Annotated in this window: 55 protein-coding genes (2 of these 55 cut by a window edge); 22 read left to right on the forward strand and 33 right to left on the reverse strand. The window is 66.7% G+C overall.

What is annotated here, in order from left to right; genetic code table 11:
• Positions 1 to 478, reverse strand: the 5' portion of a protein-coding gene (locus NQJ30_RS09945; protein WP_255769760.1) for an SDR family NAD(P)-dependent oxidoreductase. It extends 461 nt beyond the left edge of the window; 478 of the gene's 939 nt are visible here — the first part of the coding sequence; it begins with the start codon at positions 476 to 478; the stop codon falls past the left edge of the window.
• 123 nt (positions 479 to 601) lie between these two features.
• On the opposite strand from NQJ30_RS09945, the gene NQJ30_RS09950 reads away from it, so the two are divergent.
• Both NQJ30_RS09950 and NQJ30_RS09955 read left to right on the forward strand, forming a co-directional pair.
• Positions 602 to 1,081: a MarR family winged helix-turn-helix transcriptional regulator gene (locus NQJ30_RS09950; protein WP_255769761.1), complete on the forward strand. Its 480-nt coding sequence runs from the start codon at positions 602 to 604 to the stop codon at positions 1,079 to 1,081.
• Positions 1,082 to 1,099: 18 nt separating this feature from the next.
• Entirely contained in the window at positions 1,100 to 1,696 is a 597-nt protein-coding gene (locus NQJ30_RS09955; RefSeq protein ID WP_255769762.1) for an HD domain-containing protein, read from the forward strand.
• Between the two features lie 12 nt (positions 1,697 to 1,708).
• On the opposite strand, the gene NQJ30_RS09960 is transcribed toward NQJ30_RS09955, so the two are convergent.
• The 9 genes from NQJ30_RS09960 to NQJ30_RS10000 all read right to left on the reverse strand — a co-directional run bounded on the left by NQJ30_RS09960 (position 1,709) and on the right by NQJ30_RS10000 (position 11,101).
• Complete coding sequence (locus NQJ30_RS09960) at positions 1,709 to 3,034, reverse strand: ATP-binding protein (protein ID WP_255769763.1); 1,326 nt, start codon at positions 3,032 to 3,034, stop codon at positions 1,709 to 1,711.
• Between the two features lie 153 nt (positions 3,035 to 3,187).
• Positions 3,188 to 4,564 carry an FAD-binding oxidoreductase gene (locus NQJ30_RS09965; protein WP_255769764.1) on the reverse strand — a complete coding sequence of 459 codons (1,377 nt, stop codon included), beginning with the start codon at positions 4,562 to 4,564 and terminating at the stop codon, positions 3,188 to 3,190.
• Positions 4,565 to 4,870: 306 nt separating this feature from the next.
• A complete protein-coding gene (locus tag NQJ30_RS09970; RefSeq protein ID WP_255769765.1) occupies positions 4,871 to 6,391 on the reverse strand; it encodes an amino acid permease in 1,521 nt (506 codons plus the stop codon).
• Positions 6,392 to 6,409: 18 nt separating this feature from the next.
• The gene (locus NQJ30_RS09975; protein ID WP_374113241.1) at positions 6,410 to 7,834 is read right to left on the reverse strand and encodes an aspartate ammonia-lyase; all 1,425 of its coding nucleotides are present in this window, start codon (positions 7,832 to 7,834) and stop codon (positions 6,410 to 6,412) included.
• Positions 7,835 to 7,842: 8 nt separating this feature from the next.
• Positions 7,843 to 8,940: an asparaginase gene (locus NQJ30_RS09980; protein ID WP_255769766.1), complete on the reverse strand. Its 1,098-nt coding sequence runs from the start codon at positions 8,938 to 8,940 to the stop codon at positions 7,843 to 7,845.
• Positions 8,941 to 8,997: 57 nt separating this feature from the next.
• Positions 8,998 to 9,783, reverse strand: a complete 786-nt coding sequence (locus tag NQJ30_RS09985; protein ID WP_374113242.1) for a FadR/GntR family transcriptional regulator — start codon at positions 9,781 to 9,783, stop codon at positions 8,998 to 9,000.
• Between the two features lie 124 nt (positions 9,784 to 9,907).
• Entirely contained in the window at positions 9,908 to 10,180 is a 273-nt protein-coding gene (locus tag NQJ30_RS09990; protein ID WP_255769768.1) for a hypothetical protein, read from the reverse strand.
• Positions 10,177 to 10,848: an RNA polymerase sigma factor gene (locus tag NQJ30_RS09995; protein ID WP_255769769.1), complete on the reverse strand. Its 672-nt coding sequence runs from the start codon at positions 10,846 to 10,848 to the stop codon at positions 10,177 to 10,179. The genes NQJ30_RS09990 and NQJ30_RS09995 overlap by 4 nt, the downstream gene beginning before the upstream one ends.
• Positions 10,849 to 10,852: 4 nt before the next feature.
• Positions 10,853 to 11,101 (reverse strand): hypothetical protein, encoded by a 249-nt coding sequence (locus tag NQJ30_RS10000; protein WP_255769770.1) that lies wholly within the window; start codon positions 11,099 to 11,101, stop codon positions 10,853 to 10,855.
• Between the two features lie 148 nt (positions 11,102 to 11,249).
• On the opposite strand from NQJ30_RS10000, the gene NQJ30_RS10005 reads away from it, so the two are divergent.
• Complete coding sequence (locus NQJ30_RS10005; protein ID WP_255769771.1) at positions 11,250 to 11,972, forward strand: hypothetical protein; 723 nt, start codon at positions 11,250 to 11,252, stop codon at positions 11,970 to 11,972.
• A gap of 11 nt (positions 11,973 to 11,983) precedes the next feature.
• On the opposite strand, the gene NQJ30_RS10010 is transcribed toward NQJ30_RS10005, so the two are convergent.
• Entirely contained in the window at positions 11,984 to 13,471 is a 1,488-nt protein-coding gene (locus NQJ30_RS10010) for an MFS transporter (RefSeq protein WP_255769772.1), read from the reverse strand.
• Between the two features lie 81 nt (positions 13,472 to 13,552).
• Between NQJ30_RS10010 and NQJ30_RS10015 the strand changes: the two genes are divergently transcribed.
• Positions 13,553 to 14,275, forward strand: coding sequence for a TetR/AcrR family transcriptional regulator (locus NQJ30_RS10015; protein WP_255769773.1), 723 nt, complete (start codon positions 13,553 to 13,555; stop codon positions 14,273 to 14,275).
• A 122-nt stretch (positions 14,276 to 14,397) separates the two neighbouring features.
• On the opposite strand, the gene NQJ30_RS10020 is transcribed toward NQJ30_RS10015, so the two are convergent.
• Positions 14,398 to 15,006 (reverse strand): DedA family protein, encoded by a 609-nt coding sequence (locus NQJ30_RS10020; RefSeq protein ID WP_255769774.1) that lies wholly within the window; start codon positions 15,004 to 15,006, stop codon positions 14,398 to 14,400.
• A 252-nt stretch (positions 15,007 to 15,258) separates the two neighbouring features.
• Between NQJ30_RS10020 and NQJ30_RS10025 the strand changes: the two genes are divergently transcribed.
• A complete protein-coding gene (locus NQJ30_RS10025; protein WP_255769775.1) occupies positions 15,259 to 15,534 on the forward strand; it encodes a helix-turn-helix transcriptional regulator in 276 nt (91 codons plus the stop codon).
• The gene (locus NQJ30_RS10030) at positions 15,531 to 16,775 is read left to right on the forward strand and encodes a type II toxin-antitoxin system HipA family toxin (RefSeq protein ID WP_255769776.1); all 1,245 of its coding nucleotides are present in this window, start codon (positions 15,531 to 15,533) and stop codon (positions 16,773 to 16,775) included. Before NQJ30_RS10025 ends, NQJ30_RS10030 begins: the two co-directional genes overlap by 4 nt.
• 62 nt (positions 16,776 to 16,837) lie before the next feature.
• On the opposite strand, the gene NQJ30_RS10035 is transcribed toward NQJ30_RS10030, so the two are convergent.
• Positions 16,838 to 17,455, reverse strand: a complete 618-nt coding sequence (locus NQJ30_RS10035; RefSeq protein WP_164204097.1) for a uracil-DNA glycosylase — start codon at positions 17,453 to 17,455, stop codon at positions 16,838 to 16,840.
• Positions 17,456 to 17,568: 113 nt separating this feature from the next.
• The gene (locus tag NQJ30_RS10040) at positions 17,569 to 18,921 is read right to left on the reverse strand and encodes an HNH endonuclease (protein WP_255769777.1); all 1,353 of its coding nucleotides are present in this window, start codon (positions 18,919 to 18,921) and stop codon (positions 17,569 to 17,571) included.
• Positions 18,922 to 19,066: 145 nt separating this feature from the next.
• Between NQJ30_RS10040 and NQJ30_RS10045 the strand changes: the two genes are divergently transcribed.
• Positions 19,067 to 19,567: a hypothetical protein gene (locus tag NQJ30_RS10045; RefSeq protein ID WP_255769815.1), complete on the forward strand. Its 501-nt coding sequence runs from the start codon at positions 19,067 to 19,069 to the stop codon at positions 19,565 to 19,567.
• Position 19,568: 1 nt separating this feature from the next.
• On the opposite strand, the gene NQJ30_RS10050 is transcribed toward NQJ30_RS10045, so the two are convergent.
• Genes NQJ30_RS10050 through NQJ30_RS10070 form a run of 5 tightly spaced genes read right to left on the reverse strand, consistent with a single transcriptional unit; the run spans position 19,569 to position 23,180 of the window.
• The gene (locus tag NQJ30_RS10050) at positions 19,569 to 19,949 is read right to left on the reverse strand and encodes an RNA-binding S4 domain-containing protein (protein ID WP_164204101.1); all 381 of its coding nucleotides are present in this window, start codon (positions 19,947 to 19,949) and stop codon (positions 19,569 to 19,571) included.
• Positions 19,950 to 19,992: 43 nt separating this feature from the next.
• Positions 19,993 to 20,988, reverse strand: coding sequence for a sensor histidine kinase (locus NQJ30_RS10055; RefSeq protein WP_255769778.1), 996 nt, complete (start codon positions 20,986 to 20,988; stop codon positions 19,993 to 19,995).
• Positions 20,981 to 21,649: a response regulator transcription factor gene (locus NQJ30_RS10060; protein ID WP_255769779.1), complete on the reverse strand. Its 669-nt coding sequence runs from the start codon at positions 21,647 to 21,649 to the stop codon at positions 20,981 to 20,983. Before NQJ30_RS10060 ends, NQJ30_RS10055 begins: the two co-directional genes overlap by 8 nt.
• A gap of 4 nt (positions 21,650 to 21,653) precedes the next feature.
• Positions 21,654 to 22,364 (reverse strand): DedA family protein, encoded by a 711-nt coding sequence (locus NQJ30_RS10065; RefSeq protein WP_255769780.1) that lies wholly within the window; start codon positions 22,362 to 22,364, stop codon positions 21,654 to 21,656.
• Between the two features lie 30 nt (positions 22,365 to 22,394).
• The gene (locus tag NQJ30_RS10070; RefSeq protein ID WP_255769781.1) at positions 22,395 to 23,180 is read right to left on the reverse strand and encodes a phosphatase PAP2 family protein; all 786 of its coding nucleotides are present in this window, start codon (positions 23,178 to 23,180) and stop codon (positions 22,395 to 22,397) included.
• 139 nt (positions 23,181 to 23,319) lie between these two features.
• Between NQJ30_RS10070 and NQJ30_RS10075 the strand changes: the two genes are divergently transcribed.
• Positions 23,320 to 24,204 carry a cytochrome c oxidase assembly protein gene (locus NQJ30_RS10075; RefSeq protein ID WP_255769782.1) on the forward strand — a complete coding sequence of 295 codons (885 nt, stop codon included), beginning with the start codon at positions 23,320 to 23,322 and terminating at the stop codon, positions 24,202 to 24,204.
• On the opposite strand, the gene NQJ30_RS10080 is transcribed toward NQJ30_RS10075, so the two are convergent.
• The 4 genes from NQJ30_RS10080 to NQJ30_RS10095 form a co-directional block, all read right to left on the reverse strand.
• Complete coding sequence (locus NQJ30_RS10080; protein ID WP_255769783.1) at positions 24,201 to 24,860, reverse strand: GntR family transcriptional regulator; 660 nt, start codon at positions 24,858 to 24,860, stop codon at positions 24,201 to 24,203. The two genes, NQJ30_RS10075 and NQJ30_RS10080, sit on opposite strands and share 4 nt — an antisense overlap.
• Positions 24,861 to 24,977: 117 nt before the next feature.
• Entirely contained in the window at positions 24,978 to 25,931 is a 954-nt protein-coding gene (locus NQJ30_RS10085) for a transketolase family protein (RefSeq protein ID WP_255769816.1), read from the reverse strand.
• 41 nt (positions 25,932 to 25,972) lie between these two features.
• Positions 25,973 to 26,845: a transketolase gene (locus tag NQJ30_RS10090; protein ID WP_255769784.1), complete on the reverse strand. Its 873-nt coding sequence runs from the start codon at positions 26,843 to 26,845 to the stop codon at positions 25,973 to 25,975.
• A gap of 50 nt (positions 26,846 to 26,895) precedes the next feature.
• Positions 26,896 to 28,233, reverse strand: a complete 1,338-nt coding sequence (locus NQJ30_RS10095; RefSeq protein WP_255769785.1) for an MFS transporter — start codon at positions 28,231 to 28,233, stop codon at positions 26,896 to 26,898.
• A 184-nt stretch (positions 28,234 to 28,417) separates the two neighbouring features.
• Between NQJ30_RS10095 and NQJ30_RS10100 the strand changes: the two genes are divergently transcribed.
• The 4 genes from NQJ30_RS10100 to NQJ30_RS10115 are packed head-to-tail and all read left to right on the forward strand — an operon-like array spanning position 28,418 to position 32,370.
• A complete protein-coding gene (locus NQJ30_RS10100; RefSeq protein WP_255769786.1) occupies positions 28,418 to 29,242 on the forward strand; it encodes a sugar phosphate isomerase/epimerase family protein in 825 nt (274 codons plus the stop codon).
• A 51-nt stretch (positions 29,243 to 29,293) separates the two neighbouring features.
• Positions 29,294 to 30,067: an SDR family NAD(P)-dependent oxidoreductase gene (locus NQJ30_RS10105; RefSeq protein ID WP_255769787.1), complete on the forward strand. Its 774-nt coding sequence runs from the start codon at positions 29,294 to 29,296 to the stop codon at positions 30,065 to 30,067.
• A gap of 42 nt (positions 30,068 to 30,109) precedes the next feature.
• A complete protein-coding gene (locus NQJ30_RS10110; protein WP_255769788.1) occupies positions 30,110 to 31,882 on the forward strand; it encodes a dihydroxyacetone kinase family protein in 1,773 nt (590 codons plus the stop codon).
• Complete coding sequence (locus NQJ30_RS10115; protein WP_255769789.1) at positions 31,879 to 32,370, forward strand: RpiB/LacA/LacB family sugar-phosphate isomerase; 492 nt, start codon at positions 31,879 to 31,881, stop codon at positions 32,368 to 32,370. The genes NQJ30_RS10110 and NQJ30_RS10115 overlap by 4 nt, the downstream gene beginning before the upstream one ends.
• 63 nt (positions 32,371 to 32,433) lie before the next feature.
• Here the strand turns inward: NQJ30_RS10115 and NQJ30_RS10120 are convergent, their stop codons facing one another.
• From NQJ30_RS10120 to NQJ30_RS10135, 4 genes are all read right to left on the reverse strand, one after another.
• Positions 32,434 to 33,276, reverse strand: a complete 843-nt coding sequence (locus NQJ30_RS10120; protein ID WP_255769817.1) for an SDR family oxidoreductase — start codon at positions 33,274 to 33,276, stop codon at positions 32,434 to 32,436.
• Positions 33,277 to 33,300: 24 nt separating this feature from the next.
• A complete protein-coding gene (locus NQJ30_RS10125; RefSeq protein ID WP_255769790.1) occupies positions 33,301 to 34,305 on the reverse strand; it encodes an aldo/keto reductase family protein in 1,005 nt (334 codons plus the stop codon).
• 100 nt (positions 34,306 to 34,405) lie between these two features.
• Positions 34,406 to 35,479 (reverse strand): aldo/keto reductase, encoded by a 1,074-nt coding sequence (locus tag NQJ30_RS10130; protein ID WP_255769791.1) that lies wholly within the window; start codon positions 35,477 to 35,479, stop codon positions 34,406 to 34,408.
• A gap of 173 nt (positions 35,480 to 35,652) precedes the next feature.
• A complete protein-coding gene (locus NQJ30_RS10135) occupies positions 35,653 to 36,381 on the reverse strand; it encodes a hypothetical protein (protein ID WP_255769792.1) in 729 nt (242 codons plus the stop codon).
• 261 nt (positions 36,382 to 36,642) lie between these two features.
• Between NQJ30_RS10135 and NQJ30_RS10140 the strand changes: the two genes are divergently transcribed.
• Positions 36,643 to 37,020, forward strand: a complete 378-nt coding sequence (locus NQJ30_RS10140) for a YchJ family protein (protein ID WP_255769793.1) — start codon at positions 36,643 to 36,645, stop codon at positions 37,018 to 37,020.
• Here the strand turns inward: NQJ30_RS10140 and NQJ30_RS10145 are convergent.
• The 3 genes from NQJ30_RS10145 to NQJ30_RS10155 form a co-directional block, all read right to left on the reverse strand.
• Positions 37,017 to 37,856 (reverse strand): hypothetical protein, encoded by an 840-nt coding sequence (locus NQJ30_RS10145; protein WP_255769794.1) that lies wholly within the window; start codon positions 37,854 to 37,856, stop codon positions 37,017 to 37,019. The genes NQJ30_RS10140 and NQJ30_RS10145 overlap by 4 nt on opposite strands.
• Positions 37,857 to 37,907: 51 nt before the next feature.
• A complete protein-coding gene (locus tag NQJ30_RS10150) occupies positions 37,908 to 39,935 on the reverse strand; it encodes an acyl-CoA dehydrogenase family protein (RefSeq protein ID WP_255769795.1) in 2,028 nt (675 codons plus the stop codon).
• A gap of 61 nt (positions 39,936 to 39,996) precedes the next feature.
• Positions 39,997 to 40,299, reverse strand: coding sequence for a hypothetical protein (locus tag NQJ30_RS10155; protein WP_255769796.1), 303 nt, complete (start codon positions 40,297 to 40,299; stop codon positions 39,997 to 39,999).
• A 239-nt stretch (positions 40,300 to 40,538) separates the two neighbouring features.
• Here NQJ30_RS10155 and NQJ30_RS10160 point away from each other — a divergent pair, with 239 nt between their 5' ends.
• The 3 genes from NQJ30_RS10160 to NQJ30_RS10170 are packed head-to-tail and all read left to right on the forward strand — an operon-like array spanning position 40,539 to position 46,350.
• The gene (locus tag NQJ30_RS10160; protein WP_255769797.1) at positions 40,539 to 41,999 is read left to right on the forward strand and encodes a DUF3375 family protein; all 1,461 of its coding nucleotides are present in this window, start codon (positions 40,539 to 40,541) and stop codon (positions 41,997 to 41,999) included.
• Positions 41,996 to 42,898: a DUF4194 domain-containing protein gene (locus NQJ30_RS10165; protein WP_255769798.1), complete on the forward strand. Its 903-nt coding sequence runs from the start codon at positions 41,996 to 41,998 to the stop codon at positions 42,896 to 42,898. Before NQJ30_RS10160 ends, NQJ30_RS10165 begins: the two co-directional genes overlap by 4 nt.
• Positions 42,895 to 46,350 (forward strand): ATP-binding protein, encoded by a 3,456-nt coding sequence (locus NQJ30_RS10170; RefSeq protein ID WP_255769799.1) that lies wholly within the window; start codon positions 42,895 to 42,897, stop codon positions 46,348 to 46,350. Before NQJ30_RS10165 ends, NQJ30_RS10170 begins: the two co-directional genes overlap by 4 nt.
• 16 nt (positions 46,351 to 46,366) lie before the next feature.
• On the opposite strand, the gene NQJ30_RS10175 is transcribed toward NQJ30_RS10170, so the two are convergent.
• Positions 46,367 to 46,915 carry a TetR/AcrR family transcriptional regulator gene (locus NQJ30_RS10175; protein ID WP_255769800.1) on the reverse strand — a complete coding sequence of 183 codons (549 nt, stop codon included), beginning with the start codon at positions 46,913 to 46,915 and terminating at the stop codon, positions 46,367 to 46,369.
• Positions 46,912 to 48,876 carry an MFS transporter gene (locus NQJ30_RS10180; protein WP_255769801.1) on the reverse strand — a complete coding sequence of 655 codons (1,965 nt, stop codon included), beginning with the start codon at positions 48,874 to 48,876 and terminating at the stop codon, positions 46,912 to 46,914. Before NQJ30_RS10180 ends, NQJ30_RS10175 begins: the two co-directional genes overlap by 4 nt.
• A 240-nt stretch (positions 48,877 to 49,116) precedes the next feature.
• Between NQJ30_RS10180 and NQJ30_RS10185 the strand changes: the two genes are divergently transcribed.
• The 6 genes from NQJ30_RS10185 to NQJ30_RS10210 all read left to right on the forward strand — a co-directional run bounded on the left by NQJ30_RS10185 (position 49,117) and on the right by NQJ30_RS10210 (position 55,263).
• Positions 49,117 to 50,220, forward strand: a complete 1,104-nt coding sequence (locus tag NQJ30_RS10185) for an iron-siderophore ABC transporter substrate-binding protein (RefSeq protein ID WP_255769802.1) — start codon at positions 49,117 to 49,119, stop codon at positions 50,218 to 50,220.
• Positions 50,221 to 50,230: 10 nt separating this feature from the next.
• Complete coding sequence (locus tag NQJ30_RS10190; RefSeq protein ID WP_255769803.1) at positions 50,231 to 51,253, forward strand: FecCD family ABC transporter permease; 1,023 nt, start codon at positions 50,231 to 50,233, stop codon at positions 51,251 to 51,253.
• A gap of 122 nt (positions 51,254 to 51,375) precedes the next feature.
• On the forward strand, positions 51,376 to 52,359 hold the full coding sequence (locus tag NQJ30_RS10195; protein WP_255769818.1) for a FecCD family ABC transporter permease: 984 nt from the start codon (positions 51,376 to 51,378) through the stop codon (positions 52,357 to 52,359).
• Between the two features lies 1 nt (position 52,360).
• Positions 52,361 to 53,176 carry an ABC transporter ATP-binding protein gene (locus tag NQJ30_RS10200; RefSeq protein WP_255769804.1) on the forward strand — a complete coding sequence of 272 codons (816 nt, stop codon included), beginning with the start codon at positions 52,361 to 52,363 and terminating at the stop codon, positions 53,174 to 53,176.
• Positions 53,173 to 54,225, forward strand: a complete 1,053-nt coding sequence (locus tag NQJ30_RS10205) for a siderophore-interacting protein (protein ID WP_255769805.1) — start codon at positions 53,173 to 53,175, stop codon at positions 54,223 to 54,225. Before NQJ30_RS10200 ends, NQJ30_RS10205 begins: the two co-directional genes overlap by 4 nt.
• Positions 54,226 to 54,420: 195 nt before the next feature.
• Positions 54,421 to 55,263: an SGNH/GDSL hydrolase family protein gene (locus tag NQJ30_RS10210; RefSeq protein ID WP_255769806.1), complete on the forward strand. Its 843-nt coding sequence runs from the start codon at positions 54,421 to 54,423 to the stop codon at positions 55,261 to 55,263.
• On the opposite strand, the gene NQJ30_RS10215 is transcribed toward NQJ30_RS10210, so the two are convergent.
• Positions 55,260 to 55,507, reverse strand: partial view of a YciI family protein gene (locus tag NQJ30_RS10215; RefSeq protein ID WP_255769807.1) — the 3' portion only. 40 nt of this gene lie beyond the right edge of the window; only the last 248 of its 288 coding nucleotides appear in the window; the start codon falls outside the window, past its right edge; its stop codon occupies positions 55,260 to 55,262. The genes NQJ30_RS10210 and NQJ30_RS10215 overlap by 4 nt on opposite strands.

Consider the following 55,507-nt stretch of genomic DNA (forward strand, 5'->3'; position numbering starts at 1 on the left):
CCTTGGCTGCGGCGTAGTTGGTCTGGCCGAAGTTGCCGCGCTGGCCCGTGGGCGAGCCGATGGTGATGATCCGGCCCTGCACGTTGTTGTCCTTGAAGTAGGCGAAGGCCTCGCGGACGCAGGAAAACGTGCCCTTCAGGTGGACGTTGATGACCAGGTCGAAGTCCTCGTCGGTCATCTTCAGCAGGCTCTTGTCCCGCAGGATCCCCGCGTTCGTCACCAGAATGTCCAGGCCGCCGAAAGCCTCCACGGCGCCTGCCACCAGCGCCTTGGCGGCCTCGGTGCTGCCGACCGGGGCAACCACCGCGGTGGCCCGCCCGCCGTCGGCCTCAATCTCTGCCACAGCCTGCGCCGCCGTCTCGGCATTGACGTCATTAATTACGACGGCGGCACCCTGGCGGGCGAGTTCCCGGGCGTAAGCGAGGCCGAGGCCCTGACCGCTTCCGGTGACGATTGCGACTTTGCCTGAGAGACTCATTGCTGCTCCTTTGCTAGCTGACCATGTTCCCCTGCCGTCCGGCGTGGGATGCTGTTCTGTATCCATGAGAATATGGATTGTTGAAGAAGTCAACTATTTATTTTGAAAACTATCTGGAGCGATATGACCATCGAAGTGCAGGGAGCAAAGCAGGCGGGCGGCGACGACAAGCTAGTGGCCGCTTCGATCACCAACGACATGGGGTTCCTGCTGGCAAAACTGCATGCAGCGGGGTCCGTGCTGAACAACCGGGCACTCGCCGACTTCGGGCTTAAGGAGCGCTCCTACTCGGTATTGGTCCTGGCGAACAGCGGCCTGGAACCAACCCAGCGGGAGCTGGCGGATTTCCTGAGCCTCGATCCGAGCCAGATCGTTGCCCTCGTGGACGATCTGGAAAAGCGGAAACTGGTGGTCCGCGCTCCCGGCAAGCTGGACCGCAGGGCCAAAACCGTCACTGCTACTGCGGCCGGTGCTACACTCCACGCGCGCGCCGCTGAGGCGGCGGAGCAGGCGGAGGCCGAAGCACTGCAAGGCCTCGACGCCGCCGAGGTGGCCACCATGAAGGCGCTGCTGCGCAAAGCGCTGTGGGGCGCCGCGGTGTAAGGGCCGTAGGCTTGGATCATGTCAGACCAGCACTCCACGGAGCACCACCTTGCGCCCACCTTCACTGTTGAGACCGCGAGGGTCCTGGCCGAGGTTGCCCACAACCGGCAGAAGGACAAGCTCAAGCGGCCTTACCGCGACCACGTCCTGGCCGTAGGCGATGCCCTGGCGGACTTCGACGACGACATCCAAATTGCCGGGTACCTGCACGACATTGCCGAGGACACGCCCATCACCCGCCAGGCACTTTTGGAGATGGGTGTCTCGGAGCGGGCAGCGGACATCATCGAGCGGGTGACCAACCGGCTGCACGACAACCCGGATGACTACCAGGCCGGCATCCGCTACATCGCGGAGGACCACGATGCCGCCCTCGTGAAGATCGCGGACAACGCGCATAACTCCATCCCCGAACGCGTCAAGGCACTCGCCGAGAAGTGGCCGGACAAGCCGCCGGTCACCAAGTACCGGGATGCCCGGCCGGTGCTTTATGCCGCTGTGGAGACTGAGGAAATCCGCAAGATCCTGGCCCGCGTGAACCCGTGGCTGCTCGAAGAACTGGACCACCAGCTGGACGAGGAAGACGACACCGACTACGAGAACCTCTCGTACTAGATCCGGGCCCGGCTAAACCCGCCCCAGCGCCTCGATGTCCTCCAGGAAGTCCTCGTGGACTTCGTCGCTGACAGTGGTCCGGGTGTCACCGATGGCGTCCAGGTAATCCTCCGTGGAGGGTCCCTTCCGGGCCGCCTCACGAAGTGAACCGCTGCCACCGGAAGCCGCTCCGCCGTCCCGGCCCTCGCCGTAAACCACGTTTTCAAGCGCCCGCTGGGAGGCGCTGCGGGCAGCATATTCGATGTCGGCCGGCGAGAAACCCTCGGTACGGTCCACGAGGAGTTCCACGTCCACGTCGTCCACCACGGCGGCCGGGATGAAGCGTTGCCACATGGCTTCGCGGGCCTGGCGGTCGGGGAGGCCGATGGGAATGACGTAGTCGAACCGGCCGTGCCGCAGGAAGGCGGTGTCCAGCGACCGGATGAAGTTGGTGGCGCAGACCAGCAGGCGGCCCGGCTGTTCACGGAAGGCCGGGATGATTTTCAGCAGCTCATTGGTGACGCCCTGAAGCGGCGACGGCGGTTCGCCCGATCGTTGGGACGCGATCTCCTCCACTTCGTCGATGAACACCACGCAGTGTTCCAGTTCGGCGATCTCCAGGAACGTCTCACGCAGCGCGCCGGCGAGGCCCTTCGGATCGGACGCCAGCCGCGACGGGAAAACTTCCACAAACGGCCACTCCAGCCGGGACGCGATCGCTTTTGCGAAGGTGGTTTTACCGGTTCCGGGCGGACCGAACAGCACCACGGCGCGCGGCGGCACCACGCCGTATTCGTCCGCGAGATCGGCCTCCGCGAGCGGCAGGACCAGCCGCCGTTCCAGAAGTTCCTTTTCCTTGCGCATGCCGGCCACGTTTCCCCACAGGTCCCGCGCCAGGACCCGGCCGCCCAGCTGGCCCAGCGCACCAAGCTCCTGCCGCTGGACGGGGATGGTCCGCTCAAAATACCGCAGGTTCTTTTTCAGCGCGAAGCCGCGGCTGAGGAAGGCCTCCACCCGGGTCTCAGATTCGGGCATCAGCGCCGAGAGCTTGTTCAGGCCGTGCGGGGCCATCCGGTTTTCGACGGCGGCGAGCAGCGAGGTGCCGATGCCCCGGCCGCGGTATTCCGGCAGCGTGGCGAGGAAGACGATCCAGCCCTGGTCGTGCGCGGCGCGGCCCACGGCGGCGCCCACCACCATGTCGCCCTGCACCGCCACCACGGCATGGTCCTTCTCGCACGACGCGAGGACCTCGGAGAGGGCATAGACGGGCTCCACGGCGGAGGCCTTGAGGGTTTCCCACAGGTGCAGGATCCCGTCCAGGTCTGCCGAGTGGAAGTCCCTGATCCGCCAGTTGGTCATGCCGTGTCTCCCGGGTGGTTCGTCGTTGAACTGCAGGTCATTAATGCTCTGCAGGTCATGAGTGCAGGGCAGCGCCGCGAGGCACTCTGCTGAGCATAAGCGATCTGCCCGCGACGAAGGGTAGCGGGAGGGTTGCGTTACGGCTGCGGACGGTCAGGCGGCGGGTTTGATGTTCTGGTTGATGTGGAAGAGGTTGTCAGGATCGTACTTTGCCTTGACAGCGCCCAAGCGGTCGTAGTTGTCGGCGTAGTTGTCCCGGATTCTGGACTGGTCATCTGCGTCCATGAAGTTGATGTACGCCCCGCCGGCGCTGTGCTCGTGCAGCTCGGTGGCATACTCGCGCACCCAGCGGATGTTCGCGTCGTTGTCGACGGGGCCTTCCCACATCCCGGCGATCACGGCAGCAATATCGGCATCACGGTAAGGGAAGGCTGTGGCGTCCTTTGCAATCCGTTGGACGGCCCCGTTGATGGGGTAGAAGTGGTTGGCCGTTTGCAGGCTGGGCACCCCTTCACCGAAGTGTTTGGCTACTTTGATGACCTCATCGCTGAATGTGGGGAGGAATTCTGCCTTCCAATAGGCCTGGAGTCCTTTGGGCAGCGACTCGTCAAACAAGGTGTTGAGGACCGGGTAGGGGAGTGGTCCCACGAAGGAGCCGGCAACCGGTGCGACATCAAGGAATGGCTGCCACTGCCTGGGCCCTTCCTCCTGCGGGCCTGTCCAGCCGCCCACCATGACCACCACGGGGCGTCCGCGGTATTCCTCCGCGAGGAAGGGAACCTCGGGACCCTGATGGAATCCCATAAAGACGCCAAGGTCCTCCGGTGCCGTGGCTAAGGTCTCGCGGTACAACTGGCCTACGGCTTCGGCGTGTTCGAGCAGGTAGATGACCACTCCGCCGTAGACCATGTCCACCGGGTGCAGGTTGAACTCGAGCGAGGTCACCACACCAAAGTTTCCGGTTCCGCCGCGGAGGGCCCAGAAGAGGTCGTCGTTTTCGGTGGCGCTGGCCACCCGGAAATTGCCGTCGGCTGTGACTACATCTGCGGATTTCAGGTTGTCGCAGGACAGTCCGTATTTCCGCGACAGATAGCCAATGCCGCCGCCCAGGGTTAGGCCGGTCACTCCCGTGGAGCCGATGATTCCGCCCGGTGTGCCGAGGCCGAAGGCATGGGTCGCGTGGTTGAAGTCCGCCCAGGTGGCGCCGGCCTCGGCGCGGGCAGTGGCCGTAGCCGGGTCAAAGCGTACTCCCCGGCGGTTGACGAAGTCGATGACCAGGCCGCCGTCGCAGGTGCCGAAACCGGGTGCGCTGTGGCCGCCGCCGCGGAGGGCCACGTCCATTCCTGTGTCCCTGGCAAAGTTCACGCCGGCCATGACGTCGGCGACTTGTGAAACTTGCAGGATGGCAGCGGGGCGTTTGTCGATCATGCCGTTATATACGGCGCGTGCGGCGTCGTAATCCGGGTGATCAGGGGTGATCAGGGTACCGCGGACGTTTTCCTGTAATGACTGCAGGGAACTGCTGTTCATGGTGAACTCCGAAGCTGCGAGGATTGCTCAGGTGTTCAGGCACAACGCCCCGCCAGCTGGCCGTACCCGATGTGAAAGTCGTGAGACCGGTGCACCGCTGCAGGTCGGTGCGGCCTGGCCGCACGCTCTGCTGTGGCGTGCTTCGTTGTTGCGCGGCTGCGGAATCCAGCCAGGATCCGGACGCTGCGATGGGCCCGGTTCTCGTAACGTACGCCCGCTGCCGGGAGCGGTCAATGCCTCTTGCGTACGACGGCGGCACCCGGGTTCCGTAGTCACAGAACCCGGGTGCCGCCGCCGTACGGGGGCCTAATTTTTGAACGTGTCCGCGGGCGGATTGGCGATCACGGGAGACGTCCCCGTGAAGCCCTCGCGCGCCTGGGCGATCTCCCGGATCCGGTGCCGGCAGGCGTACCAGCCGAACACCATCAGCACCGAGGCGATGGCCGTGACCAGCATGGTGAGCGGGGATTCGATGAAGACCATCACCAGCACGCCCACCAGGAACAGCAGCGAGAGGTATCCCGTGAAAGGGGCCCCGAACATCCGGAAGGACGGCCGTTCCACCCAGCCCTTGTCCGCCCAGCGTTTGAGCTGGATCTGGCAGAGGACAATGGTGGCCCAGGTCATGACGATGCCCACGGATGCCACGTTGAGCACAATCTCGAAGGCCTGCGCTGGCACCAGGTAGTTCAGCGGCACGCCCAGCAGGGACACCACGGCCGTGATGGCGATGCCGCCGTAGGGGACGCCTGCCTTATTCATCCGGGAGGCGAACTTGGGCGCGGAGCCGTTGACGGACATGGAACGAAGTATGCGCCCAGTGGAATATAGCCCGGCGTTCAGTGAGGACAGCGCGGCCGTGAGGACCACCAGGTTCATGATGACGTCCACGCCCTGGATGCCGATGGACCCGAAGAACGTGACGAACGGACTGACACCCTTTTCATAGGACGTGTACGGCAGCAGCAGGGCGAGGAGGATGACGGAGCCCACGTAGAAGACTGCGATGCGGAACACCACGGAGTTGATGGCTTTGGGCATGATCTTTTCCGGGTTCTCGGTCTCACCGGCTGCGGTGCCCACGAGCTCGATCGAGGCGTAGGCGAACAGGACGCCCTGCATCAGGATGATCATGGGGAGCAGGCCGTTCGGGAAGATTCCGCCGTTGTCCGTCAGCAGGCTGAGGCCCACTTGCTGGCCGTCCACGGGCGTGCCGAAGATGACGAAGTAGGTGCCCACCACGAGGAAGATGACCAACGCGGCAACTTTGATGAGCGCGAACCAGAATTCGAGTTCACCGAAGACCTTCACGGAGACGAGGTTCAGGGCGAGAACCACCACCAGGGCGGTCAGGGCCCAGGCCCACTGGGGAACGGCCGCCATCCAGGGGATGTAGTTGCCGAAGAAGTGCATGTACAGCGCGGCGGCGGTGATGTCCACGATGGTGGTGGTGGCCCAGTTGATCCAGTAGAACCAGCCGGAAACGAACGCGGCCTTCTCGCCAAAGAATTCGCGGGCGTAGGAGACGAACGAACCGGAGGAGGGCCGGTGCAGCACCAGTTCGCCTAGTGCCCGCAGGATGAGGAAGGCGAAGAAACCGCAGACGGCGTAGGCGATGACCAGCGACGGTCCGGCGGCGTTGAGGCGGCCCCCGGCTCCGAGGAACAGGCCTGTGCCGATGGCGCCGCCGATGGCGATCATCTGGATCTGCCGCGGTTTGAGGTTCTTGTGGTAGCCCTTGTCCTCCGCGTGGAGGGCTGTTTCGGAGGCGTGGGCGTGGCCGCCGTCGATGATGTGGTCAGGAATCGGGGTGGGGGGATTCGACATGGGGGAGTGTCCCTGGGGCTACTTGCTGAGGTTGGCGAGGCGTTCCGGGCTCAGGAGTTCCTGGAGCTGCGCGGAGGTGAGGAGTCCGTGTTCGAGGACCAGTTCGGCAACGCCTTTACCGGTGGCCAGGGCTTCCTGGGCGATGGCGGTGGCGGTGGCGTAACCGAGGTGCGGGTTCAGTGCCGTAACAAGGCCGATGGATTGTTCAACTGTATGCCTGAGGTGCTCGGTGTTGGCAGTGATGCCGCGAACGCAGCGGGCCGTGAGGGTGCGGCAGGCTGCCTCGAGGTGCGAGATGCTCTTGTGGAGGCTGTGGACGATGATGGGTTCGAAGGCGTTGAGCTGGAGCTGCCCGGCTTCGGCGGCCATGGTGATGGTGACGTCGTTGCCAACGACTTCGTAAGCCACCTGGCTGACCACTTCCGGGATGACCGGGTTGATCTTGCCGGGCATGATGGAGGAGCCGGACTGCACGGCGGGCAGGTTGATCTCGCCGAAACCCGCGCGCGGCCCGGAGGAAAGCAGCCGCAGGTCGTTGCAGATCTTGGAGAGTTTCACGGCCACGCGCTTCAGCACGCCGGACAGGTGAACGAACGCGCCCACGTCCTGGGTGGCCTCGATGAGGTCGACGGCGGTGACCAGGGGCAGGCCGGTGATCTCGGCCAGGTGCCGGCAGGCTGCTTCCGCGTAGCCGGCGTGGGCGTTCAGGCCGGTGCCGATGGCGGTGGCGCCGAGGTTGATTTCGTGGATAAGCAGTTCCGCTTCGGCCAGCCGCAGCCGGTCCTCGCCGATGGTCACGGCGTAGCTCCCGAATTCCTGGCCGAGGGTCATGGGGACGGCATCCTGCAGCTGGGTGCGGCCCATCTTCACCACGGTGCGGAATTCCAGCGACTTCCCGGCGAAGGCTTCCTCGAGTTCTGCCAGGGCGGCCAGGAGCTCGCGGGCGGCGAGGATGGTGCCCAGTTTCACGGCGGTGGGGTAGACGTCGTTGGTGGACTGGCTGAGGTTCACATGGTCGTTGGGGTGCAGGCGGGCGTAGTCGCCTTTGGGGTGGCCGAGGATTTCGAGGGCGCGGTTGGCGATGACCTCGTTGGCGTTCATGTTCGACGACGTTCCGGCGCCGCCCTGAATCACGTCCACCACGAACTGGTCGCTGAGTTTGCCGTCCATCACATCCGTGCAGGCCTGTTCGATGGCGGTGGCCCGTTCGGTGTCCAGGAGGCCGAGTTCGTGGTTGGTCCGGGCGGCGGCAAGCTTCACGGCGGCCAGGCCGCGGACCAGATGCAGGTTGGAGGACAGCGGCTGCCCGGTAATGGGGAAATTCTCCACGGCCCGCAGCGTGTGGACGCCCCAGTAGGCCCCGGCGGGAATGTCGCGGTCGCCGAGGAGATCGTGCTCGGAGCGTGTGTCCGGGGCGGTTTCGGTGGTGGTCAGGGTTGTCATGGGGGTCCTCACGGGGCTTCGTTGACGGGTTTGGACAGGGTTGATGGAGCCAAGAAATCTGCGGGCTGGAGCAGGCCGACCGGGTGTCCGCCGCCCAGGACCGGGGTGGTCCCGATGCCGGCCAGCGGTGCGGTGTCGACGCCGAGGGACTCGAGTACATGGACGGTCGCGGGCATCCGGGCGCGGTCGCCGCCGTCGGAAATCTTCACAGCCACAGCGCGGGCGTCCGGCAGGCCCACCAGCTGCACACCCTCGAAGCCGTCCTTCGCCACGGCGCCCGGGAGCAGCCGCATCAGTTCGGTGACGTCCCGGCGCTCGCCGGCCACCATCGCAGGGTGTTGCCGCATGGCGAGTCCAACGGCGGCTTCCGCCAGCAGCGGGGATGTTCCGCCCTCGTCGGAGGTGCTTGCTGTGACATCAGCTGTGGCTGCGGCAGCCGCCGCGATGGTGCCGAAGGCGCGGGCCATGCCGCGCAGGGTGAGGGCGAACAGCGGGGTGCCGCAGCCATCGGTGCTGCGGGCGGACGGTTCCTCGCCGGCAAGTTCAGCGACTGTGGACGCAACCAGTTGCTGCAGCGGGTGTGACGGGTCCGCGTAGCCTTTGACCGGCCAGCCGTTGATGACGCACGTTGCGGCCATGGCGGCGTGCTTGCCGGAGCAATTCTGGGTCACCTGCGTGGGGTGGAGGCCGGCGCGCAGCCAGTTCTCGCGCTCGGCGGTGCCGTAGGGGAGGTCGGTGCTGTTCTCCAGATCGCTGGCCGCGAGGCCGTGCATGGCGAGGATGCGCTGGGTGCCGCCGCGGTGCCTGGAGCCGCCGGAGTGGCTCGCGGCGGCCAGGGCCAGGAGATCCGCCGGCAGTTTCAATCCGCCCCGGACCATGGCCACAGCCTGCAGCGGCTTCAGTGCCGAGCGCGGGTAGAACGGAGCCAACGGGTCCCCTGCTGCGGCGAGGATGGTGCCGTCGGGGGCCGTGGCGATGGCCGAGCCGTAGTGGATGCTTTCCACGAGGCCGTCGCGGGTAGCGACAACCAGGGGTGCGTGCCGCGGAAGGCTCCCGGGAGTGCAGGGAGAAGCAGTCTGGGCAGCATGAAGTGCAGGGGCGGGCATGGAGTCCTCGGGTTACTGGTGACGGGATACTTGCTGAGGCGTTAGTGAGCTGGGGCGTTAGTGATTGAGGATGGAATCGAGGGCGACGCCCACGGCACGCAGGTGTTCGGCCATCGCGTGGCTGGCTTCGTCCGCCTTGCCGGCCTCGATGGCGGCGAGGATCCGCTGGTGTTCGCTGTCCGAGGCGTGCTGGCGGGCGGCCACCATGTTCAGGGTTTCGGACTGGAAGGCCAGGGCTCCCCGGATGTCAGCCACCACGCTGGCAAACACCTTGTTTCCGCTGGCCCGCGCGATGGCGGCATGGAAGCTGGAGTCCAGGGCCACCCAGGACTCGGGGTCAGTTTCGGTGATCATGGCCGCGACAATGTGCCGCATCGTCCCGAGTTCGTCCTCGGTCCGCCGCACGGCAGCCAGCCCGGCGGCGGGAACCTCGATATGGGGCCGGGCCTCGGTGAGGTCCCCGGCGGAGTAGTGCCCCAGCGTGAGGTCGTTTGCCACCTTGTTGGCCACCACGAAGGTGCCCTTGCCGGTCTTGGTCACCGTCAGGCCCAGTGCTGTGCAGGAACGGAGCGCTTCGCGGATGACCGAGCGGCTGACCCCGTACTGCTGCGACAGGGAAGCCTCGGAACTGAGCTTCCCGCCCACGGCCACCGTGCCGGACTCGATGTCCGCGCGGATGGCGTTGAATACTGCTTCGGCCGCGCTGAGCCGGGCCAGGGGCTGGGTCGGCACCTGAACCGGCACCTCAACCGGCGTCTGGGTCGGGCTGGATGGCTGGCTGGGGGACCGCTCACTCAAGTGCTCTGCAGGCTGTCCTGCTGTCCGGCTGTCTGACAGGTTCACGCTTACAAATATGGCCGCGGTCACACTGCATGTCAAACTACCGCCGGCCGTCGGCTCCCGAAGTATCCGCGAACCGGTGCGTCGGCACGGAACCAGAGGCCGCCGTCGTTCTTGCCGCAGTTTCCTAGAATTTTTCCAGGCGCCGCAGCGCCGGGCCGGGGTCCACCCCAGCGTCGGCGGCTGCGAGCAGCAGCAGCGAGCGTGCCTCTTCGAAGCAGGCACTGCAGCCCGACAGGTGCGCCCGGAGCGCCGGCATGCTGTCCGGCGAGCCGCTCAGCATGATTTCCACGTAGGTGTCAACGGTGTCAAAGCAGTCGTTGCAGGAAAGCCACGGCTCGGCGGCCAGGGTCAACCGGCGCACTGCTTCCGGGGTCAGGTTTCGGCGGGGCGTAGTCATGGGATCACTCTCGGTGTGGTTGGTGCAGCGGGGAGGTAGCCGGCGAGCGTGAGGTGCGCCCGGAGCCGGCCACGGGCGTCGTGAAGAGCTTTGTAGAGGGCGTTGCGCGTGGTGCCTAAACGGTCGGCCAGCACGTCGATGGGCACCTCATCCACCACCAGCGCGAGCACCACCCGGCGCTGGTGGGGCGTGAGGGCCTCGTCGATTGCTTGTCCGACGGCGGCCGAAAGTTCCGTGCCTTCGAGCAGTTGCTCGGGGGAGCTTTGGGTGGCCTGCCGCTCCAGGATGGAGTCGAGGCCGACGTCGCGGTGGCGCCACATGTTCCGCCGCACCTCGACGGCGGCGTGCAGGATGCCGAACTTGTACGCCCAGGTGGTGAACCGGCTGCGGCCTTCGAAGCTGGACAGTTTGCCGAGCACGTCCACCATGGCTTCGTCGGCCGCCTGGTTCACCAGCTCGTCGAGGCGGACGGCGCCGATGGCCGGCAGTCCGTAGTACATCTGCGACACCTGGTGCCGGGCCGCCTTAACCAGCAGCTGGTGGAGCTGCAGGAGTGCCGCATCGTGCCCGGGGCCGGGTGTGCTGAGGAGCGTCACCCAGCCAGGGTCGGGGGGTCTGGGCCGCACCTGCTGCGTATCCGTCAGCTCCGGGCCGTCCAACGTGGTCATGCGACTACTCCCGTCCGCTGAATTCACCCGCGGGCCCGGCGATGCGGACCGCCAATTCCGGCGTGCAACCCTTGTCCACCAGCTTGAGCAGCTCGTGGATGTCCACTCCCCGGGTGGCCGCCATGCGTGACGCCAGAGTAGCAGGGAACCCTGCCTCGATCAGCAGCCGCCCGCGCCAGGCAACGATTGCGTCCCACTCGTTTCGGGGCGATCCGGCCCCCGTCTGTGCTTCTACTTCCCGTTGAGTCTTCATACCCAGTTAGTGTCACGCGGGCCTCCGCACTTACCTGCTTGGTGGAAAGCCGCGCGGAAAAGATTCCGTCGGAGCGGGGGTAAGACCCCGGCGCGAAAAGACACTAATGTGCCATGGGCGCCCCGCCCATGTGAAAGGAGATTCAACCGTGGAAACGATGACATCCCACAGGCGGCCCAAGCTCGCCGTCGTGTTTGCCCTGCTGGCTGTTTCCGGCGGCCTGACCGCCGCCTATTCCGTGGGGGCGGCGCCCGACCAGTCCACGTTCCAGGAAGCCGCAACGGTATCGATGGCCCACAACCATGGTTCCGGCAGCTCCAGCTCCGTTCCAGCCGCACAGCTTGAGTTGCGCCTGTCAATGCGGACACTGTGGGCACAGCACATGGAATGGACCCGCCTTGCGATCGTTGATTTTGCCTCCGGATCGGCCGGCTTCGACACCACTGCAGGGCGGCTGCTGCAGGATCAGGCGGACATCGGCGATGCCATCAAGCCCTTCTATGGTGATGCTGCCGGCGCCCGGTTGACCACCCTGCTGCAAACACACATCACCGAATTCGTCGGCCTGTTCCAGGCGGCCAAGGCCCAGGACGCCGCAGGCCTGGAAACGGCCAAAACTGCCGTTTACGCCAATGCCCGGGAAATCGCCGACTTCCTGGCCGCCGCCAACCCGCAAAGCTGGAAGCAGGACGAGATGCGCTCCATGATGAAGGAACACATCGACCAGACCATCTCCTACGGGAGCGCTGAGCTGAACGGACGGTATGCCGAAGGCATCGCCACCTATGACCTCGCGGAACAGCACATGCTGATGATGGCGGACGACCTCAGCGACGTCATCATCAATGCCTTCCCCGGCAGGTTCCGCTGAATCGTCGGCCTTCAACGGAGTTCGCGCATGACCTTGTGATGGGTGATTTCGTCGTGGCCACGCTCGCCGGGGAACGCATCCCCCACGGTCCCCGGCATGTCTTCGCCCTGCTGTGGCCTGCGGCCGCCGGCTTGCCCGAACGCGAAGAGCGCGGCAACGGTGGTGAGGGCAAAGCAAACCACAGGCACCCAAAGTGCTGCGAGCACGGCGATCAGTGCCCCGGAAGACTCCTCAATCGCGAAGTAGAGTCCGCCTGCCGCTGCTATTCCGAGTGCGGAGCCCGTTTGTTGAACTGTATTCAGTACCCCCGACGCCGTGCCGGCAAGGTCAGGTGCCACCTCCCGCAACGCGATGTCCACAAGGGGCATCGCCACAAAGATGAGGCCGACTCCGGCTGCGGCCATCGGCAGCACGAGTACCCATGCGTTGAACGGCATACCGGCTTCGAGCACAAGGCGCACCCACAGGAATGCGGCTGACTGCACAAGACCGCCGACGAGGACCAGGCTGACTCCATGGCGCTTGCTCAACGGCACGGCGACGGCTGATCCGGCCATGGCGCCCAGGCTGATCGGCAGCAGGATCAGGCCGAACTCCAGGGGGCTGAGTTTGATGATCTGCTGGAGGTAGAAGCCGAGCACCATCGCGTAGCTGCCCGAGCCGAAGGCGAAGAGCAGCTGCACGAGGGCCGAGCCTGAGAACGGCCTCACCTTGAACAGTTCGGCGGATATCAGCGGCGCCTTGCCCGCTGCCGTCAGCCGCCGTTCGACCCGGGTGAAGGCGGCAAGCATCACCACCGCTACTGCGATGAGTGCCCAAATCCACCATTGCCACCGGTTCAGGTGGCCCGTGGTCAGTGCGAAGACGACCAGGAAGATGGCACCGCCGGAGAGCACGGCGCCGCTGACATCCAGACGGTTCGCCTCGGTCGCGACAGCTTTCGGGAGGCAGGCTAACGCGACAACCAGCGCGATAAGCCCGACGGGGACGTTGATCACGAAAATACTCCGCCAGCCCATGCCGAACGCGTCGGAGGTGACAAGCCAGCCGCCCAGGAGCTGGCCGGCAACAGTGCCGAGCACGCTCATCGAGCCGATTGCCGCGTACAGGGGCGCGCGTTTCTCCGGCGGATAGAGCACCTGAACGTAAGCGAGGACCTGGGGGATCATCAGGCCGGCCAGGGCGCCTTGGGCTATCCGGAATCCCACCAGGGACGCCCCGTTCCAGGCGAGGGTTGCCCCGAGCGATGCGGCCAGGAAGCCGAACAGACTGAGGGCGAAGACCGTCCGCCGCTCGAACCTGTCCCCGAGACGGCCGCCCAGGAGGAGGGTCGATGCGAAGGCGATCATGTAGCCGGCAATCGTCCACTCAAGTTCGACCGGGCTGGCACCGAGATCGCCCTGAATTGAGGGCAAGGCAACGTTTGTGATCATCGTGTCCATGAGGTCCATGAATGATGCGGTGAGCAGCGCCGCCATGGCTAGGGATTGCTTCTTCATCGGGGGTCTCCGGTTCGAGAATAATTGCGATCTATTTACTGTGTATGGCATACGCAATACTTAGACGCTACTGTGAATGTTGTGCGCAGTCAACAGGAGCAGATGTCCGAGTCCGAATTGCTCAAAATCGCGGGGTTGCCCCAAGTGGTCCGGCTCGCCTGGGGGCTGGGCGGGACGACGAACCGCGGGCCCAAACCGAAGCAGAGCACCGAACGCATTCTCGCCACGGCAATTCAGCTCGCCGACGATGAGGGTCTGGAGCGGCTCTCGATGGCGGCCCTGGCCAAACCCCTGGGTCTCGCGACGACGGCACTTTACCGTTACGTGGATTCAAAGGAGGCTCTCATTGAGCTGATGGTCGACGCCGCAGTCGGGCGCCCGCCCGCCAGCGCGCCGGCCAGTGGGTGGAGTGAGAATGCCAGGGCCTGGGCACTCGCCCTGATGGATGTCTATGCGCTCCATCCATGGCTGAGCGACGTTGTCATCACCAGCATGCCCCGCACGCCCAACAGCTTTGCGTGGATCGAATCGCTGCTGGAGAGCCTTGCCGACTCTCCCTTGACGGAAAGCGAGCGGCTGAGTGCAGCGCTGATGTTGCAGGGAACTGTGCGGACTTACGCGGCCATGATCCGCAGCCTGCCGGAGGGCCCGGAGGTCAATGCCCCCTTTTTTTCCCTGCTCCCGGCCCTCGGCGCTGGCGCGTACCCCCGGCTGATTGCCGAACTGCAGCGGGAGCGAGACTCCGTATCCGGCGAATTCCTGTTCGCTCTTGAAGCATCACTGAGGGGCCTCGCTGCCTCATGAGCACTGCGGTGCCGTCCTCTCGTGCTGTACAACTGACCGGTACGTTCGTGCCGCTTGGCCCCTGCTAGGCGGGGTTCTTTTGCGGCCCCTGCTTCAGGCAGGCCGGAACGGCACGATCGTACCTACGCCCGTTCCTTCCGCCAGGCCCGCACGCGCCACGCCACCAATGCGGCCACGGCCACAACTGCAATGACGACGGCGATGTCCTGGCCGGCTGCCTTGGCCACGGTCTCGTAGGAGTTGCCGGCAAGGAAGCCCAGTAGGACGAAGCCGACGCCCCACGTGAGGCCGCCGGCCGCGTTGAAGAGCAGGAACCGGCCGTAGGGCATCCGCGACGTCCCGGCCAAAGCGGGCATCGTTGCACGGAAGAAGGCCACGAACCGTCCCAGGAAGACCGCCCAGCCACCTCTGCGGCGCAGGAAGACCTGGGCCTTGTTCACCCTTTTCCTGTGACGTTTCATCCATCCGGACTTCACTAAACGCGGGCCCAGATGCTTCCCGACCTCATAGCCCACGGTGTCACCTAGGATGGCGGCCACCACGACGATGACCATCATCAGCGGCAACTGAACCTCGCCGCGGCTGGCCACCACACCGCCCAGCACAGCAGCCGTTTCACCCGGAATTACAAAGCCGACGAACAGTGCATCTTCGGCGAACACCAGGCAGAAGACGGCGAGGTAGGCCACGAGCGGGCTGACGTTCAGGATGCCGTCGATGAAGCCGCTCATGGGGCAATACTAGGCCCTGCGCTAAAGATCATTCAGCGGTAGCTTTCAACATTTGAGGGACGGTTTAGTGCACCTCAGTGCGGCAAGCGATCCGCCGAGGGGCACCACGTGACCTGACGTTTCCGGACACCGAGGATCAGCGCTGACGAAAGCAGCACGTTCGTGCCGGTCTAGGGCTTTCCGCAGCGTAAGACTCGGCGTAGGCTTACCAGGAATCCAAGAACGGCACGATCGTACCTATCGGAGGTGTCAGTGGAACCCTTGACCGATCTGCTGGCCAGGGAGGTGCGCTCCCGGCGTGGCCAACTGGGGCTCACCCAACGCGACCTCGCGGACATGGCCGGGGTCTCGGAACGGTTCCTCCGGTTCGTGGAGCAGGGCAAGCCCAGTGTCCAGTTGGATTCGCTGACCGCGGTCCTGGACACCTTGGGCCTCGAACTGCGGCTCGCCACCCGAACCAGCCAGGCCGACCGTGCGCTCACAGACCCGGCAATTGCCCCCGGCTCGGTCGGAGAAGCGCAGCCATGAAGCACCGCATCGCGGACATCTACAAGGCCGGTGTCCTGGCAGCCAAACTGGAGCGGCATGACGGTGGCACCCGGTTCAACTACCTCCCGGCCTACCTCCAAAGCGGGGGACCCGCCGTCGCCAGTTCCCTGCCCCTCACCACCGAACCGGTGATCTCGGCAGCGGGGGCGGCGCCGCCGTACTTCACCGGGCTCCTGCCGGAGGGGCGCCGGCTCAACGCGCTGCGCCGTTCCATCAAGACCAGCGCCGACGACGACCTGTCCCTGCTCATCGCCGCCGGGGCGAACCCCGTGGGGGACGTCCAGATCGTGGGCCACGGCGAGCCGCTGGACCCGGATGAACACGCCGTGGAACTGGACCCCAGGCTGCCCGTGGACTTCGACCAACTGCTGGGCGACCCGGACCTGATCGACCCCGTGGCCCTCGCCGGTGTGCAGGACAAATTGTCCGCCGGGATGATCTCGCTGCCCGTTGCCAGCGCCGGCAGGCGGTTCATCCTCAAACTCAACGCCCCCGAGTTCCCGCACGTAGTGGAGAACGAGCTGGTTATGTTCCGCTACGCGGCGCGGCTGCGGATTCCCGTGAGCACCGTGCGGCTGATCCAGGATGTTGCCGGCAGGCCGGGCCTGCTCGTGGAACGATTCGACCGCATCCCGGTTCCCGGCGGCGGGGCCAACGAGGTCCAGCGGCTGCCCGTGGAAGACGGCGCCCAGGTGCTGAAACTGTACCCGGCCGACAAGTACAACGTGGGCTACGGGACGGTGTGCCACGCCCTGGCCGACCACTGCGCCGCGCCCCTGCCCGCCTTGCGAAACCTTGCCATTCAAGGGGCTTTCGCATGGCTGAGCGGCAATGGGGACCTGCATGCCAAGAACGTGTCCATGGTCCAGCAGCCGCACGGGGAGTGGACCATCGCGCCCGTCTACGACATCCCCTCCACCGTGGTTTACGGCGACAAAACCATGGCGCTGACCCTGAGCGGGAAGCGCAGCGGGATTTCGCGCCGGCATTTCCTGGGCTGGGCCAAGGACCTGGGACTCACCGACCGGACGGCAAACCAAGTGGTCGAGCTTGCCCTCAAAGCATCCGGTCCGCTGATCGCGGACCTGGAGTCGGGGTCGGCTTTCGCCGGCGTCCCAGGTCCGGTAAGGAACGACGACGGCGGCTCGCCGTTTCCTGACATGGTCACCAGGGCATGGGTCAAGGAACTCAAGCACCGCAGGCGGTTGCTGGAGGGCTGAGGCACCCACGGTGGGTGCCGCCGTCGGGCGTTTCCCCTGTTGCACCCCGCGGAGGAAGGGGCCTAGAGGTGCTGGATGCCTGCCCGCTGCATGGCGTCCTTGTAGACTTCCACGCTCTTGGCCAGGAGGTCTTCCTGCTTGGCCTCGGAAACAGCAAAGGCCCGCCCGCCGAGCGCGCTGGCCTTATAGATCTTGATGCCGCTGTTCTTCAGGGAGGAATGGTAGGTCTTCTCGAACAGGGTGAGGAACGTGGAGGCATCCGTGCCGTGGGCGATAACTGCCGAGACCCGCCGGTTGATTTTCAGGAACTGGCGGAAGGGCCGCAGGCCGTCGGTCTTTTCCTGGACGTTCAGCGCCGAGGGCAGCTCGGGGTCGCGGACCCACGGGTAGGCGTTCCACGGCATCACGTAGCGGGGATCGAGTTCCGCGAGTTCGTAGATTTGCGTGGCCCGACGCGCAGCCTCGTCGTCATTGAAGTGGGAGACGAACCCGGATTCAGTGCCCTTGCCCGGGCTGACGTGGAGGCTGACGATGCGGCATTCGTCCTCGTCGTGCACGGGGTCGATGTACGGAACAACGGACCCGGGCTTCTTTTCCATCAGTTCGTCGCAAAGCTGCGTTACCGCCGCGATGTTTGGTTCCTGTAGCAGGGCCTTTTTTTCGTCCCAGTCAATCGTCACGATCTCTCCCTCAGCAGCAAGGCGTCCAGAATCAGGCGTCTTATGCCACTCTACGCTTTTGCGCGTTTGGGTGCCCAGGGGTCTTGTCCGGCCCGGGCTCCGCCTGCCCGGTTTCAGGGCGCGGACGCATGCTTTGAAGAGGCGCGGCTAAAGGCTCTCTTCCGGGGCCCACGGGTGAGGGGAGTCCCGGGCATCGGGGGTGCCGTTGAGCGGTACGTATGGCCGGTTGGGGTGGTCACTTCGACCGTATGGCGCGGGCCGGGGACCGGCTGGGCGGCCCAGCCCGGTGATTCTTTGGTGTGGTTGCACGCTTCGCAAAGCCCCTGGCCGTTGTCCGTGCTTGTTGGGCCGTCGCTGCGCCACGGGATGATGTGGTCGTGATGCCGGATCGGCGCATCACAATATGGGGTGCGGCAAGTATCGTCGCGGGCCTGCAGGAAGCCGCGGAGCCGTTCCGGGAATAGCCGCGCCTTCGAATCCATGGACACCAAATCACCGCTGCCAGGGGCGGTGTAGAGCCGGCGGAGCCAGACGTTGAACGCGGGATCGTCCGTAAGCAGGGCCTGCCTGGCCCAGTGGCCGGGAACGATGCCGTAACCCTGCAGCCGGGCCGGTTCGCTGTCCCCCTGAAACAGCGTCCGGTCGGTCATGATGAGCTGGATTTCGATGCCGGTAGGCCCGCCCCGGGTACCTGTGATGCGTTCCACCAGGTCATCAGCCATGATCTGGCCGTTGGACCGTTCGTCACCTGACGAACGCAGGGCAGCGGCGTTGCGGGTGAGCGCCGCATGGACGGCCACGCCCTGCGCCACTGGCAGCAGCGCGGTCAGGTAAGTCATGGTGTCCGGCGCCGGGCGCAGGCTGACGCCCCGTTCGGTGACAGCATGGCTGGCTCGCTTCGCAACAGATCGGGGGTCCCGCCGGTAGGCTGCTGCGCGGACGGCGCCAACAATGGCCCGGTCGCCGGCGCCGGCCAGCGAACCGGAATCCGCGGCGATCTCCTCATCCACGGCGCACCGGTCTTCCGCGCTCAGGCACGCTGTTTCCCGCACTAGCAAGGTGGCACGCCACTCGTTCAGCTGCCCCGTCTGCAGGGCAGCCAGCGTGTGGGGCATCTCGGTGGCAAGGGCCTTTGCCAGGCCCAATAGCCTGCCGCCGCGGGCGGGGGATTCCCGCCGTGCCAGCGCGATCTGTGCGCCGACACCGGCTCCCTGTTGTTCCGCCGGAACTCCCGCCGTTGCCTGCGCACGTCTCTCGACGGCGTCGAACGTCACCGATATCCGCGCCTGCGCGGCAGCGGCGGCCGACTTCACATCCTCAAGTTCCCGCAGTTGGGCGATGAGGGCCGGACCGTCACCTGCGGGACGGACGGAGTGCAGAATACTCAGGGCATCCGCAAGGCCGGATGCGCGGTTTCCCGCCTGCCCAGTCGCCTGCCCTGCCGCCGAACCCTGAATGGCCTCCATAAGGAAAGTCTTCCAGGGGTGTCCGGTCATGTCGCGCACCATCGCACCGTATGTGGATGAACCGGCTGCAGATAAGACGTATGTGGATAAACCGCCTGCGGAGAGCAGCCCCGCAAACGGTGCCGCCGCGGGTAACCTCAACAGGATGAACAGGAAAACGCTCAAGTCTGACGGCTTCACAGGCTTCAGGCCGTTCGACAGCCTCGAGATCATGCGGGTTCCGCAGGGCACCGGCGTGTTCGCCGTCCTGCGGCCCAACGAGTACGAGCCACATTTCCTGAAGAGAAGCACCGCGGGCGTCTTCAAGAAGAAGGTCCCCACCGTGCCAGCCGAAGCGCTGTTCAGCGAGTGGGTGGACGGCGCGGACATCCTCTACATCGGCAAGGCGGGCCTCGGGAGCAAAGGCAACCGGGGCCTCCGGAGCCAGATCAAGGAGTTCCTGGACTTCGGGAGGGGTTTGCCGCCGGGTCACTGGGACGGCCGGCTGATCTGGCAGCTGACCCACACGGACGAACTGATCATGGCGTGGAAAGAGTTGCCCGCCGATCACGTGAACCAGGCTGAAGCCGCCTACCACGCTGCCTTCGTGGCGGACCACGGAAAGCTGCCGTTCGCGAATCTGGTGCAGGCCAAGCCGAAGGGCTGACTTAGGAGCCCTTGAGTCGTTCCATTTCGCGCCGGTCCTTCTTGGTGGGCCGTCCGGCGCCACGGTCGCGCTGCGGCAGTCCCAGCGCCGGTGCGACGGGCCGGGGCGGGGTGTGGTCCGTGAAGCAGTGGGAAGCGGCCTCGGCCCCGACCCGTTTGGCAATCAGCCGGCGGACTTCAAGAATGCGTTCGAAGCCGGACATCCGGATGGTGACGGTCTCGCCCGTGACCAGCGTGGCGGACGCTTTCGCGGGGCTGCCGTTGAGCCGCACGTGTCCGGCCCGGCACGCGGCAGTGGCGGCGGAGCGGGTCTTGTAGGCGCGGATCGCCCACAGCCACGCATCGAGGCGGACGCTGGCGGGGGAGGCAGGAAGGCTGGTCATGGCTGGCACCGAGTATACGGCGTGGCACGCCCGGACCGGCAGGTCAGGGGGTGGCCAGCGGAAGCGTGATCCGCATGGTGGTGCCGTCCGGGCCCGTGGCGGCGATCTCCACCGTCCCGCCGGCGGCGGTGGCCACATCGCGGACCAGCGCCAATCCGATGCCGAAGCTGCGTTGCGCCCGCGTACCGTCCGGACGCGGCGTCCTGACGAAGCGCTCGAAAATCCTGTCACGTTCGACGCCGGATATTCCGCTTCCCGTGTCCGTCACCGTGATCACGGCGCTGCGTTGGTTCGCTGCCGCGGCGAGCGTAATGGTCCCGCCGGCGGGAGTGTGCGCCAGGGCGTTGTCAGCCAGGGCCAAAATGGCGCGGCGCAGGCTGCTTTCGTCGATCCGGGCCAGCGGACGTGAGCCCGGCGTGACGTCGACGGTGACATCCTGGCCGTGGGCGATGGTCCGGACGCTCTCTGCAACGGACTCCACCACCCCGGCCACATCAACCGGTTCGGCAGGGGATTCTGCGGCGCCTCCCGTTGCGGCCAGGAGCAGTTCGTTGACGATGGCCGTCAGGGCGGAGGTTTCCTGCCGGATCCTGGCCAGGGCCTGTCCCGGCTTCGACTCAGGGGGAGCGTCGCGCTGGGCCAGTTGGATCCGGGCGTCCAGGATGGCCAGGGGCGTGCGCAGTTCGTGGCTGGCGTCCTGGACGAACCGGCGCTGCAGTGCCATCGCCGTACCCAAGGGCTCGATGGCGCTGCGGGCACTTAACCAGCCGATCACCCCGGCGAGGACGATCCCGGCCGCCCCGGCGATGATTAGGGCTTTAAGCAGGTCCTTGTAGTCAAGGTACGCAAAGTCTGCCGCTGGCCTGGCCGTTGCCGGCAGCTCGGGGTGGGACAGCTGGTTGGTCAGATAGATCGCGGCGCCGGCCAGGAGGCAGAGGACCATCACGGCGCAGGCCACACTGATGCGGACAGCGATCCGGAGTGCGGCTTTGCGGAGGGTGGCCCGGTCCGGGTCCGCGGCCCGGGTTCGCTCATTCATGGCCGTCCCCGATCTGGTAGCCGACGCCGTGGACCGTCCGGATCACGTTCCGGGAAATCTTGCGGCGCAGGTGGTGGACATAGGTGTCAATGACGCTTGGCTGGTCGGTGGACGGGAAGACGGAACCGATGAGCTCGTCGCGGCTGAAGACGCGGTCCGGTTCGGTGGCAAGGGCCGCCAGCAACTCGCACTCCTTCGCGGTCAGCGTCACCTGGGGCCCGTAAACGGACCGCACGGAACGGCCGACTGCGTTCAGTTCCCAGTCGCCGATACTCACCGTGGGCTGGGCGTAGCTGCGCGTCAGAGCACGCAGCCGCGCGGCCAGCTCACCGGCGTCGAACGGTTTGGTCATGTAGTCGTTGGCGCCGGCGTCCAGGCCTCGGACCTTCTCATCCGTTGCGCCGAGGGCTGTCAGGATCAGCACCGGCGTCGAAATCCCTTTCGCCCGGAGAGCGTTGATGAGGGCAATCCCGTCCAGCCCGGGCAGGCCGCGGTCGATCACCATGACATCCCAGGGGTCCCCGAGGGCAGCGCTCAGCCCACGTTTTCCGTCCGCCACCAGGCTGATCCGGTAGTCGCCTTCCAGCAGCTCGGCAATAAGCGGGCCCAGCACCGGATCGTCCTCGACCAGCAGCAGGGACGGCCGGGCATCTGTTGTCATGGGCCTATTCTTCCGTGGCCAGCTCTTCCACGCGCCGGTTTTCGGATTCTTCGGCCGGTTCCGCGACGTTGCCCTTGTTCTTGCGGCGCTTGAGGTACTCAATGCCCCACGGGATCACTGAAAGCAGGACCATGACCACGGCGATCAGGTCGATGTTGTTCGCGATGACCTCGAAGTGCCCCAGCCAGGAGCCCAACAAAATCACGGAGGCGGACCAGGCCACAGCGCCCACGATGTTCCAGAGGATGAATTTCCGGTAGGTGTAGTGGGCAATCCCGGCTGCCAGCGGGGCGTAGGTGCGGACGATCGGCACAAAACGGGCCAGCACCACCGCACCACCGCCATGCCGGTGGAAGAAGTCCTGAGTCTGGGTCAGGTGCGATGTTTTCAGGATCCGGGCATCGTCCTTGAACCAGCGCCTGCCGAACGTCCGGCCGAGGAGGAAACCGACCTGGTCGCCGGCCACCGCCGCCGCTGACACGACGCCGATCAGGACCGGGAGGGTGAGGTTCAGCTGCTGATGCAGCAGGCCGGCCGTGAACAGCAGCGAGTCGCCGGGCAGGAACGGGAAGAGGACCCCGGATTCGATGAACACCATTCCGGCGATCACCGCCAGCGCGCCCGGCCCGAACCCTTCGAGGAGCCCCGCTGGGTCCAGCGGCGAGGAAGCCGCCACGGAGGCGGCCACCGTGGTCAGAGCATGAAATGACTGCATGATGCCTTTCTGGGGGCAGAGATTCTTGGCTTAGGGCAAGAAGGGGCGCGTGACCGCATTAACCGGTACCCGCTGCCACAACCGCGGCGCGAGCCAGGTCCAGCACCCGCTCACGAGGATCACAGCCGCGGTGCCCGCCAGAAGCGACCCGACGACGTCGGACGGGTAGTGGACGCCGATGTACAGCCGCGACCACGCCACGAGGGCCACCACCACCACGCCCGCAATGGCAGCGAACTTTGCCCCGCGCGTCCCGCGCGCCAGGAAGTACACGGCGAAGGCAACCGTCACGGCGAAAGTGACGTGACCGCTCGGAAAACTATCCGCACCGTTCTCCGGTGCCAGCGGGTCGAACAGCAACGTGGAATCGGGGCGCTGCCTGGCCACCAGGATCTTGAAGAATTCGCTCGCCACCCAACCGGACACGGCCACCAAGCCAAACGCCACGGCATTGACGGGAGCCCGGCGCACCAACAGCAGGACCAATGCGACGGCAGCGATCAGCAGAACCCCGGCTACCGGACCAAACAGCAGGTTCAGGGCCATGGCCACGCCGGTCAGCGGGGCGCTGTGATGCTGGCTGAGGTTCTGGTCCACGGCAAGCTCGTCAGTGCTGATGCCCGGAACGACGGCAACGGTGACGCCAAGAACCACGACCGCGGCCGCCAGGAGGATCCCCCACAGAACCCAGAGCCGGGGCCGGGGCAGTGCAAGCAGCCGCGTTCCGGCGCCGCCGCGTGCGCCGTTCCGTGCGCCGCTTTGGGGGGCGTCTGCGCGGGCGGTGGACAGGTTGTTGCTGTGGACGGTGTCTGGCATCAAATACTCCGGCTCGCTCTCTGCGGCCGGCCGGCCGCGAAGGAACCAGTCTTTCCCGGCGCCCTTAAGGAATCCTTAAGAATGAAGCCGCTCAGGGATCGCCCGGCGTTTTCCAAGGAACATCCCTTACCCTTGGCCAGTGCCTCCCTTCGAAGTTGTCTTAGGCGCCTGGCAAATCGACTGGGCGGCCCTGCTCCTCATTGTTGCCTCGGGCGTGCTGTATGGGCTCGGCCTTCGGTCGGCGGCGGCCAAGGGCCGGCATTGGCCGTGGTGGCGGACCGCTGCGTTCTACCTCCTGGGCCTGGGAGCACTGACGGTCCTGACCTGCGGCTTCCCCGGCGTGTACAGCGCGGAACTGCGCTGGGCCTTCACGCTGAAGATCGCCCTGCTGCTCTTTGTGGTGCCGCTGCTGATAGGGCTGGGCAAGCCCATTTCCCTGGCCCGGGCAGCGCTTCCAGCCGGGGGCGTCGCACGACTGAACACCATCCTGTCCCACCGGGTGGTGCGCTTTTTCAGCAACTCCCTGGCTGCCCCGCTGCTGGGACTGGCCCTCTTTGCGACGTTCCTCACGCCGCTTTTTTACACCCTGAGAACGGACCCGGTGGCGGAGGCGCTGCTGACGGTCGGCGTTCCGTTGCTGGGCCTGCTGATGGCGCTTCCGATCATTGAAGAGGCCGATTTCCAGCGTTCCAGCGCCTTCATCACGCTCGAATTCGTTTTTGTCTTCATCGAGCTGCTGGTGGACGCGGTTCCCGGGATCCTGCTGCGCCTCAACGGCCAGGTCCTGGACCACGTGACCACCGTGGCGGGCTCCCCGCCCGCCTGGTTCCCGGGCGCCCTCCGGGACCAGCACCTTGCCGGGGATCTCCTCTGGTTCATCTGCGAGATCGTGGACCTGCCGCTGATCATCCTGATGTTCATGCGTTTCTCCCGGAGCGACAAACGCGAGGCCCGCAGCTTCGATGACCTCACGGACCAGGAACTCGACGACCTGAACGCCGAGCACCTCAGGCGCGGCCGCTAGGAGGTCAAGGTTTCTGCCGCGCTGTCCATGTGCTCCCGGATGGTCTTCCGGGCCAGGGACGCATCGCCGGTCTCGATCGCTGCCACGATGTCGTAATGCCGGTCCGTGCTCATGTTCCGGACGCCCTTTTCCTGGCCCGCGAACATGATGGACATCCGGATGGAGCCCTCCAGCGACTCCCACGAATGCAGCAGGGTTTCGTTGCCGGTGAGCCGGCACAGGGTCCGATGGAATTCCAGGTCGGACTCAACCCGTTCCTGCATGCCGGCCTTTTCCGCAGCGGCCATGGCGTCGATGGCTGACTTCAGCGCGGCGATGGCCTGCTGGCGGTCGGGAAGTTCGCACAGCGTCCGGGCGGCCAGGGATTCCAGCGCGGCCCGGACCGAGTAGATGTCCCGGATTTCCTTGGCATCCAGGTGCCGCACAGAGAGCCTTCCGCGTGGTCCCGCTGAGAGCAGGCCCTCCTGTTCCAGCTGGCGCAGGGCTTCGCGGAGCGTGCCGCGGCTGATCTGGAGCATCTCCGACAATTCCGTTTCCACCAGGTGCCGGCCGGGCTCCAGCTCACCGCTGGTGATGGCCGCGCGCAGTGCCGCAAGTGCCTGCTCGCGGAGGCTCCTCTTCTGCAGTCCCAGCAGCGGTGCTGTAGCTACGGCCATCGTGTTCATCCTCAATGTCAGTGGTCGACTGTTTACAGTCGGTGTGTTAACCGTAGATGTTACGGCAGAAGCGCGGAGCCGGGTGGGTTTCGGCGCCGCGCTTCCGGCGCAACGTCCTTACGTCAGTTCGGCGAGTACCTTCGCCACGATCTTTTGGATACTGAGTCCGTAGCGGTCGTGGAGTGTGGGAAGGGCGCCGGCGTCGAGGAACTGGTCCGGGAGCCCGATGGGCACCACGCGCTTGCCCACGCCGGCGGTGACGACGGCGGACGCGACGGTTTCGAAGAGACCGCCAATTACGCTGTGGTTTTCCAGCGTCACTGCGAGGCGGTCGGTGTTGATCTCGGCCAGGACGGTTTCGGCGTCGAACGGCTTGATCGTGGGGGTGTGCACGACGGCGACGTCCACGTTGTGTGCCGCCAGGGCCTTGGCTGCGTCGAGGGCGCGCATGGTCATCAGCCCGGAGGAGATGAACACGACGTCGTTGCCGCCGCGCAGGACCTTGGCCTTGCCGAGCTCGAACGTGTAGTCGTACTCGTCGAGGACGGTGGGCACGTTGCCGCGCAGCAGGCGCAGATACGTGGGGCCCTCGGAGGCGGCGAGCTGGGGGACGGCCTGTTCGATGTCGATCGAGTCGCAGGGATCCACGATGGTCAGGTTGGGCATGCCGCGGAAGATCGCCATATCCTCGGTGGCCTGGTGGCTGGGTCCGTAGCCGGTGGTCAGGCCCGGCAGGCCGCCCACGATGTTCACGTTCAGGTTCGGTTCGGCCGCGTCCAGGCAGAGGAAGTCGTAGGCGCGGCGGGCTGCGAACACGGAGTAGGTGGACGCAAACGGGACGAGTCCGGTTTCGGCCAGGCCGGCCCCGGCGCCGAAGAGCAGCTGTTCGGCCATGCCCATCTGGAAGAACCGCTCCGGGAAAGCTTTCGCGAAGATGTGCATGTCCGTGTACTTGCCCAGGTCCGCGGTGAGGCCGACTATTTTGTCGTTTTCCTGCGCGGCCTTCACCAGCGCGTGGCCGAACGGTGCGGATGCGGTCTTCTGGCCGGGTTCGGCGAAGGACGCGATCATCGCCGAGGTTTTCAACTTCGGTTTGGTAACGGCGGCGGTGCTCACTTGGTGTCTCCTTCGGCGGCGTCGAATCCCGCAGTCAGCTGTTCGCGGCAGGTCTGCCATTCGTGTTCTTCGATGCGCATGAAGTGCGCTTTTTCGCGGTCCTCCAGCAGCGGGACGCCGCGGCCCACCTTCGTGTCGCACAGGATCACGGAAGGGCGGCCGACGGCGGCGGCCTGGTCTGCGGCGTTGTCGAACGCTGCGAGCAGCGCACCGACGTCGTTCCCGTCCACGCGCTGGGTGTACCAGCCGAAGGATTCCCACTTTTCGGTGACGGGTTCGGTGCGCAGGACGGTGTCCGTTCTACCGTCGGCCTGGAGGGCATTGATGTCCACCATGGCGGTGAGGTTGCCGAGCTGGTGGTGGTGGGCGCCCATCGCTGCTTCCCAGGTGGAGCCTTCGTCGAGTTCGCCGTCGGAGAGGAAGTTGAACACCCGGGCTGTGGAGCCCTGGTAGCGCAGGCCCAGGGCCATGCCCACGGCGATGGTCAGGCCGTGGCCGAGGGAACCGCCGGAGATTTCCGTGCCGGGGGTGTAGGTGGACATCCCGGACATCGGGAGGCGGGAATCGTCCGAGCCGTACGTTTCCAGTTCGGCGACGGGGACGATGCCGGCTTCGGCGAGGGCCGCGTAGTGGCCGATCGCGTAGTGGCCGGTGGAGAGCAGGAACCTGTCCCGGCCCTCCCATTCGGGATCCTCGGCGCGGAAGTTCAGCTGGTCGCCGTAGACGGTGGCGAGCATGTCCGCTGCGCCGAGGGCCTGGCCCACGTACCCCTGGCCCTGGACCTCGCCCATGTTCAGGGCGTGGTGCCGGATCCGGTACGCGGCGGCACTGACGTGGTGGAGGCGGTCAGTGGCGGTTTCCTGGGTCATTCTTTCCTTCGACGGGGTTCCGGCAGCGTGCAGTTCCTGGGTAGCGGTCATCAGGCGCTCACCGACTGGGGTGTGCTTTTGGTGGCTTCATCGGCCAGTTGGCGTTCGCGCTTGCCCCACGTTTCGCGGGTGGCAATGGCGGCCCACAGGCCGATCGCGGCGTAGGCGCCGAACAGCAGAGCCGGTCCCATCCAGCCGAAGCTGACGAACAGGAGTGTGGTGATGAAGGGGGTGAAGCCGGAAACCATGGCGGAGATCTGGTATGCCAGCGACGCGCCGGAGGAGCGGGTCTTCGCCTGGAAGAGCTCGGGGAACCAGGCACCCTGGGCGCCGGCGAGGGAGTTCTGGCAGACGGCGTAGGAGAGGACCAGGGTGGCGATGACGAAGAAGAACAGCCCGGTGTTGACCAGCAGGAACATGGGGACCGCGAAGAGCACGGCGAAGGCGCAGGACCAGATGTAGAGCGGCCGGCGGCCGATCCGGTCCGTGAGGCGGGCCCAGGCCTGGGTGGCAAAGATGCCGATCGCGGAGGCAATGCACAGGGCAACGAGCGTCTGGGTCTTGTCCGCCAGGTGCTGGCTGTTCAGGTAGGAAATCATGTAGGTGACGGAGACTGCGTAGCCGGCGGTTTCGGCGATGCGCAGGCCGATGCCCTTGATGATGTTGCGCCAGTCGGTCTTGAGGACCTCCACGATGGGGGACTTGACGATCGAGCCGCTCTCCTTGACCTCGTCAAAAACGGGGGACTCGGGGACCTTGGAGCGGATGATCAGGCCGACCACCACCAGCACAATGCTGGCAAGGAAGGGGATGCGCCAGGCGAGTTCGCCGCCCAGCTGGACGCTGCCCAGGAAGACCAGGTTGGCGAGCAGCAGGCCCACCGGGAAGCCGGCCTGGACGATGCCCGTGTACTTGCCCTTCTTTTTCCAGGGTGCGTGCTCGTAGCTCATCAGGATGGCGCCGCCCCATTCAGCACCGAAGGCCAGGCCCTGGATGATCCGGACGAAGACCAGCAGTGCGGGAGCCAGCAGGCCAACCTGCCCGTAGGTGGGGAGCAGGCCGATCATGAACGTGGCCACGCCCATGAGGATCAGGGACGCCACGAGGACCGGCTTGCGTCCCAGCTTGTCCCCCAGGTGGCCGCCGATGATGCCGCCGATGGGCCGGGCGGCAAAGCCGACGCCGAGGGTGGCGAAGGCTGCCAGCGTGCCCGTCACCGGATCGCCGGTGGGGAAGAACGCCGTCCCGAAGTACAGGGCGGCAGCGGTGCCAAAGCCGATGAAGTCGTAGGTTTCGATCACGGCGCCGACGCCGGAACCGATGGCAACCCGCCTCGCATCCTTGGTGCCGTGAACCGGGCCCCGCATGCTGAGAGCTTCTTTGCTCATGGTTAATCCCTTTCGAAGAACAGCGGCCGGAACCGTCGCTGTCGACTGTTAACAAATGATATGCCCCCAGTGTGAGCTGCATCATGCAGCATTGTCAACAGTCAATGTTGGAGGTTGACTGTTGACAATGCATTCACCTACAGTGATTCATGTCACCACCCGCTTATCCAGAGGATCAACGACGATGTTCAACTCCAGACTCGGCTGCTCGTCCATCAGCTTCCGGCACCAGGACCTGCCAGCCGCCCTGCGGACCATCAGCGGCCTCGGCTTTGAAGAAATCGATCTCGGCGCCCTGCCGGGAGTGTGCGACCACGTCCCTTACAACCTGGACCTCGCGGCCGTCGCCACCGTGGCAGCGGAAGTCGGGGCCTCCGGACTGCAGGTCCGTTCAGTCAACGGGGATATCGGGGACCTGAACGCAGTCCTCGACGACGACGCCCGGGCCTCCCGCGAACGTCACCTCGAAGCACTGCTCACCCTGACGGCCAACACCGGCGCGAAGGCGCTGGTCCTCCCATGCGGCGCACTCAGCCACCACCCCGTCCGGAGCCTCGACGAGGACCTGGACGAAATCGCGGCCCAGCTCACGCACGCCGCCCGGCGCGCGGCGGAGTTCGGCGTCGAGCTCTGGACCGAATCCCTGCACTTCCTGCGGTTCTGCTGGAACCTCGAGCGCGCGGAACTGCTGGCCACGCGGCTGGCGGGGACCGGCGTCGGCATTGTGATGGACTTCAGCCACATTGTTGCCGCCGGCGAAGATCCGCTGGAGTACCTCGAACGGCACCCGGGCCGCATCTCCCACGTCCACCTCCGGGATGCGGTGCCGGGCAACATCAACCTCAGCATCGGCAACGGCCAGGCCGACTTCGCCGCAGGCCTCCGTGCGCTCGCGGAGAGCGGCTACACCGGCCACTTCTCGCTCGAACTCGAAACCCGGGACGTCACGCACGACGAACGCCCCGCCGCCGCAGCCAAAGCGGCCAGCTTCATCACCGACCTCATCTGACCCCCTGCCCAACGACGAACACCACACGCCAAAGCACATCCAAGGAGCATCATGACCACCATCCAGCGCACCGCCGTCCTCACCGGAGCCACCTCCGAGCGGGGCATCGGCATCACCACCGCCCGCCGCTACGCCAGCCAGGGCTGGGCAGTGGTGATCCTGGACCTCGACGGCGAGAAGTCCGCCAAGGTCGCCGCGGAAATCGGCAACGAATTCAACGTCCCGGCATTCGGCCACGAAATCGACGTCGCCAACGAAGGCTCCGTCAACGCCGCGTACGCCGCCGTCAGGAAGGAAATCGACGCCGGCATCCTGCCGCAGGTGGGCGCCCTGGCCAACATCGCCGGCATCACCTCCCCGGTCCCCTTCCTCGAGACCACCCTGGAGCTGTGGCACAAGGTAATGGACGTCAACGCCACCGGCACCTACCTGGTCACCAAGGCGTTCCTGCCGGACATGATCGAGAACGGCTGGGGCCGGATCGTCAACATGTCCTCCGTCTCCGCCCAGCGCGGCGGCGGCGTGTTCGGCAAGGTTCCCTACTCCGCCGCCAAGGCCGCCATCCTGGGCTTCACCAAGGCGCTGGCCCGCGAACTCGGCACCGCAGGAGTCACCGTCAACGCCATCACGCCCGGCGCTGTGGACACCAACATCCGCGTAGGCAGCACCGAGGAGCAGGAAGCCGCCATCAACGCCGGCATTCCCCTGGGCCGCAACGCCACCACCGAGGAAGTTGCCGCCGTCATCACTTTCCTGTCCTCCGAGGAATCGGCCTACCTCACCGGCACCACCATCGACATCAACGGCGGAAGCCACATCCACTAGCAGCGCCCCCACCCCATAACCAGGCACGTTAGAGAGCCCACCATGACCAAGATTTTCAACGATCCTTCCGAATTCGCCGAAGAAGCGCTCGCCGGATTCTGCGACGTCCACGCCGGCCTGGTACGCCAGGTTCCCGGCGGCGCCGTGCGGCGCCACCGGCCCGCCAAGCCCAAGGTTGCGGTCCTCGCCGGCGGCGGGTCCGGCCACTACCCGGCGTTCGCCGGGCTGATCGGCAGCGGACTGGCCGACGGCGCCGTGGTGGGCAACATCTTCACCTCACCCTCCGCGCAGCAGGCCTACGCCGTGGCCAAGAACGCGGACTCCGGCGCCGGTGTGGTGTTCGCCTATGGCAACTACGCCGGCGACGTGATGAACTTCGGCATGGCCAGCGAACGCCTGGCCGCCGAGGGCATCCTGGTTGAGAACGTCCTGGTGACGGACGACATTGCCAGCGCACCGCCGTCGGAATCCGGGAAACGCCGCGGCATCGCCGGTGACTTCACGGTCTTCAAGATCATGGGCGCCGCAGCCGAAGCGGGGGCGGACCTGGCCGAGGTGGCACGGCTCGGCCGAAAGGCCAACGGACTCACGCGCACCATCGGCAGCGCCTTCCACGGCTGCACCTTCCCCGGCGCCGACGCCCCGTTGTTCTCGCTCAAGGACAAGCAGATGGGACTCGGCCTGGGAATCCACGGCGAACCCGGCCTGTTCGACACCGATCTACCATCCGCCAAGGAACTCGGCCAGGAGTTCGTCTCCCGGCTGCTGGCCGAAACACCCGAAGGCGCCGGCGATCGGCTCGCGGTCATTCTCAACGGCCTGGGCTCCACCAAGCATGAGGAACTCTTTGTCCTCTGGCTGACCTTGGCCCCGCTGCTCCGGGACGCCGGCTACACCCTGGTGATGCCCGAGGTGGGCGAACTGGTCACCAGCCTGGACATGGCCGGGGTGTCCCTGACCATCACCTGGCTGGATGAGGAACTGGAGCCGCTCTGGACTGCCCCTGCCGAAACGCCCGCGTACCGCCGGGGCAATGCCGCGGTTGCGGCCGGGGATGCCTCCGGCGAGGAAACGTCCGACGCCGCCGCCGCACCTACCGCTTTCGAAGCAACCGAGGATTCCCGCGAGTTCGCCGGCCGTTGCCTTTCGGCGCTGAATGCCGCCCGTGACAGCCTGCACGCAGCCGAAGCACGGCTCGGGGACATGGACGCCATCGCGGGGGACGGCGACCACGGACGCGGCATGGTCCGCGGCATCGACGCCGCAAGCACCGCAGCAGCGGCCGCGGCGGAGCAGGGCGCCGGGGCGGGCTCGGTCCTCATCGCCGCCGGTGATGCCTGGGCGGACAAGGCCGGCGGCACCTCAGGCGTTCTCTGGGGCGCAGGCCTGCGGGCATTCGGGGAATCGCTGGGCGATCAGCGCAGCCCTGACGCATCGCAGCTGGCGGCCGGGGTGGGCGCGTTCACGGACAGGATCACCGGCCTGGGCAAGGCGGAGCCGGGTGACAAGACCATGGTGGATGCACTGGTGCCCTTCACGGCGACCTTCACCCGGCTGGCGGCCGACGGCACCCAGCCGGGACAGGCATGGGACGCGGCTGCCGGTGCAGCCACCTCGGCGGCCGAAGCCACGGCGTCGCTGCGGCCCCTGAAGGGCCGGGCCCGGCCGCTTGCCGAGAAGAGCGTGGGCACCCCGGATCCCGGGGCCACGTCCCTGGCGATGCTCTTCACCGTAATGGGGCCCTACCTGGCAGGTCCGGACCAGCCGGCACCCGCCGCCGCCACCGTCAGCCAGCAGCAAGGAGCACTCTCATGACCGCCACACAGGAAAAGCCCGGGCTGCGCCTGGTGCTGGGCGCCGACGAAGCCGGCGTCGACTACAAGAACCGCATCCTGGCAGACCTCCAGGCCGATCCCAGGATCAGCGAAATCATCGACATCGGGGTCAACCGGACCGACAGCCCGGAGGACTTCACCAAGCCGTACCCGTTGGTTGGCATCGCCGCGGGTGAACTCATCCGCGACGGCAAGGCCGACCGGGCCATCCTCTTCTGCGGGACGGGGATCGGGGTGGCCATCGCCGCCAACAAGGTGGACGGCATCCGGGCCACCACGGCCCACGATTCGTTCTCGGTGGAGCGCTCGGTCCTGTCCAACGACTGCCAGGTGCTCACCATGGGCCAGCGGGTAGTCGGCGTGGAGCTCGCCAGCAGGCTCGCCAAGGAGTGGATCGGCTACACCTTCGATCCGGCGTCTGCCTCGGCGGATAAGGTCAAGGTCCTCACGGACTTCGAAGGCTGCTGACCGCCGCATCCGGACGGAGCCCGCGGTCAGCAGCCCGCGGGCCGCCGGACGACTCCCGCGGGCTTACAGCTGGGGCCGGTCCAGGAACTCCGCCAGGCTCAACGGGTCCTGGCCGGTGAGGCCGTGGACATCCGGTGAGATTCCGGCCAGTTCACCCGCAGCGATCGCCGTGTAGGTGCTGACCCAGGCGTCCACCTGCCACGGCGGTGCGCCGTAGGATGCCCGGGATGCGTAGGCCTCGTCCACTGTTTCCGGGTGATAGGTGACGGTGCGCGCGGTTTTCGCCGTCAGGATGTCCGCGGCGGCTGCCAGGGTCAGCTCGTCCGGCCCGGTGAGGTTGTAGGTGGCTCCCGCATGGAGCGCGGGATCCTGCAGCACCGCCACCGCGCACCGGGCAATGTCTTCGCGGCAAACCGCCGAGACCACCCCGTTCCCCGCAGGCCCGCGGATCACACCGTCTTCGCCTGCCAGGAGCGGCAGGAAGTCCATGTAGAAGTTGTCCCGCAGGAAGGTGTACGTCATGCCGGAGGCCTTGATCCGCTCCTCGGTGGCGTAGTGGTCGCGGCCCAATGTGAACACCGAATCCGGGGCCGCGCCGTAGAACGACGTGTACACCACGTGTTGGACCCCGGCCGCGGCGGCCGCATCGACGAAGGTGTAGTGCTGCTCCAACCGGTCCTCGGCCTCGGCCGCGGACACCATGAACAGGACCTTGACCCCCTCCAGCGCCTTGTTGGATGAACCAGCGTCCGCATAGCTGAAGACCAGCGGAACGGCGCCGTCGAGGTCCGGGGCGCGGCCGGCGTCGCGCACCAGCAGGCGCTGGGCGGAGCCGGCGTCGGCGAGCTGCCGGGCCACCATCCCGCCCAGGCCCCCGGTGGACCCCGTGACGGCAAGTTCCGCCATCGGCGGCAGGGAAGTCACGGAGGCCTAGCCTTCGCGGGTGGCGGGCGAGGTGGTCTTCGCCGGATCGCGTTCCGCGAGCGCGCCGATGGCGTCGTCGATCCTCTTCAGGACCTCGGATTCGAGCTTCACGCCGGCAGCAGCCACGCTGTCCGCGATCTGTTCGGGCCGGGACGCGCCCACAATGGCCGAGGCCACGTTGGGATTCTGCAGGGCCCAGGCCACGGCGAGCTGCGGCATGGTGAGCCCTGCCTCCGCGGCCACCGGCTTCAGTTCCTGGACGCCCGCGAGGACGTCGTCGCGCATCCAGCGCTGAATCATCTTTGCGCCGCCCTTGTCATCCGTGGCGCGGCTGCCTTCAGGTGCGGGCTGGCCGGGCAGGTACTTGCCGCTCAGGACGCCCTGGCCCATGGGGGACCAGACAATCTGCGAGACGCCCAGTTCTTCGGACGCGGGCACCACCTCGGCCTCGATGACCCGCCACAGCATGTTGTACTGCGGCTGGTTGGAGATCAGCTGGAAGCCCAGTTCCTTGGACAGCGCGTGGCCCGCGCGGAGCTGGTCCGCCGTCCATTCGCTCACCCCGATGTAGAGGGCCTTGCCCTGCCGGACGATGTCCGCGAACGCCTGCATGGTCTCTTCCAGCGGCGTTTCAAAGTCGTAGCGGTGGGCCTGGTAGAGGTCCACGTAGTCTGTCTGCAGCCGGCGGAGGGAGCCGTTGATGGACTCCATGATGTGCTTGCGGGACAGGCCCAGATCGTTCTTTCCCTTGGGGCCGGTGGGGCCGAAGACCTTGGTGAAAATCTCCAGGGATTCGCGGCGCTCGCCTTTCAGCGCCTCGCCGAGGACGGTTTCCGCGGCGGTGTTGGCGTAGACGTCGGCCGTGTCAAAGGTGCTGATGCCGGCGTCGAGCGCTGCCCTGACGCACTGGGTGGCGACGTCGTTCTCCACCTGGGAGCCGTGGGTCAGCCAGTTGCCGAACGTGATCTCCGAGACTTTGAAGCCGCTGTTTCCGAGGTATCTGAATTCCATGGTTTCCACGCTAACGGAGTTGGTTGCTCAGGGTAAGGGCCCAAGACGGGGGAGCCTGCGCACGGATGGGGCGTACGACGGCGGCGTCCCGGCGCGGGCGTCAGCGGCGGCGGAGTTCCGCGTACTCCAGGGACGGGACGACGGCGCCGGCATCGCGCTCCACGAAGTTGGTCCCGGGCGGCACCAGTTCATCGATGGCATCCAGGACCGGTTCGCTCAGGAGGGTGTCCGCCGCCTTGAGGTAGGTCTGGAGGTGGGCTTCCGTGCGGGGGCCGATGATCACGCTGCTCACCGCCGGGTGGTTCAGCGCGAAGCCGACGGAAAGCTCCACCAGCGAGATCTCCAGCTTGTCCGCCAGCCGCGCCAGCGAGTCCGCCGCCAGGAGCTTTCGTTCGCTGGAGGGCCCGGAGATGTCGTAGCGGCCCGGGAGTGAATGCACGCGGGTGGGCGGCTTGCCGGCGTCCAGGACAAAGTCGCCGGACAGCCAGCCGCCGGCCAGCGGACCGTAGGCGAGCACGCCGAGGCCGTACTGCTGGGCGATGGGGAGGACGTCGCGTTCATTGCCGCGGACCAGCATGGAGTAGGGCACCTGATTGGCCACGGGCGGGATCAGGTGGTTGGTGGTGGCAAGCCACTGCGCCTCCACCAGCTGCGCCGGGGTGAAGACTGACGTGCCGTAGTAGAGGATCTTGCCCTGCCGGATGAGGTCATTCAGGGCGGTGATGGTCTCCAGGACGTCCGTGTTGTAGTCCGGCCGGTGGGCCTGGTAGAGGTCGATCCGGTCCGTCTGCAGCCTGCGCAGGCTGCCTTCCACAGCCTGCATGATCCAGCGCCGCGAGTTGCCGGAGTGTGCAGGGTTGGGGCTCATCTGCCCGTGGAATTTGGTGGCCAGGAAGACGTCGTCGCGGCGGCCGCGGAGCGCGCGGCCCACCACCTGTTCCGATTCCCCCTGCGAATACACGTCCGCGGTGTCCACCGCGGTGATGCCGGCGTCCAGGGCGGACTGGATGATGCGAATGCTTTCGTCCGCCCCAGTGGGCGGGCCGTTTACCGCGCCGCTGGTCCGGGCGCTGTCCGGCGGGCCGAGGCCTTCGCCAAAGTTCATGGTGCCCAGGGTGAGAGGGCTGATGGGTGTCCCGGACCGGCCGAACACCCGGAGTTCGCTGAGGCTCATCCCCGGCTCCTCACGGTTGATTCCCCACGCGGTGTGCTGTGGATCGTCACGACGCTACACACATTCGGCGGAGCGGAAACGGATCCCGCCTTAGAACTTCGCTTTTCGTCGCGGGACGTAACGCGGCCCGGCGCCGTGACGGTTTGTGAAGCTTCCGGCCGCAGTGTGGAAGCTCAGGTGTTGCTGGCGGGCAGCTTGGCCCTGAGGACCTTCGGGTGGCCGTTCAGTGACATGAGCGAGCCGGTGTCCAGCGGGGAGAGTTGGGCCGGGGCGGGCGGCTTCGTGAACGAGGGGGCGTCCTCGGGGCCGGGAATGTCCCGATGCAGCGCAGATTCCACCAGCGGGGCCACCGCTTCCAGTTGTTCGGCCGGCAGGGATGGCTCCGGAAGTTCGCGGACGGTCACCTTGATCTCGGGGACGGCGGCCCGCGCCCGCGCCATGGCACGGGCATCGGCGTCCGCGACGGCGGCAGCCCAGTCCCCGGCCAGCACCGGCGGCTCGCGCCGGGCTGCGATCCAGGGGTGGCGCTCCACGGCGTTCCGGAACCGCTGCCCCAGCGGGGAAGAATTCTGTTTGCTCCACTTGCCCCGGGCAGAAAGCGCGCCGCCGAGCAGCCCGGCGCGGGGCGGCTTGCCGGGAGAGTGGGCGGCAGCAGCGGCGTCGTCCGCTTCCTGGGACGCATCAGACGGCCCGGTCTCGCCGGTGAGACGCACCAGCGGGAGGGTTTCGTGGTGGGGGAGCCGCCCGAACAGGGCCTGCACGCTGACCACCAGGAACCTGCCGACGCCGGCGAGCACCAGGGTCAGGATGACCAGCAGGAACAGGCCGAGGAACATCAGGAATGCGAGTCCCAGCGTGCCGAAAAACGTCAGGTTGAGAGCGATCGTTGTTGAATCTCCCACGTCATCACTCCAATCAGCCAGCAGCGGAGCCCGTGCCGGCACCCTCACCACGGGCACCAAGCCCCTCCACTACCTTACGGACTATTTTTCGGACATGCCCGCGGGTGAGGGGGTCCTGCAGAGGTTGTTTCGAAGCTGTTACCGGATATGACAAGCTGCCCTGCCGGCCGGACCTGCCGCCTATAGTCGATGAGGGCCATCAGGCCGCCGAGAGGCTCGAAGACTATCGCCAGGGGAACAATGTTGGGCACGAATCCAGGTATGGCCGGCAACTGCCCGTGCCTTTCAGGCGAGGTGTACAGCGAATGCTGCGGCCGCTTCCACACCGGGGCAGCCGACGCGGCTACGGCTGAGCAGCTGATGCGTTCGCGCTTCACGGCGTTTGTGCTGCTCAACGCCGAATACCTCCGCAAGACGTGGCATCCGGGCACCGTGCCGGCTGACCTGGACCTGGACCCTGCCATGGAATGGCGCCGGCTGGACATCGTCTCCACACACCGCGGCGGTCCGCTCGACACCGAAGGCATTGTGGAGTTCAAAGCGTATTTCCGGCACGACGGCGAACGCGGCGTCCACCACGAAACCAGCCGCTTCGTGCGCGAGAACCGGCGGTGGTACTACGTGGACGCCATCGTTTAGCTCTCGCTGTAGGTTTCGTCCGGTGTGAAGCCGGCCCGGTCCACCTTGCGGTGGAAATGCATGCCGGCCAGGCCGCCGAGCACGGCTCCCACCAATGCAACCAGGGCCACCACCACGGCGGCGATGATGCTGGTGACTGTCAACTGGCCTTCGTTGATGGGGATCCGCGGGAAGCTGTTGAGGCTGGCCAGCACGTTAAACTGCTGGCCGGCGATCAGGCCGAGCACCGCCACCACCACGGCGGCGATCAGGGCCCAGGCCCACACCATCATGCCCTGCCTGGCGCCGTTGAACCGTGCCATCCGGCCGGCCACGTAGCCGCCTGAGTAGTAGGAGACAAACAGGATCACCAGCAGGACGATGATGCCCACCACGCCCACGGTCCCGTTGGTGGCCATCTGGTTGACGGCCTCGTTGACGTCGGCGTGGTTCGCGAGCCCCACGGCGGTGCCCGCTGCGGCGACAAAGGCCGTCAGCAGGACGGCCATGCCGGTGGCAGCCAGCCAGCCGAAGAAGGCGGAACCGACTTTGACGCCGCCGAACTGTTCCTTCTCGCGGGCTACGGCGGTCTGCCGGTCGGTGAGGCTGGGGTCCGTCAGCCGCGGGTCGATCACCGGAGCGGTCGCTTCGGGTTCGGCCACGTAGGCCGGCTCGTCGTTCGGCCGCACGGCACTGGCCGGTTCGGGGTACGGCCGTTCGGCGTACGGCTGCGTCTGATCCAAAGCCCGTGTTGGCTCGCCGCCCGCGAAGGTTTCATCGCGGGCGGTCTCACTCCGCAAATTCTCACGCCGGGCGCGCCGCGGAAGTCCGTCCCCTGGCTCCATGTGGTTGCTCATGAACCAACTCAACCACTGGTCAACGGCTATAACAAGGGTACTTACTATCTGCTAGCGGTAGCTGCGGTGCAGGTTTTCCTTCTGGGAGGCCCCGGGCGCGGCGTCGGAGATCCACGGGCCCGTACCCTCCGACTGGTCCAGGATTCCGGCCTCCAGCCAGCTGTATTCCCCGGCCAGGACCTTTCCGGCGAGCACATGATCGGAGTCGTCGGTGTTGCGCCAGAGCTGGTCAAAATACTCGTCGATGCGGACCCGCGACTGCTCACAGAACGCCTCGGCGAGTTCGTACGCGCCTGCGGCATGCTCCGGGTCGGTGTGAAGAAGCATCTCGGCGCGTGAACAGCACGCCGCCATGGCGAAGAGTTCCGCGCCGATGTCCACCACGCGGCCCAGGAACGCCTGCTTGTATTCCAGCTTCGCCTGCCAGCGGCCCATACCGTAGAACGTCTGGCGGGCCAGCCGCCGTGACGTCCGCTCCACAAAACGCAGGTGCTTGGCCAGCCGGCCGAAGTCGCCGTAGGAGCGGGGATCCATCCCGGCGCCGGCCACGAGCTTGGGCAGCCACTTCGCGTAGAAGCCGGAGGCCCCGACGGCGGCCCGCGCTTTGTCCTGCAGGCTCGCGTCCACGGAGGCGAGGTCGCCGGCGGCGGCAAGGTGCGCGTCCACGGCTTCGCGGGCAATGAGGAGCTTCATGATCTCCGAGGAGCCTTCGAAGATGCGGTTGATCCGCAGGTCCCGCAGCTGCTGTTCGGCCGGAACGGCGCGCTCGCCGCGGGCCGCCAGCGATTCCGCGGTCTCAAAGCCGCGGCCACCGCGGATCTGGACCAGCTCATCGGCGATCCGGCAGCTGATCTCCGTGGACCACAGCTTGGCCAGGGCCGCCTCGATCCGGACGTCCTTCTGCCCGGCGTCGGCAAGTTCTGCGGACAGTTCAAACACGGCGTCCAGGGCAAAGGCGGACGCGGCGATGAAGGCGATCTTCTTGCCCACGGCTTCGTGTTTGCCCACCGGCTGGCCCCATTGGGTGCGGGCGTTGGACCATTCCCGGGCGATTTTCAGGCTCCAGCGGCCGGACGCGACACACAGCGCCGGCAGCGAAAGGCGGCCCGTGTTCAGCGTGGTGAGGGCAATCTTCAGGCCCTGCCCTTCGCGTCCCAGCCGGTTGGCCGCGGGTACCCGCACCTGGTGGAACCGGGTCACGCCATTTTCGATGCCGCGCAGTCCCATAAAGGCGTTGCGGTTCTCCACGGTGATGCCGGGGGAGTCCATCTCCACCACGAACGCGCTGATGCCGCCCTTGTGGGCCGTGCCGTCCGCATCGGTGTGGGCCGGTACCAGGGCCATGACCACCACCAGTTCGGCGATCACACCGTTGGTGGTCCAAAGTTTCACGCCGTCCAGGACGTAGGAGTCGCCGTCGTCCGTGGGAACTGCGGTGCTGCCCATCCGGGCAGGATCGCTGCCAACGTCGGGTTCGGTCAGCAGGAAAGCGGTGATGGCGCCCGCGGCGCAGCGCGGCAGGTATTCGCGTTTCTGCTCGGGAGTGCCAAAGACCTTCACGGGCTCCGGCACGCCGATGGACTGATGGGCCGAGACCAGGGCGCCAAGACTCGGGTGGACGCTGCCCAGCAGCGCCAGGGACCTGCCGTAGTAGACCAAGGACAGGCCGAGTCCGCCGTATTCGCGGGGGATCTTCATGCCGAACACGCCAAGGTCCGCCAGGCCGCGGATGTATTCGTCGGGGATTTTTGCGTCCCGCTCGATCACGCGGCCGGACATGGTGCGCGCGTACTCGGTGAGCCGCTCCATGAAGGCTTCGCCGCGTTCCACGTCTTCAGCCTGTGCCTTCGGCCAGGGGTGAATGAGGTCGAGGTCAAAGCTTCCCAGGTACAGCCCCTTCGCAAAACTGGGCCGGTCCCAGCCGGTCTCGCGGGAGGCCTCGGCGAGTGCCCTGGCATCCGCGGCGGTGGCTTCGGGCCCGATGTTGGCCGCGTCGACCGGAACGTCGGCGTCCGGAGCGTCCGTGGGTGGCGCGTCCGGGGCAGCTTTGGTGGCGGGACTGTCAGTGGCGGAGCTCATGGGGTATCTCCTTCGCCGGGTGGCCGGTTCAAGCCATGGATCCGCCGGGTTGGAGAACCCTTTAGCTGTCTCCCAACATTACCCGCGGGTAGCTTCCGGTGCTAGGGGCGGGCTGCCCTGGGAAGTCCCCCGGGATCTCCACCTTGGCGGCCTGATGCACCAGCCGGTCCCAGCCCTGGTTAATGCCGTGGACCACTGCCAGCAGCGACGTGGACACGAGGAACCAGGCCAGCTTGCCCACCCCCACCAGGACCAGGGCAAGGACTCCCGCCACCAGGACAAAGGCCGTCATGGCCAGGGCGAACACCACGGTTCCGATGAACACCATGGTGGCCGTCTCCACTGAACTTAAATCGAACTGCATTCTTCCCCCTGCGCCATTGCTTCGGTCGAGTCAGTAGGACTGAGCGTAGGGGCGGCCCGTGTCCCGGACCAGACACGGCCCGCCCGGAGCGGCGGTTGATACGGGATCGCAATGCTACCCGGGGGTAGGTCACGGGCCGGTCGCGGCCCCCTGGGAGTTAGGGGTGCAGGGGCTCTGCGTTAACCTTGTAGTTGGCAGTTTTCCTGCCCAACCATCCCCCAGCAGTTATAGGAGAGTGCGTGCCCCGCTCCGCCAGGTCATCCGCTGACGCGATCAGCGCCCGGCTCCGGGACCTCGAACTCCTCACCAAGGGCCCTGCGTGGGCGCTCACCCGCTCCGCGCCGTGGGTCATCGCCGTGCTGCAGGCATCCTTTACCCGCACCCGGCCGCAGCTTCCGCTCGAGGAGTTCCACGCCGACGTCGACTCCTTCCTTGAGCAGTTGCGGCGCCAGGATCCGGGCGGGGCCGCCGCCGGGACGTCCACCGGCAGGAACTATGCGGACGAATGGACGCGCAAGAACTTCCTGACGCGCCGCAATCAGTCGGGGCAGATTGTCTACGAAGTCACCGAGCCTGCCGCCCGCGTGCTCGCCTTCCTGGACAGCCTCTCCAGCGAACGGTCCACGCTGAACGGATCCCGGCTGGGAACCCTGCTGGGAGATGTGGAGAAGCTCGCCAACGAAACCAACCCGGATCAGAGCGCCCGGCTGGAATCCCTCGAGGAAGAGATCGGGGAACGGCAGCAGCTGATCCAGGACATCAGCTCCGGAGACTTTGACGGCCTGCTCGATGACGACGAAGCCGTGGAGGCAGCCGGCAACATCCTGGACCTCGCCGCGAGCCTGCCCGCCGACTACAAAAAGATGCGCGACCGCATTGAAGAACTGGTGGGTGAACTGCGGAACCAGATCATCGAGGAGTCACTCAGCAAGGGCGCCACCATGGCCCAGGTGCTGGAAGCGGATAAACGGCTCCGGCAAAGCCCCGAGGGCAGAACCTTCCGTTCGTTCACCGCGTTCCTGGACGACCCGCAGCAGCAAATGCGGTTCCGCTCGGCCATCGGCGAGGTCCTGAGCAGGCAGTTTGCCGATGAGCTCTCGCCCGAGGACCGCGAGACCCTCAAGAACCTGGTGGCCGAGCTCCGCCACCAGCACGGCCAGATCCAGCGCATCTACGGCAAGCTCAGCGAAAGCCTGAACACCTACGTCCAAAGCGACGACTTCCGCCAGTCCGTCCGGCTCCGGAAAGTGCTGCGCGAGGCCGAACAGGCCATCCGGTCCCTGCCGTACGAACGTGAACGGGCGGGCCTTGTCCGGGGGCCGGTGCTGTTCAACGCCGGCTTCGAATCCCTGGCGATGGTCAAGCTCTACGACCCGGACGAATTCGCCGTCCCGCCCAAGCTCGCGGACCCCATTTCCTTCAGCGACTCGGACCGCGTGCGCTCGCCGAGGACAGCCAAGGCGCGGCCCGCAGCCATCCGTGCGGCCGTTGCCGGCGCCGCCACCCTGGCCGACGCCTGGGCGCAGCTGCCCGCCGAGGAACAGCACATCAACTCCATCCGCGCGCTCCTCTCATACGCCCTCCAGGAAGGTGCGGCCTTCGACCGCGAAACCTGGGACGGCCTGGACTTCGAACAGATCGACGGCAGCACCCGAAAGGCGTACCTGCCGGTGGTCACCCTCAAGAAGGATTCACAGTGACTGAAGAAATAACGACGGCGGCCCCGGCTCCCGAACGCAGCGGCGGGGTGACGCCCCGGGATACCTTTGTGGACGGCGCGGCACTCTTCCCGGGCGACACGGGCGTGCTCTCGATGAAGGTGCGCCAGGCACTGGTGAAGCTGCTGAAGGGCCCGTACGTCGACGGCGGCCGGGACGAGAAACTGTGGACCACCCTGCTGGATAACCAGCTGATCCTGCGCAGCCGCCTGTCCGAGCTCTTCCTGACCCTCCAGCTCGACCACGAGCGCAAGATCGCCGTGCTGCGCCCCGTGGACCCCGATGCCATTGGCGGCAGCACGCGTTCGAGCATCCTCCGCCAGCAAAGGGCGCTCAGCCGGGTGGAGACCATCGTGCTGCTGCGCCTGCGCCTGCTGCTGGACCGCCACGTCACGGCCCAGACCGATCCCACCATCACGCGCGAGGAAATTGCGGACCTCGTGGCGCACTACCAGCCCGCAGGCCAGCAGGACGCCCTGCGGGATTCGGACGTGGTCAACAGGGCCATCACCAAGCTCCTGGCCCGCCAACTCCTCCTCGCCACGGGCCTGGACGACGTGTACGCCATCTCCAACGCCCTCCCCCTGGCCTTGCCCTTCGAAAACATCGGCGACATCCCGGCCCAAATCGAAGCCCTGGTAGCAGCCACCACAGACCCAACCGGTACCGAAGCGATGCTGGACCTTGATGACTCCGGATCTGATGAGGAAGGCGCAGGGGACGACGACGCCGATGCCGCCCCCGCCCCTTCGCCGGGTCCTGGCACGAGCGGTGGCGACGGGGACATGCGGCAGCGTGCGTCTAAGCGAGGAACGAGCGAGCACGCCGAGCATGTGCCCGGTGGCGACGCGGACGAAAGCAAGACTGAGGTGACCAAGTGACGATCGCGAGCATGCTTCCGTTGGGGGACGTGACGAACCCCGGCCAGATGCGGCTTGCCCTGGTCCAGGTGGTCAACTGGGGCACCTTCCACGGCGCGCACACGATGCACGTGGACCGCAACGGAACCCTGCTGACGGGCAACTCGGGCGTGGGCAAGTCCACGCTCTTTGACGCCATGCTGCGCGTGTTTGACGCCCGGCCGCGCTCCAACGAGGCCGCCGCCCAGCGTGCTGGCGGGGCTGTGGAGGACAAGCGGACCACGTTCACCTACATGCGCGGCAAGGTGGGCGACAAGGCGGTGGGCGAGGGCTCGGCCAGTGCGTTCCAGCGCCCCGGTGCCACCTGGTCCGCCGTCGCGCTGACGTTCGACAACGCCGCGGGCACCCGCGTCACCGTGTCCGCCCTGTTCGACGTCCCCAAGAACGGCACGGAGTCCAGCGTTGGACGGTTCTACCTGATCGACAACAAGCCGCTGGACCTGCCGGCCATTGAGGACATCGCGGAGAAACGCTTCACCAAAGCCTCGCTGGAAACGATCTTCCCGGACGCCCAGATCTTCGACGTCCACAAGGCCTTCGCGGAGCGTTTCCGCCGCCTGCTGGGCATCAGCTCGGACCAGGCCCTACCGCTGCTGCGCGTGATCCAGGCCGGCAAGGGCCTGGGCGGCAGCGTAAACACCTTCTTCCGCGACCAGGTCCTGGACGCCCCGGCAACCCTCTCCGCGGCGGATGCGGTGGTGGAGGAATTCAGCAACCTGATGTCCATCCGGCAGCGGCTGGAGGACGTCCGGCAGCAACGGGACCAGCTGGCCCCGGTGCCCGGCCTGAACAAGGACTACGCGCAGTCGCTGCTGGACGCCAACCGGCTCCGCGAGCTGGCGGGCGAGGAGTTCGAGGCCTACAAGCAGCAGCTTGCGGTCACCGTCCACCAGAAGACACTGGCCCGGTTCAAGGAGCTGGCGCAGGCCAAGGCCAAGGACCTCGGCGCCGAGCGGAGCGTCCGCGACGGCCTCGCCAAGGAGCTGCGCGAGCTCGAGACTGACTACAACAACCAGGGCGGCAACGCGATCTCGGCGATCGAACAGTCGCTGGAGAACGCCAGGGTGGGCCTCAGGCTCCGCGAGCAGGTGGAGGAAGCCGCGCGCAAGGCCCTGTCCGACGCCGGCCTGCAGCTTGAGTGGAGCGCCGCGGGCTGGGAACAGGCCCACGAACATGCTGCCGCCCGGGCTGCCGAGCTCAAGGACGATTCGCAGGCCCTGCAGGACCTCCGCTTCGAGGCGTTCGACGGCCACGCCACCAAGAAACGCGAGCTGGCAGCTGCCGAACAGGAGCTCCTCTCGCTGCGGACGCGCAAGTCCCTGCTGCCGCCGTCGAGCATTGAAAACCGGGCGGCGATCGCCGCGGCCACTGGCGTCCCCGAGGACCGGATGCCCTTTGGCGGCGAGCTGATGGACCTGGCCGAGGGGGAGGAGCAGTGGCGGCCGGCCGCCGAGCGTGCGCTGCGGAACCTGGCCACCACGCTGCTGGTTCCGGGCGAACACTTCGCTGCGGTGACCCGTTACCTGAACGCCAACAAAGTGCGCGGAGCGCTGCGCGCCGTGGACGTGTCCAAACCGCTCGCCGGCGGGGCCCTCGCCGTGGAGGACGTGCGCGACGGCGACCTGCTCACCAAGCTGGACATCCTCGCCAGCGGCGCGGTGGCCGACGCCGGGGAATGGATCCGCGAGCGGATCGCCCTGGATTTCGCGTACCCGTGTGTGGCGGACCCCGACGAGCTGGCGACGCTGGACAATGGCCTGAGCCTGGGCGGCGTGGTCAAGCGCAACCGCCACACGGTGGAAAAGGACGATCGCTTCACCGGCCGCCAGGACTATGTCCTGGGGTTCGATAACGCCGCCAAACTGGAACTCGTGGCAGCCCAGGTGGCTGACCTGCAGCAGGAACTCGCGAAGGCGGCTGAGCTCGCGCAAAGCCGGGAAGAATCCCACCAGGGCATGAGCCGGCAGCTCGACGCCCTCCGCCGCATCGCCGAGGACCACCGGCCCTGGGAACAGGTGTCCGCAGCGGTGGCCGCCGAGGAACTGGCCAGGATTGAACAGCGGCTCAAGGACGCCCTCGCAGCGCAGGCGGACCTGGAGCCGCTGCGGGCCAACATCGAAACAGCACGGCAGAAACACCAGGCGAGCACCGAGGCCGCGGCTGTCCTGCAAAGCGAATACAAGGCACTGGACCGCCAGCTGAGCACCGCCGATTCGTTGCTGGAAGCCGCGCGGACCCGCCTGGCCCAGGCGCCGCCGTCGGACGCTACCGTCACCGCACTGGACCCGTACTTCAGCGAATTCGGCGACGTCGGCGAGATGCATGAGCTGGACAACCTGGCCAACCGCGTCCGGACGGAGCTGCTCGGGGAACTGCACACCGCGGAGACGCGCGGGCAGGCCACGTCCGAGCGGCTGACCCGGATCTTCGAGGGATTTGTGCGAGAGTGGGGCTCGGCGATCTCCGCAGACCACGGCACGTCCATCGGTGCGGCCGGCGAGTTCGAGGCCCGCTACCACGCGATCGTCAGCGACGGCCTGCCCGCGCAGGAGAGCGAATTCCGGCAGTTCTTCAACCAGCGCACGCACGAATCCTTCAGCACCCTGCTGCACCTGCTGGATGAGGAACGGCGCTCCATCACCAGCCGCATCCTGCCCCTGAACGGCATCCTGTCCGAGGTCAATTTCCACGAGGGCAGCTTCCTGGAACTGGACATCAAGCAGACGCTCCCCGCCACGGCCAAGCAGTTCAAGGACGCCATCCAGAACGCGCTCAAGGCCCGGCACGCGCGGCCGTCGCGGGGTGCCGCGGAAGGCGCAAACTCCGGGGGAGATGACGACGCCGAGCTCACGGCGCGCTACAAGACCCTGGAAACGTTGGTGAAGCGGCTGGGGTCCTCCACGCCGGAGGACCGGCGCTGGCGCGCGGAAGTCCTGGACGTGCGCGGCCACCTGTTCATCCAGTGCAAGGAGCACCGGGAGGTGACGGGTTCCCGTGGCGGCAAGAAGACCGAGGTCTTTATGCACGCCGATACCGGCTCCATGTCCGGCGGCGAACGGCAGCGGTTCACCGCCTTCATCATGGCGGCGGCGCTGAGCTACCAGCTCGGCATCGCCGAACAGGGCTTCACCACCTACGGCACCGTGATGATGGACGAGGCGTTTGTGCTGGCGTCGGAGGAATTCGCCGGTGCCGGCATCAAGGCCCTGCACGAGTTCGGTTTCCAGCTGCTGCTGGCCGCGCCGGAGAATGTCATCGACCTGTCCCGGCACCTCGGCTCGGTCACGGAAATCCTCCGCGACAAGCGCACCAACCGCTCCGGGGTTTTGACGGCCCCCGTCATCCGGCGCAGCCCCGGTTCCGAGGGCGAGTGGCGGTCCGATGCCAACCCGGTGGACATCGTCCTCCGCTAACCCCGCGTTGGAGTTGCTACCGGCCGGCCGCTGCGCAGGTGTCGATTTGGGCCTGGATGATGGGACCGAAGCGGGCCACGAGGTCGTCGAACTCCCAGTCGTCGAACAGGCCCAGGGTCCGGAGCGTCTCGCCGAAGCCGGTCATCAGCGCGATCACCGTCGCTGCCGCGCGGCGGTCGGGTGAGGTGTCGCCCATGACGCGGGCGACGGCGCCAAGGTAGCGTTCGCGGATTTCGGCACGGGCCGCGTCGGGGTCCGGAGCGTCCTGGACGAGGAACGGGATCATGGCCCACGGCTCCTGCGCGCCGCGTTCGCGCCGCATCAGGACCCGGAACACCAGCGCCCTGCCGAGTTCCGACGTCGGGACGTCGAGGTCGGTGAGCAGCGATTCGTCCGGCTGCGCGGCGGCGAAGAGTTTTTCCTTGGAGACGAACAGCTTCATCACCAGGGCCGCCGAAATCCCCGCATCGGCGGCGATGTCCCGGACCGTGACGCCGCGGTATCCGCGTTCGCCGAAGAGGCGCCTGGCGGACTGCAGGATGGCGTCGTGGCTCGGACTGCTCATGCCCGCGCCGGCTCCCCGGCATCCCCCGCGGGCGCGGCAAGGTCCAGGGTAACGGGCCGGCCATCCACCGCCAGCTTGCGGGCCAGGGCCTGGTGGGTCACCGGATGCAGCATGCTGACAACGTAGCGGCCGGCGGGAGGCAGCGGAAAGGCGTAAGTGCCGTCGTCATCGGTGTGAGCCGTAGCCAGGTGCTCGCCCGTAGCGTGCAGCAGGGTCACCATGGCGCCGGGGACGGGGCGGCCGCCCACGCTGACAATCCCGCTGACCTCCAGGCGCTTCCCCAGGAGGAAGTTGTGCTGGAGGGTGCGGCCGTCGAAATCGAAGACCTGGGCCAGGGGCGCCCAGCCGCCCGCGTTGGCCACCACGAGGTATTTTCCGGCCCCGGGCAGCGCCACGGAATAATTGCCTTCCGCATCCACCCGGCTCCAGTCCACCGGTTCGCCGCCGGTCCGCAGCACGGTGACGACGGCGGGTGTGAGGGGCCGCTGGTCGGCCGCCAGGACGCGGCCCTGGACCACGAGTTCGCTGACCGCGCCGACGGGCACGGCAGGGCGGGGTGCCGCTAGCCGCGGGATGAACACCGCGGCGAGGATAGATCCCGCCGAGGCCAGGGCCGCCATCCAGAAAACGTCCTTGAAGGCATCGAACGAGGGGAGATGGGCGGCCCCCACCGTGACGGTCACGGAGGTGAGGACGGCGGCGACGGCGGCGCTCGACGTCGACGTTCCGATGGACCTGACCAGACTGTTGAGTCCGTTGGCCGAGGCCGTCTCGGTGATGGGAACCACGCCCATGATCAGGGTGGGCATCGCGGCGTAGGCGATGGCCGTTCCTATGCTGACCACGGTGGAACCGATGATCACTGACGCGATGGAGTCGTAGAAGAACACACGGCCCACGTAGCCGGCAATCATGACGGCGGCACCGGCAATCAGTGCGGTTTTGCCGCCAAAGACCCGGATCAGGCGGCCGGAAACGGGTGCGAAAATCACCATGGCCAGTCCGGACGGGACCATGCACAGCCCGGCCGTGATGACGCTTAGCTCGAAGCCATAGCCTGTGACGGTGGGCAGTTGGAGCTGCTGGGTGGTGAGCAGCATGTTCGCGAACATGGCGAACCCGATGAGCAGCGAGGCGAGGTTGGTCATCAGCACCGGACGGCGTGCGGAGGTCCGCAGGTCAACCATCGGCTGGCTGACCTTGAGTTCGTAGGGCACCCACATGGCCAGGAGCACCACGGCACTGAGGAACAGCAGCAGGACCGGCTCGGAGCCCCAACCCCACGAGCCGCCCTTGGAGATGGCCAGCAGCAGGGCCGCCAGCGCGCCCGACAACACCGCGGCTCCGGCGTAGTCGAAGCGCCCGGGCGTGCGGACCCTGGATTCGGGCACCACCAGGAGCACTGCTAGCAGCAGCAGTGTTCCGGCGGCGGCAGATACCCAGAAGATCGACTCCCAGCCAAGGCCTTCGTAGAGCACGCCGGCCAACGGCAACCCCAGGGCGCTGCCGATGCCGAGGGTGGCGCTCATCAGTGCCACCGCCGATCCCATCTTTTCCTTCGGCAGTTCGTCGCGCATGATGCTGATGCCCACAGGGATCAGCGCCGAGGAGAAGCCTTGGAGGGCCCGCCCGATGATGAGCCAGAGGAAGGATCCGCCAAGGGCCGCAATGACCGAGCCGGCCACCATGATGGCCAGGCAGATCACCATCATTTTGCGCTTGCCGTACATGTCCGCGCTGCGGGACACAATGGGCGTCGCCACGGCGCTCGAAAGCAAGGTGGCGGTCACCAGCCAGGAAGCGTCGTCGGCAGTTACACCCAGGATGCTTGGGAAGTCCGGCAGCAGCGGCACCACCAGCGTCTGCATAAGGGAGACCACCGTGCCGCTCAACGCCAGGACAGCGGTGATGAGCGACGGCGCGGGGGTGCGTTGGGGACGGGTGGCGTTGGTGCGGGGCATCTGCTGCTTTCGACGGTGCGCGGGATGGGGGAGTGGGGGGCGGATCCTGGCCCGGCCACAAAGACGGCGGGTGAACGTGTGTTTACCTTCCGTCCAGTGAACCACTGTTCACCCCGCCGCGGCAATCCACAGCACCTGTCGACCGCGTCACATGTGCAATTACGCCACGAAAAGCTTTTCTAATTAGAGCAAGGGTAGGCTAACCTTACTTAGGTTTGCATTATTCACCTAAGGAGTTCCGTGACTTCCCCCTTCTTCCCCGCCCCCAGTGCCACCCGCCGAACGCTGTTTAAATCAGCCGGCAAGGCCGCTGCCGTACTCGCCGCAGCTGCCCTCACCCTGTCGGCCTGCTCCACCGGGCCCGCCGCCGGCACGTCGGGCGCCGGCACCGCCAGCACAAGCAGTTCGCAGTTCCCGGTCACCATCCAGCACGTTTACGGTGAAACCACCATCAAGGAACAGCCCACGCGGATAGCCACCGTTTCCTGGGTCAACGACGACGTTGCCCTGGCCCTCGGTGTTGTTCCCGTGGGGGTACCCAAGAACGAATGGGGCGGCAACGGCCAGGGCTCCACCCCGTGGAAGGACGCTGCCCTGGAGGAACTCGGCGCCGGCTTTGGCACGGCCAAGGCGCCGGCCCAGTACTCAGAGGCTGACGGCATCAACTTCACCGAAATCGCGAAGCTCGCCCCGGACGTCATCCTCGCCGCCTACTCCGGGCTGAGCGAAGAGGATTACCGGAAGCTCAGCGAGATCGCCCCCGTGGTGGCCCATCCCCAGGTGGCCTACGGAACCTCATGGCAGGACTCCACCGCCATAATCGGCAAGGCACTGGGCAAGGATGCGGAGGCCGCCCAACTGGTTGCCGACACCGAGGCCACCATCAAGGACAAGGTCTCCAAGTACCCGCAGATCGCCGGCAAGAGCTTTATCTACGGCAACCTCGAGCCCGCCTCGGCTGACGGCGTCAACGTCTACACCGCCAACGACAACCGCCCCCGCTTCCTGAGCGAAATCGGCATGAAGCTCGCGTCCGTTGTGGAGGACAACTCGAAGGGCTCCAAGGAATTCTTCATCCCGTGGTCCGCCGAGAAGGCTAACGAACTGGACTCCGACATCTTCGTCACCTGGGTTCCGGACGCGGCCACTACCGGCTCCATCAAGGCTGACCCGCTGCTCGGCCAGATCCCCGCCATCAAGCACGGGGCCCTGGTTGCCGATTCGGACAACACGCTGACGCTGTCCATCTCCGCCTCCTCCCCGCTGAGCCTGCCGTGGTCCTTGGACACATTCCTACCGCAGCTGGCCGCCGCCGCGGACGCAGCCACCGCCGCGGCGAAGTAGGCACCCTTTCATGACGGAAAGTACGACGGCGGCACGCACCGAGGGCAGGCAGGCAGCGTGGCTGCTCGCCGCCGTCGTCGTACTTGCCGTGCTGACCGCCGCGTCCCTGGCCGTCGGGGCCCGCGGGCTTCCCCTGGCCACCGTGTGGCAGTCCCTCACCCAGTTTGATTCCGCGAACGGCGACCACGCCGTGGTGCACGCCCGCATCCCGCGCACGGTGCTGGGACTGCTGGCCGGCGGGGCGCTGGGCCTGGCAGGCGCGGCCATGCAGGGCGTCGCCCGCAACCCGCTTGCCGACCCCGGCATCATGGGCGTGAATGCCGGTGCCGCCCTGGCCGTGGTCACCGGCATCTATGTCTTCGGAATTTCATCCCTGACCGGCTACATCTGGTTCGCTTTCAGCGGCGCCGCGGTGGCCGCCGTCGTGGTTTACCTCATCGCCTCCCTGGGCAGGGACGGCGCGACGCCGGTCAAGCTCGCCCTCGCCGGCGCGGCACTCAGCGCCGGGCTGTTCTCCCTCATGAACGTCATCCTGGTCTCAAGCCAGGACACCCTGGACCGGTTCCGGTTCTGGCAGGTGGGCGGGATTGCGGGCCGCGATTGGTCCGTGGTGCTGCCTGGGCTGCCGTTCCTGGCGGCCGGAGCCGTGATTGTCCTGTTCACTGGCCGGATCCTGAACAGCCTGGCCCTGGGTGACGACATAGCCCGCGGCCTCGGTCAGCGCGTCGGGCTGGCCCGCGGCGTAACCGCCCTGGGCATCGTGGTGCTGTGCGGCTCGGCCACGGCGCTGGCCGGGCCCATCGGCTTCGTTGGACTGGTCATCCCGCATGCCGTCCGCTTCCTTACCGGCCCTGACTACCGCTGGATCCTCCCGTTCTCCCTGGTCCTGGCCCCGGCGCTGCTGCTCGGTGCCGACATCATCGGCCGGGTGGTCCTGCTTCCCGGCGAGGTTCCTGCGGGCATCATGACGGCCATGGTCGGCGCGCCCGTGTTCGTCTGGCTCATCCGCCGGGGAAAGGGCGTGGGTCTGTGAGCCTCGTCAACACCAAACCCTCCGTTGCTCTATCACTTCCGGTTCCTAAAAACGGTTTTTGGCGACCAAAACTGATAGAGCAACACTGGCGGGCCGCCCTTCTGGCCGCCGCCGTCGTCCTCATGCTGGCGGCGTACGTCCTGCTGGGCAGCTACACCGTGACCATTCCCGACTTCTTCAAAATCCTCACCGCCCACCTGACCGGCGGCGAAAGAATTCCCGGCGCCAGCTTCATCGTGATGGAAAACAAGCTTCCCCGGGCCGTCATCGGCGCCATGATCGGGGTGGCCTTCGGGCTGGCCGGCGGACTCTTCCAGACCATGCTGCGCAACCCGCTGGCCAGCCCGGACGTGATCGGGATCAGCTACGGTGCCAGCGCGGCGGCGGTCACTGCCATTGTGGTCTTCGGGGCCTCGGGTGCGGCGGTCTCCGGTGCAGCCCTCGGCGGAGCACTCGGGGTTGCGGCGCTCATCTACGCCATCTCCTGCGGCGGATCACTTGGCTCAGGGGCCGGCAATGGGGGAAGTGCTGCCGGGAACCGCCTCATCCTGGCCGGGGTGGGCATCGCCGCGGCCCTACATGCCGTGGTCAGTTTCCTGATGACCCGGGCCGACATCCGCACCGCCGCAGACGCCCTCGTCTGGCTCAACGGGTCCCTCAACTCCGCCAACTGGGACCGTGCCGGAACGCTCGCGTTGGCCCTCCTGGTGTTGATCCCGGCCGTCATCGCCCTTTCCGGCCCGCTGCGCATCCTGGAACTCGGCGATGACGCCGCTGCCGGGCTGGGCCTCCGCGTCGGGTGCACCCGCCTCGCCGTGGTGATTACCGCCGTCGGACTCGCAGCGGTGGCGACGGCGGCAGCCGGCCCCGTAGCGTTCGTCGCCTTCCTCGCCGGTCCCATCGCCCGGCGCATCACCAACAAAGCCAGCCTGCCGGCGTCGGCCCTTGTTGGTTCGCTGATTGTCCTGGCGGCCGATTACTTTGCCGCCAACATTGCCCCCCTGGTGCAGGACGGCACCGTGCTGCCCGTCGGCGTCATCACCGGCGCCCTCGGTGCCCCGTTCCTGCTGTGGCTCCTGATCACGGCCAACCGAAAGGATGCCTGACATGGCTGTTCTCAGCGCACAGGACCTGACGCTGAAATACGACCAGCGCTGCGTGGTGGAGAGCCTCACCGCGGAAATCCCGGAGGGCAAGGTGACCATGATCGTGGGCGCCAATGCCTGCGGAAAATCCACCCTCCTCCGCGGCCTGTCCCGCCTCCTCAAACCCGCCGCCGGCGTGGTCACCCTGGACGGAAAGGACATCCACTCCCGCCCCGCCCGCGAACTGGCCCGCTCCCTGGGCCTCCTCCCGCAGCACCCCACAGCGCCGGACGGCATCACTGTCCGCGATCTCGTGGGACGCGGGCGGTATCCGCACCAGGGCTTCTTCCGCAGCTGGTCAGCCCAGGACAACGACGCGGTGCACCGCGCGCTGGAAGCGACCGCCACCCTTGAGCTTGCGGAACGGAACGTGGACGAGCTCTCCGGCGGGCAGCGCCAGCGGGTCTGGATCGCCATGGCACTGGCCCAGGAAACCGACGTCCTGTTGCTGGACGAGCCCACCACGTACCTGGACCTGGCGCACCAGGTGGAAGTCCTGGACCTGGTCACGGACCTGAACCGCAAACGCGGCACCACGGTTGCCATCGTCCTGCACGACCTGAACCTGGCCGCACGCTATGCGGACCACGTCATCGCCATGAAAGCCGGCGGGATCGTGGCACTCGGAGCGCCCAACGATGTTGTCACCGAAAAGCTGGTCCTGGACGTCTTCGGACTCGAGTCCAGGGTCATCCCCGATCCCGTGTCCGGGACCCCGCTGATCATTCCGATCGGCCGCCACCACGTCATCGCCAACGAATTGGAGCTCCTTTCATGAAGACCCGCGAGACCGCCCCCACCCAGCCCATGACCCTGGCTTTCGACGTCACAGTTTCCTCCATCCAGGACCTCAGCCCGAACTTCCGCCGCATCACCTTCGGCGGATATTCATTGCGCGACTTCGGCGTATCCGGAGACACCCTGGACCTGCGGATCAAGCTGATGGTCCCCTCACTCGACAACGCCGGGCAGCAGATCCCGCTGCCCGCCTTCAACATGAATCAGTCCGGCTGGTACCAGGCATGGCTCGCGCTGGACCCCGCCCGCCGCGGCTCGATGCGGACCTACACCGTCCGCGGTTCACGGCTCGATTCCGTCTACCCGGAAATCGACGTCGACTTCGTGATGCACTTCGACGCCCCCGGGCACGTGAACCAAAACAGCGGGCCCGCCGCCACCTGGGCGCAGCACGCCCGGCCCGGTGACGCCCTCACCATCATCGGACCCAACAACCGCGCCGCGCAGTGCCGCACGGCCGAAACCTACGGCGGCATCGAATGGCGCCCGGGACTGGCCGAGCGCGTACTGCTCGCCGGCGATGAAACCGCCGTTCCCGCCATCTCCGCCATCCTCGAAAGCCTGCCGTCCTACATGAGCGGCCACGCCTTCCTGGAGGTCCCCGAAGCAGGTGACTTCCAGGATCTCAAGACAGCGGCCGACGTCGACATCACCTGGCTGCCCCGCGGCGCCGCGATCGGCCGCTCCCGTCCGCACGGGGAACTGCTGCAGCACGCCGTGCGCGCGGCTGTCCCCGTGCCCGGCTGGGTGGGGATCAAAGCGGCCGACGGCGGCGCAGGCCCGGAGCCCGAGAACGTCAACGTGGACCGCGACATCCTCTGGGAGACCCCCGCGCGGATGGAGACTGCCGCGATCGGGGCCAGCCGCAACCCAGCCCTGCCAGCCGGCGCGATGCCCTTCTACGCGTGGATCGCCGGCGAGGCCGCCGTCATCAAGGACATACGCCGGTACCTCGTGCGGGACGTCGGGATCGACCGGAAGCAGGTGGCTTTCATGGGGTACTGGCGCCAGGGCAAGGCCGAAGGCTAATGCTGTCTGGAGCGGGAGGGAGGGGATGCATCCTCGGCGCGCTCGCTCGTTCCTCGGTTAGACGCACGCTGCCGGATGCCTCCCTCCCTCGCACGCAACGCTCTCGCACTTAACGCCGGGTTTTTGTCGACGCTCTCGCCGTTCCTGTTGCTGGCCGTTAACCTTGGCTTCTCTTTGGGTGGCTAGGGTGACGGGGTGGCTGGTGATCCTTTGTTGCCCCAGGACGGACGGCGCGTTTTTGTTGCCTTGGGGGATTCCTTTACCGAGGGCGTCGGAGACCGGGATGAGCGGCTGCCCAACGGGGTTCGGGGCTGGGCTGACCGGGTGGCCGAGAAGCTGGCCAAGGCCAACCCCGGCTGGGAATACGCCAACCTGGCCATCCGGAGCAAGCGGCTGCGCCATGTGGTGAACGAACAGCTGGAGCAGGCGCTGGCCCTGAAGCCGGCCCTGATCACGCTGTACGCCGGCGGCAACGACATCCTGGACATCGGCACCGACATGGCCGTTCTCATGGAGGACTACGAAAAGCTGGTGGCGCGCCTGGCCGGGAGCGGAGCGACGGTGGTCCTGTTCACGGGTTTCGACGTCAAGGTTTCGGCAGTGCTGGAGCTGCTGAAAAAGCGGAACACCATCTACAACCAGCGGGTGCGGGACATCGCTGCCAAATACGGTGCCGTGCTGGTGGACTACTGGTGCCTGGACGCCTTCCATGACCAGCGGATGTGGGACTCGGACCGGCTCCACATGTCCAAAGCCGGCCATAAATACCTTGCGGGGCAGGTGCTGGACCAGCTCGGTGTGCCGCACAAAATCCAGCCCAAGGAGTGGGAACCGCTGCCCAGGCCAAGCCTGCGCGAGTGGGAACAGGCACAGCGGCGCTGGGTCAACGACTGGGTGTTGCCGCTCTTTGGCCGCAAGATCCGGGGCATCACCCTGGGGGACAAGCTGAGCCCGCGCTGGCCCGAGCCGGTCAAGGTGCCGCGGAAGGGCGGCCTCAGGAAGCTGGCGGAGAAACGCGAAAAGGCCGGAAGGACTTAAGCGTCCAACAGGTTTTCGTAGCCCTCGGCGACGGTGGTGGCTGTGAACTCGATGACCTCGAACTCGGCCACGCCGTTGCTGTAGAACGGGTCGCGGGCCAACGCAGCGTCGAGTGTGGCGCGGCTGGCCTTGGACAGCAGCACGCCGCCCACCGCCGGAACCAGGCGTCCGGACGCGAGGAACACGCCGTCGTCGAACGACTGCTTAACCCAGGCCATATGCGCGGGCCGGTGATAGTCAACGA

The sequence above is a fragment of the Pseudarthrobacter sulfonivorans genome, assembly GCF_024391045.1.
Lineage (GTDB): Bacteria > Actinomycetota > Actinomycetes > Actinomycetales > Micrococcaceae > Arthrobacter > Arthrobacter sulfonivorans_B.

Coding starts and splice junctions, on each gene's coding strand:
- NQJ30_RS09950 (WP_255769761.1), top strand. CDS start 602: ATGACCATCGAAGTGCAGGGAGCAAAGCAGGCGGGCGGCGACGACAAG.
- NQJ30_RS09955 (WP_255769762.1), top strand. CDS start 1,100: ATGTCAGACCAGCACTCCACGGAGCACCACCTTGCGCCCACCTTCACT.
- NQJ30_RS09960 (WP_255769763.1), bottom strand. CDS start 3,034: ATGACCAACTGGCGGATCAGGGACTTCCACTCGGCAGACCTGGACGGG.
- NQJ30_RS09965 (WP_255769764.1), bottom strand. CDS start 4,564: ATGAACAGCAGTTCCCTGCAGTCATTACAGGAAAACGTCCGCGGTACC.
- NQJ30_RS09970 (WP_255769765.1), bottom strand. CDS start 6,391: ATGTCGAATCCCCCCACCCCGATTCCTGACCACATCATCGACGGCGGC.
- NQJ30_RS09975 (WP_374113241.1), bottom strand. CDS start 7,834: ATGACAACCCTGACCACCACCGAAACCGCCCCGGACACACGCTCCGAG.
- NQJ30_RS09980 (WP_255769766.1), bottom strand. CDS start 8,940: ATGCCCGCCCCTGCACTTCATGCTGCCCAGACTGCTTCTCCCTGCACT.
- NQJ30_RS09990 (WP_255769768.1), bottom strand. CDS start 10,180: ATGACTACGCCCCGCCGAAACCTGACCCCGGAAGCAGTGCGCCGGTTG.
- NQJ30_RS09995 (WP_255769769.1), bottom strand. CDS start 10,848: ATGACCACGTTGGACGGCCCGGAGCTGACGGATACGCAGCAGGTGCGG.
- NQJ30_RS10000 (WP_255769770.1), bottom strand. CDS start 11,101: ATGAAGACTCAACGGGAAGTAGAAGCACAGACGGGGGCCGGATCGCCC.
- NQJ30_RS10010 (WP_255769772.1), bottom strand. CDS start 13,471: ATGAAGAAGCAATCCCTAGCCATGGCGGCGCTGCTCACCGCATCATTC.
- NQJ30_RS10020 (WP_255769774.1), bottom strand. CDS start 15,006: ATGAGCGGCTTCATCGACGGCATCCTGAACGTCAGCCCGCTCGTGGCC.
- NQJ30_RS10030 (WP_255769776.1), top strand. CDS start 15,531: ATGAAGCACCGCATCGCGGACATCTACAAGGCCGGTGTCCTGGCAGCC.
- NQJ30_RS10040 (WP_255769777.1), bottom strand. CDS start 18,921: ATGGAGGCCATTCAGGGTTCGGCGGCAGGGCAGGCGACTGGGCAGGCG.
- NQJ30_RS10045 (WP_255769815.1), top strand. CDS start 19,067: ATGAACAGGAAAACGCTCAAGTCTGACGGCTTCACAGGCTTCAGGCCG.
- NQJ30_RS10050 (WP_164204101.1), bottom strand. CDS start 19,949: ATGACCAGCCTTCCTGCCTCCCCCGCCAGCGTCCGCCTCGATGCGTGG.
- NQJ30_RS10055 (WP_255769778.1), bottom strand. CDS start 20,988: ATGAATGAGCGAACCCGGGCCGCGGACCCGGACCGGGCCACCCTCCGC.
- NQJ30_RS10060 (WP_255769779.1), bottom strand. CDS start 21,649: ATGACAACAGATGCCCGGCCGTCCCTGCTGCTGGTCGAGGACGATCCG.
- NQJ30_RS10065 (WP_255769780.1), bottom strand. CDS start 22,364: ATGCAGTCATTTCATGCTCTGACCACGGTGGCCGCCTCCGTGGCGGCT.
- NQJ30_RS10070 (WP_255769781.1), bottom strand. CDS start 23,180: ATGCCAGACACCGTCCACAGCAACAACCTGTCCACCGCCCGCGCAGAC.
- NQJ30_RS10080 (WP_255769783.1), bottom strand. CDS start 24,860: ATGGCCGTAGCTACAGCACCGCTGCTGGGACTGCAGAAGAGGAGCCTC.
- NQJ30_RS10085 (WP_255769816.1), bottom strand. CDS start 25,931: ATGATCGCGTCCTTCGCCGAACCCGGCCAGAAGACCGCATCCGCACCG.
- NQJ30_RS10090 (WP_255769784.1), bottom strand. CDS start 26,845: ATGACCCAGGAAACCGCCACTGACCGCCTCCACCACGTCAGTGCCGCC.
- NQJ30_RS10095 (WP_255769785.1), bottom strand. CDS start 28,233: ATGAGCAAAGAAGCTCTCAGCATGCGGGGCCCGGTTCACGGCACCAAG.
- NQJ30_RS10100 (WP_255769786.1), top strand. CDS start 28,418: ATGTTCAACTCCAGACTCGGCTGCTCGTCCATCAGCTTCCGGCACCAG.
- NQJ30_RS10105 (WP_255769787.1), top strand. CDS start 29,294: ATGACCACCATCCAGCGCACCGCCGTCCTCACCGGAGCCACCTCCGAG.
- NQJ30_RS10110 (WP_255769788.1), top strand. CDS start 30,110: ATGACCAAGATTTTCAACGATCCTTCCGAATTCGCCGAAGAAGCGCTC.
- NQJ30_RS10115 (WP_255769789.1), top strand. CDS start 31,879: ATGACCGCCACACAGGAAAAGCCCGGGCTGCGCCTGGTGCTGGGCGCC.
- NQJ30_RS10120 (WP_255769817.1), bottom strand. CDS start 33,276: ATGGCGGAACTTGCCGTCACGGGGTCCACCGGGGGCCTGGGCGGGATG.
- NQJ30_RS10125 (WP_255769790.1), bottom strand. CDS start 34,305: ATGGAATTCAGATACCTCGGAAACAGCGGCTTCAAAGTCTCGGAGATC.
- NQJ30_RS10130 (WP_255769791.1), bottom strand. CDS start 35,479: ATGAGCCTCAGCGAACTCCGGGTGTTCGGCCGGTCCGGGACACCCATC.
- NQJ30_RS10140 (WP_255769793.1), top strand. CDS start 36,643: ATGGCCGGCAACTGCCCGTGCCTTTCAGGCGAGGTGTACAGCGAATGC.
- NQJ30_RS10145 (WP_255769794.1), bottom strand. CDS start 37,856: ATGAGCAACCACATGGAGCCAGGGGACGGACTTCCGCGGCGCGCCCGG.
- NQJ30_RS10150 (WP_255769795.1), bottom strand. CDS start 39,935: ATGAGCTCCGCCACTGACAGTCCCGCCACCAAAGCTGCCCCGGACGCG.
- NQJ30_RS10155 (WP_255769796.1), bottom strand. CDS start 40,299: ATGCAGTTCGATTTAAGTTCAGTGGAGACGGCCACCATGGTGTTCATC.
- NQJ30_RS10175 (WP_255769800.1), bottom strand. CDS start 46,915: ATGAGCAGTCCGAGCCACGACGCCATCCTGCAGTCCGCCAGGCGCCTC.
- NQJ30_RS10180 (WP_255769801.1), bottom strand. CDS start 48,876: ATGCCCCGCACCAACGCCACCCGTCCCCAACGCACCCCCGCGCCGTCG.
- NQJ30_RS10190 (WP_255769803.1), top strand. CDS start 50,231: ATGACGGAAAGTACGACGGCGGCACGCACCGAGGGCAGGCAGGCAGCG.
- NQJ30_RS10195 (WP_255769818.1), top strand. CDS start 51,376: ATGCTGGCGGCGTACGTCCTGCTGGGCAGCTACACCGTGACCATTCCC.
- NQJ30_RS10200 (WP_255769804.1), top strand. CDS start 52,361: ATGGCTGTTCTCAGCGCACAGGACCTGACGCTGAAATACGACCAGCGC.
- NQJ30_RS10205 (WP_255769805.1), top strand. CDS start 53,173: ATGAAGACCCGCGAGACCGCCCCCACCCAGCCCATGACCCTGGCTTTC.